The following is a 56832-nucleotide window of genomic DNA, read 5'->3' as shown; positions in this document are numbered from 1 at the left end:
GGTCAACGGGCTGCCGCCGAACCCGGCCGAGCCGGCCGGCCCGGCCGGGATGTCTGGGATGCCCGGGATGTCAGGCCCGGCGCACCACGGCGGCCACAACCGGCCGCACCGCCTGAACACCTTCAACCTGCACACCCACGGCCTGCACGTCTCGCCGTCCGGGCGCGCCGACAACATCCTGCGCGCGTTCCCGCCGCGCACCGCCGACGAGGCCGCGGCCGGCGCCCCGGAGCCGCGGTACCTGACCACCGTCCAGATCCCGGCCGACCATCCGGCCGGGACGTACTGGTACCACCCGCACGCGCACGGGGCCACCGCCGAACAGATCGCCGGAGGGATGGCCGGGGTCATCGTCATCGAGGGCGACGTCGACGAGGTGCCGCAGATCAAGGCCGCCGCCGACCTGGTCGTCTGCATCAACGAACTCCGGCTCAAGGGCGGCAGGGTCCCCGACTTCACCTCCGGCGACGCCCTGGCCGCCGTCCCGCCCACCTTCACCGTCAACGGCGAGGTCAACCCCGTCCTCGTGCTGCGCCCCGGCGAGGTCCAGCGCTGGCGCCTGGTCGCGGCGACCGCGTTCACCGCCCTCTCGCTCCAGGTCGCCGACGGGGAACGGAAGTTGGCGCTGCATCAGATCGCCATGGACGGCGTGACCTTCCCCGCGCCGGTCGCCACCGAGGTGGTCCCGCTCGGTGTGGGCAACCGCGCCGACGTGCTGGTCCGGGGCGGCGAGGCCGGGACGTACGAACTGCGGGCCAAGGGCGTGCCCGTCCCGCTGATGACGATCGAGGTGGCGGGGGAGGCCGTCCAGCCGCCCATGGAGCTGCCGACCTCGCTGCCGCAGGGCATGCCGTTCCTCGACGAGAAGGACATCGCCAACCCCGGCGGCGACCGCAGGGTGGTCTTCCACGTCGACCCGAAGGTCTTCGCCCAGCCGTTCCCCAACGCCTACCGCGTCCTCGGCAGCCACCCGACCCCCGCGGCCGACCCCGGCGGCGACCTCACCCGCGACCCCGCCTACGGCCTGTTCGACCCCGAGTACGTCAACCACACCCTGGAACTCGGCACCGTCGAACGGTGGACCATCCACACCGACGAGACCATGCCGATCTTCCACCACCCCTTCCACCTGCACACCAACCACGTCCTCGTCACCCACCGCAACGGGGAACGGCTCGACCCGCCGGTGTGGCAGGACACCGTCGACCTGACCGGCGGCAAGCCGGGCGACACCGTCACCCTCCTGGTCAAGTACGAGGACTTCACCGGCCGCACCGTCCTGCACTGCCACCAGCTGCAGCACGAGGACCTCGGGATGATGCAGCTGGTCGAGTACGTCCGGCCGCGACGGCCGGAGCCGGCCGGATGGCCGGGGTGGCCCCAGCAGCCGGGGTGGCCGGGGTGGCCTGGCCGGCCTCGTCCGCTCGATCACTGAGCGCTGCCGGCCGCCGGCGGCGCAGGAAAGCTCCTGGAACGTGCGTTCGGAACCGGATCCCGGGGTAGAACCAGTCGTACAGCGGCCGTGCGATTCCGGCTGCTCCAGCACCTCGGGCGGTGCCACCGGGGCCGGTGCCACCGGGGCCGCGCCCGCAGTGGCCGGGCACGGGTCCCGGGGGAGAAGTCCGTGACACGCCGCACGAGGTGCGGGCCGTACGTGGCGCCGGGCGCTCACCCCGGCGCCCAGGAGCGATCACGTGTCCGTCCACCTGGAAACAGCCGGCTGGGAAGCGGCCCCCTCGGGCCTGCCGCCCGACCTCCCGCGACGGCCCACGGCGGCCGAACTCCGCCGCATGGGGAAGTCCGAGGCGCGGGAGCTGAGCGACGCGCTGTTCGAGCGGCTGGCCGGGCTGGTCCGGGAGACCCGCGCCTACAGCTACGTCCGCGGCACGATCATCGAGCTCAACATGCCGCTGGTGCGCTTCATCGCCGCCCGCTTCCGCCACCGGGCCGAGGACATGGAGGACATCCTCCAGGTCGGCACGATCGGCCTGATCAAGGCCGTCGACGGCTACGACCCGCGGCGCGGCGTCGAGTTCGTCACCTACGCGATCCCCACCATCACCGGCGAGATCAAGCGGTTCTTCCGCGACACCTCCTGGCCGGTGCGCGTCCCGCGCGGCATGCAGGAGCTGTACCTGTCCGTCGCCCGCGACTCCGACCGCCTGGAGCAGGAGCTCGGGCGGCTGCCACGGCCCGAGGAGATCGCCGAGGACCTGCACCTCACCGTCGAACAGGCCACCGAGGGGCTGCTGGCGGGCCGGGTCTACCGCCCCAACTCCCTGGACGCGCTGCGCGACCAGGACACCGACGAGACCGGCAGCGCCCTGCTCGACCGGCTCGGCGGCTGCGACCCCGGCATCGAACTCGCCGACTTCCGCACCGCCGTCCGCCCGCTGCTGGCCCGGTTGCCCGAGCGTGAGCAGACCGTCCTCAAGCTGCGGTTCTGGGACGGGTGCACCCAGTCCCGGATAGCGGACCGGATCGGCGTCTCCCAGATGCACGTCTCCCGGCTGCTCAGCGCCACCCTGGCCTGGCTGCGCGAGGAACTGGAGGACCGGGACGCGCCCGGGTGGGGCGGCGGGGAGCCGGAGGCCGTCGCTTCCGGGGGCGGGCTTGACGGCGGGCCCGGGAGCGGTTCCGGCGGCGGGCGCGAGGGCACCGGCTGAGGCGGTCGGGCGGGCCGACGTGCGGGGTGGGGACCCGGGGTGCGGTTTCGCTGCGTGATCGGCGCATACTTTCCGTAAACACACGGAGGTGCTCATGCCCATGGTGGATGTCGCTGCCCTCGGCCGACTGGTCGCGGAGTACGAGGCCCTGTCCCCGTCGAGCTCGCCGGAGGCCCGGCAGCGGTTGCGCGACGTCTGCTACACGATCGGCATCTACACGGGCGAGGCCGACGCCGTCCGCGCGGTCGCCCGGGCCCGCATGCTGCTGGCCCGTCAGGGCCCGGCCGACGGCGGCGGGGCGACGGCCGGAGCCCCGGCGACCGACCGGGCCAGGGCGGCGCTCCTCGCCGAACTCGGCGACCTCGCGGCCCGCGAGCGGGTACGGGCCGCGCCCCTGCCCAGCCTGCACGACGTGGTGCAGCTGACCAGGGTCACCGTCCCGGACTGCGTGGGCGCCGCCGTGAGCACCTGGCACGACGACGGCTCGGTCGAGACCTTCGCGGCGACCCCGTCCTACCTGCTGGCCCTCGAACGCGCCCAGAGCGGGGCGGACGCCGGCCCGCTGCCCCGGCTCCGCCGCCAGGGCGAGGGCCAGATCGTCGTCCGGCTCGACCCCGGCCGGCCGGACCGGTTCGCCGACCGCGCCCGGCGCTGCGGCGTACGGGCCGTGGCCGGCGCGCACCTGCGCACCCACCCGCACGGCTGCACCGTGTTCAGCGCCTACCTGCGCACCCCGGTCGACCCCGGCACACCGGCCCTCGGGCTGGTGGAGGTGCTCGCCCTCCAGGCGTCGGCCGCCCTCGACCGCTTCGCGCTGTCCCGGGCCGTGGCCGACCTCCTCGACCGCCGGCACGCCACCGGCCTGGCCATCGGCCTCACCGCCGAGCGGTTCGACGTCACCCCGCACGCCGCGCTGAGCCTGCTGGTCGGAGCCGCCCAGCGACTGGGCACCGACCTCGCCACGGTGGCCCGGCACCTCGCCGACGGCGACCGGCCGCGTACCGCGCCCGGCGAGCGGGGCGGCTCGTAGCGCGGGCGCGGGACGGTTGCGCCGGTGCCGGACGGTTGCGCCGGTGCCGGACGGGCAGGCGTACAGGAAGGGGGCGGAAGGCGTGCAGACGGGCGCGCGCAGACGGGCGGGAAGGCCCCGGCCGCGCCGTACGAGGAGGTCGTCATGAGCATGGTGAAGGAATCCGTGGACGTGGCCGTCCCCCTGCACGCCGCCTACAACCAGTGGACGCTCGCCGAGGAGTTCCCGCGCTTCATGGAGGGCGTCGACTCGGTGAGCCGGCTCGACAGCCGACACAACCACTGGCAGACCAGCATCGACGGCGTCACCCGCGAGTTCGACACCGAGATCGTCGACCAGGAACCGGAGGAGCTGATCGCCTGGCGGGGCATGGACGGCGAGGCCGAGCGGAAGGAGGTGGTGACCTTCCGGCGGCTCGACCCGGGCCACACCCGGGTCACCCTCGCCGTCGACCTCCGGCCCGCGGGCCCGGGGGAGAAGGCCGCCGACGTCCGGGGCGAGGTCGACCGGCGGGTGAAAGGGGACCTGAGGCGGTTCAAGGAGTACGTCGAGGAACGCGCGCGAGGGAGGGGCGGGGCGGGGTGAGCCGGCTCCGTCGGCCCGTGCGGCGTCCGGCGGCCCGCGGCGGCCCCGTCAGCCCGCGTCGGCCATCGCGTCGGTTCCCGCGTCGGCCCTCGCGTCGGCTCGGCGGAGGCCGCTCCAGTGCGCGAACGCGGCCACCGAGCCCAGTGCAGGCAGCGCCGCCGCCGCGAAGATCCCGAACAGGTACTCGCCCGACAGCGCGGTGAACGCCAGCAGCAGCACCTGCACCCCGGCCGCCGCCGCCAGGAGCCTCCAGCCGGGCCGCGGGCGCCAGACCCCGCGCACCGCCAACGCGTTGACCCCGGCCATCGCGAACCCGGCGGCCCCCATCACGTACGGCACCCACTGCGGCTTCGGCGCCACCTCGTCCTCGAACCCGATCCCGTTGTAGAACAGCGGGACCGCGATGCAGAAGAACATCACCACCGCCACCGTCTCCAGGATCAGCAGCACGGTCGTCGCAGCCCGCGACAGCCAGGAGAGAGCGGTCATGGTGGGGAGCCTTCCGGGAGTTCGGTGTTCTGTACTGCGACGCCCGGGGAGCCCGGACCGCAGCGGTCCATCGCCACTGGAGGCATGGCACGACCGTGCGACGGGCACGTCCCATGACGCCGCCCGACCCGGCGGCCTCGGCACCGCAGCATAGTCAAGAAATGGCAAAGGCTGTAGTGCGGTGCAGGTCGGAGGGCGTCCTCCCCGCAGGCGCGGGGGCAGCCACTGAAGGGGACGGTTCGGCCGCCGATGCCGAAATCCGGTCAACTCGGCCGCCCAGGCGCAGGAGTTCGTCCGGATCGCGGGCGTGCGGGGACGGCTGCTCCTAGGCTCGTCCGGACACCGTGGCGTGAGGGGGAGTGCCGTGGCCCGTAGGCCTGTTCGGCGACGTCGGTCGACCGTCGCCCGCCGGTTGAAGCAGAACACGCCGCTGCTGGGGGCGGCCGCGCTGGTCGCGGTCGTGCTGGGCACGCTGGTGGTCCAGTGGCTGGCCCAACACCTGCTGCTGGTCGCCGCGTTCCTGATCGTCGGCGCGGGAGCGGGCGCCGCTGTGCTGCGTTCGCGGGCGCGGGCCCGGCAGCGGGAACTGGACGCGCGGACCGCCCGACTGCGGCACATCGGGCCGTTCCTGGCGATGACCCCGAAGGCCTTCGAGCACGCGCTGGCGGACCTGTGCCGCCGGGACGGCTGCACGAAGGTGAAGGTGGTCGGCGGGGCCGGCGACCTCGCGGCGGACGTCCTCGCCACCACCCCCGCCGGGCAGCGGATCCTCATCCAGGCCAAGCGGTACGGGCCGAGGACGTTCGTCGGCTCCCAGGACGTCCAGAAGGTCAACGGCACCTACCGCGATGTGCACCACTGCGACCTGGCCGCCGTGGTGACGACCAGCTCCTTCACCAAGGCCGCCGCCGCGTTCTGCGCCCAGGTCGGCATCCGCGCCGTCGACCAGCAGGCGCTTGCCCTGTGGGCGGACGGGCGGGGCAGGGCACCGTGGGTGTGAGTCACCGGCTCTCGGGCAGTCCGTCCATGCCGCCCGCTCTCCCAAGGCGGTGGCTGTCGGAGGGCCCGCCTAACCTGACGGCGAGACGGATATCGGAGGCCGTCCGGGGGGCGAAGAGCAGGACGGGTGTGGGGCATGAGCGTGGACTTCTTCTGGCGGCGGGTGGACGGAGCGGTGCTGGACGAGCTGTCGCCGACGGAGCTCCGTGCCCTGGTGCCCGGCTGGTCCGATGACGACTTCGGCCCTCTGCATGCGGCCGGTGCGGTGCTGGCCGTGGAGCGCAACGGATACCTGATGCACGTCGCCTTGATGAAGGCGGTCGGCGGCGGCGCGGGCCCGGATCTGAGGGCGGCCCAACTGCCGGTGTTCGGTGGTGAGGAGCGGACGGCCGTCGAGGGAGATCCCGACTGCGACGCGGAGTTCGGCGAGACGGTGGTCTGGGTGCTTCGACCCGATGAGGTACGGACGGCATCGGCTTTCCTGGACGCGGTGGGCGTCGACGAGTTGGTGGGGACCGCGGACGCCGTGCTGGCGGACGAGGTCGCGTCGCTCGGGTTCGCGACCCCGTGGTCCGAGGCGTGGGCCGGTGCCTTGCGCGCAGACCTGCGCGCGCTGAAGGAATTCTTCGCCGAGGCGGCCGCTGCCGGCGACGCGATGGTCAAGTTCGAGGCCGCGTGACGAGGAGGATCGCGCCGTGTTCCGGGCTCGGACCTGCCGCCGGGTCCGGCTGATCCGGCGGGGTGTCAGAAGGACGCTGTCGAGTGTGCACCATGTCCGGCGTCGTCGGTGAGCTGAGGCCGGGGGTGGGTCCAGCCCCACCCCCGGCCGGGGTGCAGGTGGATTCTGGCGTCGCGCCGCCGTCCCTAGCGTTGATCGCGTGCCGCCCGAGGTCGCGGGCGGCCGTGCTGATACGGGGAGGGCGAGGTGCACGGAACGGTGCACGTGGGGCCGGGGGCTCCGGCGTTGCGGCTGCCGGGTGAGGCCGAAGCGGTCCGCGTCCGGGTGGTGCCCGGGGGGACGTCCGAGCGGACGGCTGCGATCATGAACGGCCCGTACGACCGAATCCGACCGGAGGCCCCGTGAGCAGCCCGCAGACCCCAGCCGCCCGTGAGCCGGACACCGCCGAACCGGGCCGCGGCGCCGCCCGTGAGCTGCGCGCCGCCGTACGGGCGCTCGGGCGGCTCGCCGCCTTCACGCTGCTGATACCGGTCGGGGTGGGGCTGACGGCGGCCTTCCTGCTGTCGTTCGTGATCTGGGGCTGCCTCGGGATCTTCCCGTTCTTCCCGACCGCCACCCGGATGGTCCGCTCCGCCGCCGGAGCCGCCCGGTGGGCGGCCGGCCACTGGTCGCAGGTGCCCGTACCGCCGCCGTACCGGCCGCGCCCGGCCCTGGAACGCACCCTCCACGGCTGGTACTGGACCGGCCACGACTACCACCGGAACCGCTGGTTCGCCGGCATGTCCCTCGACGTCCGCTGGCTCTGGACCGACCCGGCGACCTGGCGCGACGTCCTCTGGGTGCTCGCCGACCCGCTGGTCGGCGGCGGCATCGCGGCCGCGCCCGTGCTGCTGGTCGGCGCCGGCCTGTACGGGATGGTCCAGGCGCCGTTGCCGTACGACCTGCCGTTCGGCGGCCCGGTCGCGCTGTTCCTCGGCCTCCTCGGCCCGGTGTCGATCGCCGCCGGACTCGCCCTCGCCCGGCCCGCGCTGCGCCTGCACGGCCGGTGGACCCGCGCCCTGCTCGGCCCCACCGAACGCTCCCGGCTCGCCCGGCGGGTCGAGCAGCTCACCGAGATCCGGCTGGACGCCACCGAGGCCCAGGCCGCCGAACTGCGCCGGATCGAACGGGACCTGCACGACGGCGCGCAGGCCCGACTGGTCGCGGTGAGCCTGCGCCTCGGCGCGGTCGCGGCACTGGTCGACCGCGACCCGGGCCAGGCGAAGCAGGTGGCGACGGACGCCCAGGAGAACGTCACCCAGGCGCTGCAGGAACTGCGCGACCTGGTCCGCGGCATCCACCCGCCGGTGCTCGCCGAACGCGGCCTCGTCGAAGGCGTACGGGCGCTGGCACTGGACGTCCCGCTGAAGGTCGAGGTCCGGGCCGAACTGCCCGGACGGGCCGAGGCGCCGGTGGAGTCGGCGGTCTACTTCGCCGTCAGCGAGGCGCTCACCAACGCCGTCAAGCACGGCGAGGCCCGGCACGCCACCGTGCACCTCACCCACGCCGCCGGACTGCTCCGCGCCGAAGTCACCGACGACGGCCGCGGCGGCGCCGACCCCGACGGGGGCAGCGGCCTGCGGGGCATCCGGCGCAGACTGGCCGCGTTCGACGGTACGCTCACGCTGACCAGCCCCCCGGGGGGTCCGACCAGGCTGATCATGGAGCTACCGTGCGTGTTGTCCTCGCCGAGGACCTCGTCCTGCTGAGGGACGGCCTCTCCCTGCTGCTCAGTGCCCACGGGCACGAGATCGTCGCAGCGGTGGAGAGCGGCCCCGAACTGGCCGCCGCCATCGCCGAACACCGCCCCGACATCGCGGTGGTCGACGTCCGCCTGCCCCCCACGTACACCGACGAGGGCCTCCAGGTCGCGCTCGCCGCCCGCCGCGAACGGCCCGGCCTGCCGGTCCTCGTCCTCTCCCAGCACGTCGAACAGCTCTACGCGCGGGAGCTGATCGCCGACGGCACCGGCGGCGTCGGCTACCTCCTCAAGGACCGCGTCTCCAAGGCCGACCAGTTCGTCGACGCCGTCCACACCGTCGCCGCCGGCGGCACCGTCATGGACCCCCAGGTCATCTCCCGCCTCCTCGCCCGCAACGCCGACGACCAGCCCCTCGCCCTCCTCACCCCGCGCGAACGCGACGTCCTCGCCATGATGGCCGAAGGCCGCTCCAACGCCGCCATCGCCCAACGGCTGCACTTCAGCGAGGGCGCCGTCAGCAAGCACACCTCCAACATCTTCGCCAAGCTCAACCTCGGCGCCTCCGACGACGACAACCGCCGCGTCCTCGCCGTCCTCGCCTACCTCGACGGGACGCGCACGCCCTGAGGCGACGTGCGACGCCCACGTGCCCGGAGTCTCTGTCGCACAGGGGACCGATGTGCCCGCGATGGTGATCATTTAGGAGTACATGGCGAATGTACTGAACATTCTCCCGACTCCCCATCAGGTGTAAGATGCGGCAACCATGGTTCCGCGCCGAGAGCAATACCAATGGGGGCAGGCATGGCTCGCCGATGGGAAGCCGACCCTTCCGCTTCGTTGCAGAAACGCCTCGGGAAATCCGCCAAGGAACTGGGATCGTCCGACGGAAAGGACGAATGCCCGGACATCTGGCAGCTCTCGAACGGCGATGCCGCCGTCATCGGTCGCGATCTCACGGAGAGCTACCGCGGGCGGCTTCCCGAAGGCGTCGCCCTGGGCCCGGGTGAGCGGCTCGTCGTCATCCCCGGCCTCATGGTGAGCACGGCGAAGGCGGACATCCCGGATGCCTGATCGGAACGCCCCCGAGCTGCGGCCCGAGTGGGGCGAGCTCCTCGCCCGGGACGACTACAAGCGTGACTTCCGCGAGCGGGACGCGCTGATCCGCGGCCGGGACTCGTGGAAGTTGGAGCGACGCCAGTACTTCGAGGAGCAGGGCAGTCCGAGCTGGGAGGCCGCCCGGCGCGGCGACTGGGGCGAGGCGCTGCGACTCCTGGAGGACCGGCGCCCGGCGCTGCTCGCGATCGGGCGGGAGGACGCGGCGCGGCGGTCCTTCTTCCACCGGGTGCGGGTGGTCGAGCGGCCGTGGACGGACTACCTGCGCTGGCAGCTGCACTCGCTGCGGATCCGAGCCGAATGCGGGGAGCGCGTCCGTATGGTCGACGCCGTGGAACTGGCCGATTCCGAGGAATTCGGACAGCTGCCGGAAATCGTCGTTCTCGGCGGCCGTACGCTCTATCAGGTGCGGTATTCGGAGGCGGGAATTCCGGCCGGTGCGATCAGGTACACCGATCCCGATCTCGTCCTCCGGTGGGAGGGATATCTCGCGGATCTCCACCGGGTGGGCGAAGACGTTCTGGCGTACTTCGAACGTGAAGCCGCACACCTCCTCCCACCCGCATAGGAAACGGAGCGCAGTGGCAGACGAGCACGTCGGGTCCACCGGCGACCCCGGAAGCACGCGCTCCACCGTGTCCGGGTCCTCCGCCCAGGACGTGGTCCAGGCCAGGGACGTCAGCGGAGGCATCCACTTCCACGGCGGACCCGACCGGCCGAACAGCACCCCGACTCCGCGCCAACTGCCCGCCGACGTACGCGGCTTCGTCAACCGTACGGTCGAACTCCAGCAGCTGAACGACGCCTTGGCGGGCAATCACCCGAACCCCGACGCTGCCGCTGCCGTCGTCGTCATCGCCGGAACCGCCGGCGCGGGGAAGACCTCGCTCGCCCTGCACTGGGCCCACCAGGCCCGGCACCGCTTCCCCGACGGCCAGTTGTACGTCAACCTCCGCGGCTACGATCCGGGCCGGCCCGTCACCGCCCAGGAGGCCCTCCACCGCTTCCTGACCTCCCTCGGCGTCGCCGTTCAGGCCGTCCCGCCCGATCCCGACGCGGCGGCCGCCCTCTACCGCTCGGTCCTCGCCGAGCGCCGCGTCCTGGTGGTCCTCGACAACGCCGCCAGCGCGCAGCAGGTCCGGCCGCTCCTGCCCGGCAGCGCCGGAAGCCTCGTCCTGGTCACCAGCCGCAGCCGGCTGTCCGGCCTCGCCGTACGCGACGGCGCCCGCCGGCTCACCCTGCGGACCCTGCCCGAGGCCGAGGCCGTCGCCCTGCTGCGGGCCGTCACGGCCGGGCACCGGTCCGAGGACGACCCGGCGAAGCTCACCGAACTGGCCCGCCTCTGCGCCCAACTGCCGCTGGCCCTGCGCATCGCGGCCGAACGCGCCGCCAGCCTGCCCCACATGGGACTGGACGACCTGATCAACGACCTCCGTGACGAGTCCGCGCTCTGGGACGCCCTCAGCGTGGGCGACGACGAGGACGCCGACGCCGTCCGTACGGTCTTCGCCTGGTCCTACCGGGCCCTGCCCGACCCGGTCGCCCGCCTGTTCCGGCTCCTCGGCCTCCACCCCGGCCCCGACTTCGGGCTCCACGCCGCGGCCGCCCTCGCCCACCTCACCCCCAGCCGGACCCGGCAACTCCTCGACTCCCTCGTCGGCGCCCACCTCGTCGAGCAGAGCGCGCCCGACCGCTACCAGTTCCACGACCTCCTGCGCGCCTACGCCACCGACCAGGCCCAGCACGAGGAGGCCCCCGCACAGCGTCAGTCGGCCCTGCGCCGGGTGCTCGACTGGTACCTGCACACCGCCGACGCCGCCCAGCAGTGGTTGCGGCCGGCCGAGGCCCGGCTACCGCTCGACCCGGTGTCCGACGGAGTCCGGCCGGCGGCCTTCGCCGACTACAACGCCGCCGTGGACTGGGCCGAACGCGAACGCGTCAACCTCCTTCAGGCCGTCCACGCCGCCTCCGCCGCGGGCGAGGACCGGCGGACCTGGCAGCTGGCCGCCGTCCTCTGGAACGCCCAGGCACCCTCCGCCCCCGGCGCGGACTGGCTCCCGGCAGGTCGGCTCGGACTGGCGGCCGCCGAACGCCTGGACGACACCGCGGCCCGCGCCCTGCTGCTCACCGACCTCGGCATGGGGCACACCCGGGTCAACTCCCTCGGCGACAGCCTGGAGTGCCACCGCAGAGCCCTGGCGCTCTGGCGCGAGCGCGGCGACGTGCTCGACGAGGCGCACTCGCTCAACCTGCTGGGACTCGTCCACCTGCACCGCCGACAACTGGACGACGCCGCACAGTACTTCGAGCAGGCTCTCGCCGCCTTCCGGCCGTTGGGCGAGGCCCAGTGGGAGGCCACCACGCTCGCCAACCTCGCCAGCACCCACTACCGCGCCGGACGCCTCCCCGAGGCCGCGACCGCCGTCGGTCAGGCGCTGGCCGCTCACCGCGCACTGAAGAACCAGCGGGGGGAGGGAAACGCCCTGCGCCTGCTGAGCGACATCCGACGCGAGGACGGCGACCAGGCCGGCGCACTCGCCTCGGCGCACGCGGCACTCGACATCGCCCTGAACCTCCGCGACCACCGGCTGGAAGGCTTCTGGCTCCTCACCCTCGGCGACGCCCAGCGGGCCGACGGCCAACCCGCCGACGCCCTCGACTCCTACCAGCGCGCCGCCGTCCTCCACCGCCGCCTCGGCGACCGCAGTCGCGAGGCCCTCGCCTGGTACGGCGCGGGCGAGACCTACCGCGACCTCGACCGTCACGCCGAGGCCGCCGCCTTCCTCCGCCGGGCCGCCACCGCCCACCACGAACTCGGCGACCGCTGGCACGAGGCACTCGCCCTCGACGCCCTGGCGGCGACGGTGTCCGCGGAGGAGCCGGAGGCCGCCCGGCGGCACCGGACGGAGGCGCTCGCACTGCTGGACGGGTACGAGGACGCGCGGGCGGTCGCGGCGCGGGAACGGATCGCGCGGCGGGTGGAGGCGGGCTGACGGCGGCCGTGGCGCGTCGCGGGTGCGGCGAGGCCACGGCTGCTGGTGGTTCGGGGGCCGGTGAAGGCCGGTGCGGGCCTGGTGCGCGAGCGCCTCGGCGGTGGCTCGGCGGTCAGGCGGCGAAGGCGGCGAGGAGCTTGTCGGTGAGGCGGTCGAGGTAGTCGGGGGCGGTCGCCGTGTGGACGACGGCGAGGCGCCAGTACAGCGGGCCGGCGAGGAGGTCGAGGGCGAGTTCGCGGTCGAGGTCGGCGGGGAGTTCGCCGCGGTCGACCGCTCGTTCCAGCAGGTCGGTGGCCTTGCTGCGGCGGGGGTCGCGGACGGCGGTCAGCAGCACCTGCGCGAGTTCGGGGGTGCGGACGGCTTCGGCGAGCAGGTCGGGGATGATCTTTGCTGGGAGCGGATGGCGCAGCGCGTCCGCGGTCGCGGTGAGGAAGGCGAGGACGTCGCCGCGCAGGGTGCCGGTGTCCTTGATCTCGGAGGCGTCCACGGCCACGGCGCGGATCAGGGCGACGGTCATGTCGAGCTTGGACGGCCAGCGGCGGTAGATGGCGGCCTTGCCCGCCCCGGCCCGCTTGGCGACCGTCTCCAGGGAGAGCCGGGCGTAGCCGACGGCCGCCAGTTCCTCGAAGAAGGCGGCCGCGATCGCCTCGGTCACGGAGTCCTGGAGCACCGGCCCGCCGGGCGTCCGGCGTGCGGGGGGCGTGGCGGCGTCGGGGGCTGCGGAGGTGTCGGAGGCCGGCCGGGGCGCGGGGGTGCTGGGCATGCCCCGAATCTACATCAGGCGGAACGCTTGCGTCTCGACTGGGTGAGGGCTAGCGTCATAGGCGAGACGGAACGGTTCCGTCTCGCCAAGACCCCGGGAGTGCACCATGCGATTCCTCTTCGAGGACGAGTCCTTCTCCTTCGAGACGCTCAGGGCGGCCGGATTCGCCGACTACGGCGGCGCCGACCTGGGCGAGGTCGTGGCCACCGCCCGGAACATCGGCGAGGGCGACGAGGAGGCCTGGCTGCGCGAGTGGAAGGCCACCGCGGAGCGCGTCCACGGCATCGGCAGCCGTGCCCTGGCGGCCGGGCACCGGGTCAGCGCCCGCGAGGCCCTGCTGCGCGCGTCGAACTACTACCGCACCGCCGAGTTCTACCGCCGCGACGACCCCGCGAACGACCCCGAGGCCAAGGGCCTGTCCGCCCTCTCCCGGGAGACCTTCGCCGCCGCGGCGGCCCTGATGGACACCCCCGTCGAGGCCGTGGCCATTCCCTACGAGGGCACGCACCTGCCCGGCTACCTGTTCCTCGTCGACGACTCCGGCGCCCGGCGCCCCACCGTCCTGTTCACCAGCGGCTTCGACTCGACGCTGGAGGAGGCGTACTTCGCCGTCGCCGCGGCCGCGCTGCGCCGCGGCTACAACGTCCTCGCCTACGACGGGCCGGGCCAGGGCGCGATGCTGCGCGAGCAGCAGCTGGTCTTCCGGCCGGACTGGGAGGCCGTGGTGACCCCGGTGGTCGACTACGCGCTGACCCGCCCCGAGATCGCCGCCGACGGGCTGGTCCTGTTCGGGTACAGCCTCGGCGGCTACCTGGCCGCCCGCGCCGCCGCCCACGAACACCGCCTGGCCGCCCTGGTGTTGGACGACGGCGTCTACAACTACCGGGAGGCCCATGACCGGTTCCTGCCGCCGTTCCTGCGCGAGTGGATCGAGGCCGGCCGGGACGACCTCGTGGAGCCCGTCATGGGCCTGTTCATGCAGGTGAGCACCCAGGTGCGCTGGGCGCTGCGCAACGGGGTGTGGACGTTCGGCGCCGCGTCGGTGGCGGACTACATCCGCCGTACCGCCGACTACACCCTCGACGGCGTCGCCCGGCTCATCGACTGCCCGACCCTCGTCCTGGACGCCGAGAACGACCAGTTCTTCCGCGGCCAGCCCCAGCAGGTCCAGGCCGCGCTGACCTGCCCGCACACGCTGGTCACCCTGCCCGAGGCCGAGGGCGCGGGCGAGCACTGCCACATGGGCGCCATGTTCCGCTTCCACCAGGTGGCCTTCGACTGGCTGGACACCACCCTGGCCGGGGCCGCCCGGCCCGCGAGCTGACGGGGGTCGGACGGGAGGGCGTCACCGCTGGTGGGCGCCCGGGGACGGAAGGCGGGCGGCGGTGTGCCCGGTCGCCCACGAACCGCGCGGGCGGTAGCGTCACCCTTGGTCGCCAGGGCGTTACGGTGCGCGCCCGGTGGAGGGCGCAGGCCGGGCCCTGGGACAGGCCCGCCGTCCCTTCCGTCGACCCGACAGGAGTCGCCCCCATGGCCGTCCCCACCGACTTCGACCAGCACGCCACCGGCTACAGCCTCCCGCACGCGTACTGGCTGGCCAAGGCCGCCGAACTCGCCTACCAGGACGAGGCCGCGATCGAGGAGCAGGCCCGCGCCTGGGGCTTCGACACCGTGCGCCACCACCAGACGCGCTTCACCCCGCCGTTCCCGCTGCAGGACACCCAGGCCTACACCATGGCCGGCGACAACATGATCGTCACCGCGTTCCGCGGCACCGAGCCCGCGCAGATCCGCGACTGGCTCACCGACTCCACCACCCCGCCCTGGCCGGGCCCCGCCCGGACGGGCTACGTCCACTACGGCTTCGCCGAGGCCCTCGAATCCGTCTACCCGGACGTCGCCAAGGCCGTCTCCGACCTGCGGACCGGCGACCAGACCGTGTGGTTCACCGGCCACAGCCTCGGCGGCGCCCTCGCCATGCTCGCCGCCGCCCGGCTCGACCTGGAGGAGCCGAGCCTGGCGGCCGACGGCGTCTACACCTACGGCCAGCCCCGGACCTGCGACCGGCTGCTCGCCGCCGCGTACGACAAGGGCCTGCGCGGGCGCACCTACCGCTTCGTGCACGGCAACGACATCGTCCCCGAGCTGCCCCCGGAGCCCGCCTTCACCCACGTCGAGGCGCTGCGCCACATCGACTCCGCGGGCCGCGTCCAGGAGAAGGTCCCGCTGGTCTCCGCGCTGACCGACCGGGCCAAGGGCCTGGGCGCCGCGGCGTTCTCCCCGGACGGCGAGGGCATCCGCGACCACCTGATGCGCAGTTACCTCGCCGCGCTGGAGAAGGCCCTGGCCTGACCGGCGCGGGCTGGAGGGCTCGCGCCGGGGCGGGGGCGCACGGGACGGGCGCGAGCCCGGTGATCTTGGACGGATAGGCTGCCGTGAACTCAGGTCCTCGCGGTGAGGACGGAACTGACGAGGATCGGTGGTGTACGGACATGATGGGACCGGCGCATTCGCTGTCGGGTGCGGCCGCTTGGCTGGGGGTGGGCGCGGCGGCGGCCGGGATGGGGGAGCCGATGCCCTGGCCGGTCCTGCTCGCGGGGGCGCTGATCTGTGCGGGCGCGGCCCTGGCGCCGGACCTGGACCACAAGGCGGCGACGATATCCAGGGCGTTCGGGCCGGTGTCCCGGGCGCTCTGCGAGGTGATCGACAACCTCTCGTACGCGGTGTACAAGGCCACCCGCGGCAAGGGCGACCCGCGGCGCTCGGGCGGCCACCGGACGCTGACGCACACCTGGCTCTGGGCGGTGCTGTGCGGGGCGGGCGCGGCGGCGGTGGCCGTGTACGGCGGCCGCTGGGGCGTGCTGGTGGTGCTGTTCGTGCACATGGTGCTGGCGATCGAGGGACTGCTGTGGCGGCACGCCCGGGTCTCCAGCGACGTCCTGGTGTGGCTGCTGGGGGCGACCAGCGCGTGGATGCTCGCGGAGGTCCTCGACAAGCCCGGCAACGGCTCGCAGTGGCTGTTCGAGGAGCCCGGGCAGCAGTACCTCTGGATCGGGCTGCCGATCGCGCTCGGCGCGCTGGTGCACTGCCTGGGCGACGCGCTGACCGTCTCGGGCTGCCCGGTGCTGTGGCCGATCCCGATCGGACGCCGGCGCTGGTACCCGATCGGGCCGCCGAAGGGCATGCGGTTCCGGGCCGGCAGCTGGGTGGAGATCAAGGTGCTGACCCCGGTGTTCATGGGGGTCGGCGGGGTGTGCGGGGCGGGGGCGCTCGGCTTCTTCGGCAACGGTTGAGGTCGATGTTCCTTCGGGGGAGGGGAGTTGGCGGGGCGTCGACCGGGTAGGCACCGGTCGGCGCGGGAGATGGGGGAGGCCGGCCTCCGGCGCCGGGAGCGTGTCCGGTACTCCTCGCGGCCTTGGGAGCGTGACAGATGGCGTCCGTACCGGGAGAGGTGGCGATCGTCACCGGTGCCGCCAGCGGGATCGGCCGGGCGGCGGCGCTGCGGCTGGCCCGGGCGGGCTGGGCGGTCGCGGCGGTCGACGTCGACGCGGCCGGTCTGGAGGGGCTGGCGCGGGAGGCTCCCGGGGCGCGCCCGTTCGTCTGCGACGTCACGGACCGTACGGCGGTCGCCGCAGTGGTCCGGGACGTCGGCCGCGAACTGGGCCCGCCCCGGCGGCTGGTGCACTGCGCGGGCGTCGGCGTGATGGGCCGGCTGCTGGACCGGGACGCGGCCGACACCCTGCGGGTGATGGACACCGTGTACGGCGGCACGCTCCGCCTGGTGCACGCCGTCGTCCCCGCCATGGCCGCCCGGGGCGGGGGCCAGGTGGTCATCCTCGGTTCGATCGCGGGCTGGGTGCCGGTGCCGATGGGCGGGGCGTACGGGGCGGCGAAGGCGGCGGTCCACTTCCTGGCCGAGACCGTCGCGGCCGAGCACCGGAAGGACCGGATCCAGGTCGTGTGCGTCTGCCCGCCCGCGGTGGAGACCCCGATGCTGGACCGGATGCGCGACGACTCCCCCGAACTGATGGGCCGGGTCCGTGGGTTGAGCACCGAAGCGGTCCTGGACTCGATGGACCGCGCCCTGGCGCGCGGTCGGCTGTGGGCCTTCCCCGGGCGCGGCACCCGCGCGATGTGGACCGCCCGGCGTCTGGCGCCCCGCCTCCTCGGCCGGACGATCGGCCGCCTGGTGGTCGGGAAGTAGCCGGGGCGCTGGTCGGGGGGTAACCGGGGTGCGGACGCCGGCGCGGCCGCTCAGCGGGCCGCGAGCAGGCCGTCCACCAGGGCGTCGAGGCCGTCCCGGTAGGTGTCCTGGGCGGTGAGCGGCGCCCAGCGGTCCGCGAGCCCGGCCAGGCGGGGGAGTTGCTCCGGGTCGAGGTCGGCGAAGACCTGCTGACGGTGGGTCGGGCGGTCGTCGGCGGGCCGGCGGCGGGCCGTCGACGTGCGGACCATGATCTCGCCGGCCGTGTAGTACCAGATGGCGCGGTAGCCCTGGACGGCCCGTTCCGGGGACAGGCCGCAGGCCACCAGGCCGTCGACGATCTGCTCGACGAACCAGAGCGAGTGGGCGGACATCAGGCTGTCCCCGGTCAGCACCTCCACGATCCACGGGCAGGCGGCGAGCGCCTCGTGGATGGCGGCCGCCGCGGCGACGACCCGTGCGCGCGGCTCGGCCGGGAGCGCGGTCGGTCGCAGTGTCCGCGCGGCGTAGTCGTCCAGCAGCAGGACGAGCAGCTCCTCCTTGTCGCGGACGTGGTGGTAGAGCGCCATCGGCGTGCTGCCGACCTCGGCGGCCAGGCGGCGCATGGTCAGCCGCTCGACGCCCTCCTCGTCCACGATCCGGCGGGCCGCCGTGACGACCTCCTCCCGGGAGATCCGGGGAGGCCGACCGGTGGCCTTGCGCCGCGCGGCGGGCTGCGCCGCGGCGGGCCGCGCTCCGGCCGACTGGGGGGTGGCGGATGGCGGGGTGGAGGGCTGCTGCATGCCCCCATCATCACCCGGGACTCGACAGTGGGGATCGCCCGGGGTTACTTTCTATACATGTACAAAAACTCACGGGGGCGCCCCGGCCGGGTGCTGGCGGCGGTGGCCGTCGCCCAGTTCGTCTTCGCCCTGGACATGTCGGTGGTCAACGTCGCCCTGCCCGCGATCCGGACCGACCTGGGATTCGCCCCGCTCGACCTCTCCTGGGTCGTGCACGTCTACGCGCTCACCTTCGGCGGGCTCCTGCTGCTCGGCGGCCGCGCGAGCGACCTGTACGGACGGCGCCGGCTGCTCCTGCTCGGCCTGGCCGTCTTCGGCCTCTGCTCGCTCGGCGGCGGGCTGGCCCAGGAGCCCTGGCAGCTGGTCGCCGCCCGCGCGGGGCAGGGTGTGGGCGCCGCGGCGGCGGCCCCGGCCGCGCTCGCGATGCTCACCACCACGTTCACCGAAGGGCCCGGGCGGGTGCGCGCGCTCGGCGTGTGGAGCGCGACGAACGCCGCCGGCGGCGCCCTGGGGGTGCTGGCGGGCGGGCTGCTGACCGAGTACGCGAGCTGGCGCTGGGTCATGCTGGTCAACCTGCCCGTCGTGGCGACGGCGCTCGCCCTGCTGCCCGCCGAGGCGCGGCCCGAGCGGTCCGTACGGCCGGTGAGGCGGGAGCGACCGGACGTGCTCGGCGCCGTCCTCGCGACCGCCGGCATCGGGCTGCTGGTGTTCGGCGTGGTCCGCACCGACGTCCGGGGGTGGGGCTCCCCGGCCACCCTGGGGACGCTCGCCGCCGCCGGCGCCCTGCTGGCCGCCTTCGCTGTCACCGAGGCCAGGACCGCCGCGCCGCTGCTCCGCCTCGGCCTGCTGCGCAGCCGCTGGGTGGCCGGTGCCAACGTGCTGGTGTTCCTGGCCGCCGCCGGGCAGTTCACCGCCTTCTACTTCGTCTCGCTCTACCTCCAACAGGTCCTGGGCCTGGGCGCCGCCGCCACCGGCCTCGCCTTCCTGCCCTTCTCGGCCGGACTGGTCGCGGGCACCGTGTTGGCCACCCGCGTCGTCGCGCGCCGCACTCCGCGGGCCGCCCTGGTGCCCGGGGCCGTGCTGGCCGCCGCTGGCCTGGCCTGGTTCGCGCTGATCAGCCCGGACGGCGGCTTCCTCACCGACGTCCTCGGCCCGTCGCTGGTCACCAGCGTCGGCACCGGACTGGTCCTGGCCCCGGTCGCCTCCGCCGGGACCACCGGTGTGGCCGCCCGCGAGGCCGGGATGGCCTCCGGCCTGCTCAACAGCTCGCGCCAGCTCGGCGGCTGCGTCGGCCTGGCCGCCCTGGCCACCGTCGCCGCGCACCGCACCGGCGGCGCCACCGACCCCGTCGCCCTCAACGACGGCTACGCCACCGGACTGGCCGTCACCGCCGGGCTCTTCGTCCTCGCCGCGCTGGTGGCGGTCGCCGTGCTGCCCCGGCGGCGGCCGGAGGCGCCGGGCCTCCCCGACCCGCTCACCCCCGTAGCGGAGGGCCCCGCAGAAAGCTCCGCGCGGAACCGCGCGGAGAACCGACTGGAAGGAACCCGCTCATGACGACCACGCCGATCGAGGCCGTGGACCTGTTCTCCTCGGCCCTGCACATCCACCCCGACGGCGACGTCCGGGCCACCGGGCGGCGGATGACCGGCGGCGACGCCGGGGCCTGGCAGATCGCGACCTTCCACGTGGAGAGCGACGCCGAGGTCCACGCCGACCACTGGGAGATGCACCCCGAGGCCGAGGAGGCGGTCTGCTGCCTGGCCGGCGGCGTTCGGCTCTTCCTCCGCCCGGTCGAGCCCGGTGAGCCCAGTGAGGCCGGTGAGCCCGGCGAGGCCGAGTCGGTGGTACGGCTGACGGCGGGTACCGCCGCGATCGTGCCCCGGGGCCGCTGGCACCGGTTGGAACTCGACGCCCCCAGCGACCTGATGTCGATCACCCTTCGGACGGGTACCCGGCTGGAGCCGCGCACCGAGGCCGGCTGACCGGCGAGGGCCGTGGCGGGGTGGTCCGGCACGCGCCGGACCACCCTGGCATGTCCGCCAACACCCCTTGCGGCCAAGGAGGTTGACGTCAGGCCGAGGGTGCGACGGGGTCGGCGATCCGCGCCAGCAGGGCGGCGAGCTCCCCGGGCATGGACAGGAACGGGGAGTGGCTGCTGGGCAGCCGGTGGACGGTGTCGGCGCGGGCGGCGAGCCGGTGCTGCTGGGACAGGTCGAGGGCCTGGTCCTGGTCGCAGACGACGTAGCTGGAGGGCACCGTGCGCCAGCCCGCCGTGGTCACCGGCTCGGTGAAGGACCGGACGCTCTGCGGGCTCAGCCGGGCCACCGCGCGGTCGGCGACGTCGGCGGGCACGTCGGCGTAGTACTCCTGGCGGGCGTGGGCGACGTCCGGCGGGGTGTGGCCCGTGTCGTCCTCCGGTGAGGGAATCCCCAGGAAGGAGAACGTGCTCTCGCCCACGTCCAGTTGGAAGGCGGAGACGTACACCGCCCGCACCACGTTGGCGGCGCCCGCGACGGCCTCGGTGGCGGGGGCGCCGCCGTAGGAGTGGGCGACCGTCACCACCGGGCCGTCGATCCGCCGCAGGTGGTCGCGGATCACGGCGGCGTCCTCCAGCAGGCCCGCCGACCGGGTGCCGTCGGGGTGGGCGGCGGAGCTGGGCAGGTCCACGGCGTGGGAGCGCCAGCCGTCGGCGGCGAGGGCGGTGCGCAGGGGGTCCCAGCACCAGGCGCCGTGCCAGGCGCCGTGGACCAGCAGGAACGTGGGGCGGTCGGGGCCGGCGGTCACAGGCGGGTCCTCCGTCGTACGGGGCGCGGGCGGTGGGCCCGTCCGAGTATCCGTGGTGAACGTGACGGCGGTGTGACGCCGGGCGTGTCGCCGTCGCACCCGGGCCGGCCGTCAGCGGCCTCCGGTGGCGACGGCGGCGGCCGCCGCCGTCCCGGTGAGGCCGTGACGCTCCGCCAGCACACCCGCCTGGAAGCGGCTGTCCGCGCCCAGGGAGCTGTAGAGACCGGCGATGTGCCGTCGGCAGTTGCGCAGCGAGAGCCCGAGCCGGCGGGCGATGACCTCGTCCTTCAGGCCGTCGGCGAGCAGCCGCAGGATCGTCGTCCGGAGCTCGTCCGAGACGGCGCGGGCGGCGGCCGGGCCGCTGCGGAAGGCCTCGCCCTGGTGCCAGAGCGTCTCGAAGGAGTCGGCCAGGTGGGCCACCACCGACGGCTGGTCCACCAGGACGAGCCCGTCGGTCCGTCCCCGCTCCGGCAGGAAGGCGCTCTCCCGGTCGACGACCAGCAGCGGGCCGCAGCTCTCCCCGGTGGTCCGCACCTCGGCGCCGGCCCGTTCCGCGGCCCGGGCCTGGCGCTGGGTGGGCAGGTGGAAGCGCGCGGGGTGCTGGTGGACGATCCGGACCCGCAGCGCGGGGTCGGTGCGCGGCAGTTCGGCCACGACCAGGTCGGCCAGCGCCGCCGCCGTCGGGTCGCCGCCGGGGCAGCAGAGGACGACCTCCCGGCGGGCCCGCAGCAGCCGGTCGCCGACGATCGCGTGTACGGCGCCATGGTCCGGCGGCACCTCCTCCGGCCGTACGGCGGGTGCGCCGGTCTCCGGCCGCCCGTGGACCGCCTGCGCGGCCGTCCACGACGGCTCGGCCCGCCACGACTGCCCGGTCACGGGCCGGACCGGTGCGGGCCGGTCCCGGCGGACGGCCCAGGCGTAGAAGGCGACGGTGCCGTCGCCCGGCCCGGCGGCGGGGGTGGTGGGGGCCGGGACGGAGCCCAGTGGGGCTCCTGGTGCGCGTGGGGTGAACGCGATGTGGACGGTTCCACGTTCTCTCATGACAGCCCTCTTGACAGCTGGTGGCGGCCGACGGTCGACGGTCGCGTCCGGCGGTCGGTCGGCCCCGGAAGCGGTTGTTCGATCGTCGTCAACGGTCGCGGCGGCCGCCAGGGGGCGAGGGGGCCAGGAAGTTGTTGGCCGACTGAGGAGGGGTGGATGAATCCGGTGAAAACGGACGCGGTCCGGTCGTCGGGGCGGGAGGCCCTGCTCGATCGCGAGACGCGGCTGGTCTACGAGTGGGCGGTGCGGCACCGGCGGGTCGAGCCCGCCGACCTGGCGCGGATCTCCGCCGACCTCGGGCTCGGCGAGGCGCGCTGCCGGGCGGCCGTCGACCGGCTGGCGGCGCTGTGCCTGCTGGTGCGGCGGCCGGGAGCCGGGCCGGGCTGCTTCGCGGCGGTCGGCCCGGAGGCGGCCGCCGCGCGGCTGACCGGACGGGAGGAGGCGCGGCTGCGCATCGCGGAGGCCGAGCTGGGCCGCCGTCAGGCCGCGCTGGCCGGGCTGCGCGCCGAGGTGGCCTCGCTGGAGCCGGTGTACCGGGCGCAGGGCGGCGGCGTGGACGGCTCGGTCCGCCTGCTGGAGGACGCCCACGCGGCCGGTTCGGCGCTCGGCTCCGTGGTGGGCGCCGCCAAGGAGGAGGTGCTGACCGTCCAGCCGGGCGGCGGGCACCCGCAGGCGGACCTGGCGGAGGCGCTGCCCCGGGACCTGGCCGCGCTGGGGCGGGGCGTCCGGCTGCGGAGCCTGTACCAGCACCCGGCCCGGTTCGACCCGCCCACCCGTTCCTACGCGGAGCTGGTCATCGCCGCGGGGGCGGAGGTCCGGACCCGCGCCGAGGTACCGGCCCGGCTGGTCGTGGTGGACCGGACCACGGCCTTCGTGCCGGCCAGGCTCGCCACCGGAGCGGCGCTGCTGGTCCGGGAGCCGTCCCTGGTGGCGTACTTCGTCGGGCTCTTCGAGCACGAGTGGAGCCAGGCTGTCCCGTACGACACCGCGCCGCGGGCCGCCCGTACGGTGTCCCGCGAGGTCGAGGAGGTGATCGCGGTGCTGCTCGCCGCCGGGGAGAAGGACGACACGATCGCCCGGCGGCTGGGCATGTCGACCCGCACCTGCCGGCGCCACATCGCCGAGCTGCTGGCGCGTCTGGGTGCGCAGAGCCGGTTCCAGGCCGGGGCGTTGGCCGAGCGGGCCGGGCTCACCGTCCCGGCGGACGCCACCGGGCCCTGCTGAGGCCGGCCCCAACCCGGCGGGCACGGCGGACGAGGGCCCGGCAACGGCGGACGGCGGCCCGGGAACGACGGACAAGGGCCCGGGCACGGCGGACGAGGGCCCGGGAACGACGGACGGAGGCCCGCCGGGTGGTCCCGGCGGGCCTGCGCGTCGTCGGTCGGAGGATTACTCCGCAGCCTCGACCGGGGCGCCGAACGGCAGGTGCAGGTCGGTGCTCCAGTGGCTGAACGGGACGGCCGCGTCGTCCTGGGCGGCCTCGAGCGCCTGGAGGGAGAGGATCGTCGACATCAGAGACCGGCCTCCTCGGCGACGGGCGCCTCGGCGCGGTAGTGGGCGAAGCTGCTCCAGTGGCTGTTGGGCTCGACGGCACCGGTGCCGGTCTCGCTCTGGAGCCCCTGGAGGGCCAGGATCTGGGTCATGGTCGTTCCTTTCCGTGGTGGTGCCGGCCACCGGATGGTGGCCGTGGTGGTCCCCCGGGTCCCAGGGGCCTCGAAGCCTCAGGGCCTCGAAGCCTCAGGGCCGGGGAAGTCGGTGATGCCGGGCAGCGGCACCGGGCCGAGGACGGCCTCGTGCAGCGCGACCAGGACTCCGGCGGCGCCGGTGGCCAGGTCCGCCGACAGGCGCATCGAGCGCCGGCCCGGGAAGGCGAGGTGGCCGCGATGGTTCATCACGTGCCACTCCAGCAGCCGCAGGTGGCGGTCGGCCTCGGCTCGGCGTCCGCCGCGCAGCAGGTGCAGTACCAGCCCGGCCCGGCCCTCGAACAGGCCGGCCGCCGCGATCAGGTCGGGGAGGCAGGCGCGGTCGGCGGCGGCGGTCGCCTGGGCGAACCGGCCGGGCAGCCGGCCCGCGCCGTCGGGTCGGTCCGCCCCGCTGTACCGCGCCAGTTCGGAGATCAGCCGGGCGGTGCCGACGCCGCCCGCGGCCAGGTACGGGAGCTTGCGGCGGTGGCGGTCCTCGACCAGGAAGAGCATCCCGTCGGTGACGTCCGCCTCGTCCAGTTCGCGGCCGAGCGCCGCCTCGGCCGCCGTCAGCCAGCTCCGCTCGCCGGTGTGCCCGTACAGCCGCAGGAACAGTGCGGCCTGCCCGCTCCAGCCGTCCAGCAGGCCGCGCAGCCGGGGCGCGGGCTCGTCCCGGGCCAGCTCGTGGCCGAGGGCCAGGGCCCGTTCGGCGAGCCGCTCGCGGCCGAGCACGTCGGCCAGGTCGAGCAGGCCGAGTGCGATGCCGGCCCGTCCGGAGCCGAGCCCCGGATCGGTCGGGGCCTCGGTGGCGAGCAGCCGCTCGACCAGCGCGTCGGCCTCCCGGGTCGCCCCGAGCCGGGCCAGCGTCCAGGCGATGCCGGTCAGCCCGTCGTAGAGGCCGGGCGGCAGGTCGGCCGCGGCGTTCGCGCGGGCCATCAGCCAGTCGGTGTGCTCGGGCGGGGCGGGGCGGCCGCAGGCCCGGAGCGCGTACAGGACGCCGGCCGCGCCGTAGGACAGTCCCAGGCCGCCGTGGCCCGGGCCGAACTGTTCGACGTCGCCGGGGAAGAGGCGGTCCGTCCGGTCCGGGGTGGCCATCGCCAGGATGCCCGCGGCCAGCGAGTCCAGCACCGGGCGCCAGGCCTCGGTGTCCGCCGAGGGCTCCTGGGGCCAGGCCGGACGAACCGGTCCCGCGGCGCCGTCGGCGGACACCGGAGCGCGTTCGGTGGCGCCCGCCGGCAGCTTCCCGCCGGCCGCCCGGTGCAGCGCCTCGGCCACCCCGGCCCCGAACCCGGCGGGCACGGGGTAGCGGCGGGAGATCTCCCGGCCGGCCAGCTCGGCCTTGCCCGAGTCCAGCCCGAGCTGGATGTTCAGCGGGAGGAAGAGGTAGAGCCGCAGCGCGGCCAGCGCGTACGCGTCCACGGCGGTTCCGCGCCGGGCCTTCGGCGAGACGAAGCCGGGCGCGCCCAGTGGGGGAGCGGCGGGGTCGTCGGCGGGGAAGGCGATCTCGAAGTCGACCAGCGCGCAGCGCCCGTCCGGCCGGACCATCACGTTGTTGGGGTGCAGGTCGCCGAAGACCAGCCCGCGCTCGTGCAGCGCCGCCAGCATGCCGCCGACCTGGTCGAGCACGTCGAGCGCCCAGTCGGTGTACGCGGCCAGCTCGGCCTCGTCCGGGTCGGGGTGGGTGAGCGGGCAGGTGCGGGTGAAGACGTCCTCCAGCCGCTCCCCCTCGATGTACTCCTCGACCAGGTAGTGGTGCTCCCAGACCTGCCGGTACTCGTACAGGGCGGGCACGAAGTCCACCCCGGCCAGCGCCTCCAGCACCCGGCGCTCGCTCAGCAGCCGCTGCACCGCGTCCCGGCCGGCGTAGTCGAGCCCGGCGTGCGGGCGGGCCTCGCGCAGCACCACCTGTCGGCCGTCGCGCCGGTCGGTGGCCTGGTAGATCCCGCCGCCGTTGGAGAAGTGCAGCGCCTTGACGACCTCGAACGGGAAGTCGGCCGGGGCCTCGGCCTCACGCGCGGCGTCGGCGGCGAGCTGGGCGGAGATGAGCTCCGGCACCGGTGCCCAGTCCGGCACGGTGAAGACGGTGCCCCGGGTGTCGGGCACCAGTGCGCCGTCCGGGCCGCGCATCGCCGGGACGCGCCGGCCCCGCTCGTCGGTGCAGTGGCGTTCGACGAAGGAGCCGTAGCGCAGGTAGAGCGGGCCCTCCCGGTAGCGCAGGTCGCTCAGGACGTAGGGGCCGGGGACGCCCTTCAGCAGGGTGGACAGGTCGTCCAGCACTCGGGCCAGCCGGGTGTCGTCCTCCGGGTAGAGCGTGATCAGCTTGCCGCTGGCGCGGCGGTCGGCGTACTTGCTGTTCAGGGCGAGCACGGTGGCCCGGCCGCGCAGGAACTTCCAGGTCAGCCCGTGCTCCAGGCAGTACGCCAGGACCTGCTCGACGACCTGTTCCGCCTCGTCCGGGGTGGCCGAGACGTGCACCTTCCAGCCCTGCTCGGGGAGTCGGGCGTGCGGCGGCCGCAGGCTGATCCAGGGGCCGTGCTCGTGGCGCTCCCAGCCCGGCGGCAGCGGGGCGGTGGCGGCGGCGAAGCGGTCGTCGGCGTGCTCGGCGCGGGCGGGGTCGTCGTAGAACAGCGGGTCGGCGAAGCAGTGGCGCTCGTAGCGGTCGTCCATGGTGCCCGCCTCAGCCCGCGGTCCGCGGCCGGCACCCGGACGCGCCCGCTCCGGTGGCCGGCCGGCCGTCGGATGTCGTCGTCATGGGAGCCCCCCGGGTGCGGTCGATCCCGCCGGTTGCGGGCTGCTTCCGACCCTGCCAGCCGGGGTGGGCGGGGTCGACGGGTCCGACCCGCCACCTTCGTGCCTGGCAGTTTGCGGGCGGGTCCTGGAGGCGGCGGCTGTCCGCCCTCGCTCAGCGGTGTCCGCCGACGCCGGTGGCGGCGGCCGCGACCGGTGTGCGGTCGGGCTCGGGGCGCTGTTCGGTGTGCTGTTCGGTGCGCGGCTCGGGGGCGAGGTAGCGGCTGCGGACGGCGGCGACGATCTCGGCGCTCGCCCGCCCGTCGCCGTAGGGCGAGGGGAGCTGCGCCAGCCGTTCGCCGACGGCCTCGTCGGCGAGCAACTCCCGCAGGGCGCCGGCGAGTTCGTGGCCCGGGCGGGCGAGTCGGGCGAAGCCGGCCCGGACGGCCTCGGGACGCTCGGTGGAGTTGCGCACCACCACGAGCGGGCGCTTGAGCACCGTGCACTCCTCCTGGACCCCGCCGGAGTCCGACACCAGCAGGCGGCAGTGCCGGGCCAGGGCGAGGAAGCCGGCGTGGTCCAGCGGTTCGATCCGGCGCAGCCGTGCGACCGGGCCGCGCAGGCCGAAGGCCTCGACGGCGGCCCTGGTCCGGGGGTGCAGCGGCAGCAGGACCGGCAGGTCCAGGGCGGCGAGCTGGTCGAGGATCTGGGCGAGCCGCGCGGCGTCGTCGGTGTTCTCGGGGCGGTGGATGGTGGCGAGCACGTAGCCGCCGGGGGTGACGGCGTGTTCGGCGACGATGCGGTGGGCCTCGGCCTCGGCGGGCAGGGTCGCCAGGGTCGCCTCGACGACGGTGTTGCCGGTGATCACCACCCGGTCGGCTTCGATCCCCTCGCGCAGCAGGTGCGCCGCCGCCGTCGCGGTGGGCGCGCAGTGCAGGTCGGCGAGCGGGGCGATCAGGCGGCGGTTGGCCTCCTCGGGCATGCCGGGGTCGAAGGAGCGCAGGCCGGCCTCGACGTGGACGACGGGTATGCCCGCGCAGTGCGCCGCGAGGGCGCCGGCGGCGGCGGTGTTGGTGTCGCCCTGGACGAGGACGGCAGCCGGTGGGCGGGCCGCGAGGTGGTCGCTCAACGCGCTGACCATCCGGCCTATTTGGCGGCCGCGCGGTTCGCCGCCGACGCCCTTCAGCAGGTGGTGCGGGCGGGGGAGGCCGTACTGGGCGAAGAACGTGGTGGTGAGGGCCGGGTCCCAGTGCTGGCCGCTCCAGACGATGCGGGCCCGCGGGCCGAGGAGGCGGGCCACTCCGTCGCGCCGTCGCCGGAGTCGACGTACCCGTCCGGCGGCACCCGGACCCTGGTCGGCCTCACCGTCGGGCCGGTCGCCACCACCTCCGTGCTCACCGCGAACACCGCCGGGAACCCGGTCGACGGCACCGCCTCGGCCTCCGCGACGGTCGACAAGCTCGGGCTCGACCTCGGTGTCGCCTCGGTCTCCCTGACCGGCGTCGACTCGACCTGCGCCGCCACCCCCACCGGGGCCACCGGCAGCGGCCTGATTGCGGGCGGGTCGATCAGCGTCGCCGGCATCCCGACCAACCTCCAGGCCAACGCCCCCGCCAACACCAGGGTCAGCATCCCGCTGGTCGGTTCGATCGTCCTCAACGAGCAGACCACCGACGCCAACGGCGTCCTCACCGTCAACGCCGTCCACCTCACCCTGCTGCCGTCGCTGAACGGCGCCAACCTGGTCATCGGGCACGCCCGGTGCGGCGGCGCCGAGCCCGCCGCCGCCGTGCCGATGATCAACCCGTCCGTCGCGGGGATGAGCGGCGGGGCGGTGCTCGCCGGCGTCCTGGCCACCGTCTACGTCCGCCGCCGCAACGCCCGGTCCGCCGCGTCGGCCGTCTGACGGGAGGCAGGGCGGCCGGCCCGGAGCAGGGGCCGGCCGCCCGCCGCCCGCCGTGGTCAACCCGGCTTCCGGTACCTCGCCCTGACGTGTGAGGCGCCGCCGCCGGGTGACGGGAAGGCCCGTCCCACCACCACCGGACCGCCCAGGCCGGTCCGGCCCGGCCCTTCCGTACCCGGCACCGCGGGGTGCCTGCGGCCGGAGCCGTCGGACCCGGTCCGACCGCTCGCCTACCCTACGAACCGACCGGCCGTACCGGCCGTGGCCGCTCTAGGAGGAGTCCCGTGTCGTCCTGCGACCCCAAGTACGCTCCCGTCGGCGATGTGAGCGCGGCGCTCATGGTGATCGACTCCCGGCTCAAGTCCATCTACGACGGCAAGTCCGGGACGGACCCCGAGCACCAGCGGCTGGTCGACCAGCTCACCGCGTCCTTCGGCCCCGGCGAGGCCGAGGCGCTGGTGGAAGGCGCCTGCACGCTCGTCTACATGTACATGAACTGGCTGCGCACGGCCTTCGAGAAGCAGGAGGAGGACGTGATCGAGCACGCGGTCCCCAGCCTGGTGGCCACCATGCGGATGATGCCGAGGACCTTCAGCCCCGAGGTCATCCCCATCATGGCCGGCCTGCTCATCGCCGCCGGTACGGGCCTGAGCCCCAACCTCTGGCGCGCCCAGTACGGACCGTGGACGAAGGAGGAGATGAACCCGCTGGAGGCCATGGTGGTCCTGCTCGCGGAGTACATCAACCGGATCTCGGGCAACGGCGAGGACTTCGCCACCAGGCTGATCACCGACGTGCTGTCCCAGCTGGACTAGGCGTACCGCCCCGAACGCGCCAGTGGCGCCGCCCCGGGTGGGGCGGCGCCACTGGTGTCCTGCTGGTGTCAGGCGGGGGCCAGGCGGGGGTCCGAGCGGGCGTCAGCTGTGGCGGCCCGGTCGGCGGTAGGCGACGAAGCAGAGGACGCCTCCGCCGAGGAGGGCGATGGCGCCGAGCGCCGCGACCAGGGTGTCGGAGGAGGAGCCGCCGGTGTGCGGCAGCTCGCCGCTCTCCGACGCGCTCGGGGTGTGGGGGTGGGTGGGGGTCGCGGTGGCCGTCGTGCTCGGCGAGGACGTCGGTGACGGCGACGGGGACGGGGACGGGGAGTTGGACGGGGACGGTGACGGGCTCGGGCTCGGCGACGGGGAGGGGGACGGCGACGGGCTCGGCGAGGGCGAGGGCGACGGCGACGGGGAGCTGGTCTGGAGGATCACGCCCAGGTCGAGGTCGAGGTCGCGCTGCCCGCCGCTGAGGGTGACGGTCTGGGTGATGCCGGTGGTCGGGTCGCCGTCCGAGTCCTTGCTCGGGTCGGTGCCGGCGTGCTGCTTGGTGACGGTGGCGCCCTTGGGCAGGGTGGTCAGGTCGAACCGCACCGCGTAGCTGCCGTCCGGCAGGTTGTCGAACAGGTAGTGCCCGGTGGCGTCCGTCACCGTGGTGACCGGCTTGCCGTCCTTGTCCCGTACGGGCTGCCCGTTGCCGTCCAGCAGGTGCACGGTGACCCCGGGGATGCCCTCGTCACCGGGCTTCTGGATCCCGGAGCCGTCCCGGTCGTGCCAGACGAAGTCGCCGAGCGCGTTGTTGGAGGGGGCGACGCGCTTGACCGCGACGCCGACCTTGGCGGGCTCGGCCGGCAGCAGCTGGCGGCCGGAGGCGTCGGTGGCGGTGTACGCGAAGCTGTTCCAGGCGTACTCGCCCTCCGGCGCGTCGTAGGAGGCGACCATCGGCCAGGTCAGGGTGAAGGACTCGCCGGAGGCCAGGGCGCCGGGGCGGCTGAGGCGGAACCAGGTGGCTGTTCCCGGCCCGGGGAAGGTGGTGCTCCAGACCGCGGCGCTGTTGCAGCCGGTGCGGTCGACCAGCAGCGGGTTCACGCAGGGGTTGGGGTCGGTGGCGTACTCGATCACCACGGTCGGGTCGTTGCTGGTGATCGGCTGGCTGAGCGACGGGGTCCAGGCGCTGCCGCGCGGGGCGTCCTGGGTGAGCACGTAGTTGTCGCCGGGGGTGGGGAGCTTGTCGTAGGCGATGAAGTCGGTGACCGGGTCCGGGGAGTCGTTGCGGACGGTCATCCGCCAGGACGTCTGGCCGCCGGGGGTGGCGGTGCCGATGGTCATGTAGTCGGCGTCGAGGTCCCCCTTGACCTCCTTGTAGGAGCGCAGCACCGCCGGCACGTCGACCTGGATCTGCGAGGAGGCGTGGCACATCAGCTCGGTGGTGTCGCCGTTGCCGTTGAGGTCGAGCACGTCGGGGGTGCTGCCGCTGTCGGAGCCGGAGTACATGCAGGCGACCGGGGCGGTGGGCTGGTCGACGGTGACGTAGACGTCGTTGGTCAGCGTGCCGGAGCGGATGCTGTCGGCGACCTGGACGTCGAAGAGCATCCGGTAGGCCATGGCGTCGTGCAGGTACGTCGAGTCGGGGGCGCCGGCCGGCCATTCCATCTTGACGAGCTGGCGCCCGTCCGGGCCCGGGGTCACGGTGATCGACGAGGGGGCCTTGGCGTCGGGGTAGTCGGGGTCGGGCCGGGCCGAGCCGTCGATGTAGACGACGCCGGCGGGCAGCAGGTCGTACAGGACGAGCGGGCGGTCCAGGTCGTGGGCGCTGCGGTTGTACGGGATGACCTGGAAGGTGGCCTTGCCGCCGGGGGCGGACAGCTCGCCGGCCACGGTGGTCTTGGCGGCGCCGAGGTTGGTGGCCTGGGTGATGGTGGTCCGGGCGCAGGCGTTGGCGTTGGCGGTGGTGGTGCCGTCGGTGGCGCTGGTGTCCACGCAGTTGGTCAGCGGCTCGGGGGCGGGGCGCCCGTCGTGGCCGGGGGTGGCGACCTGGGTGACCAGCTGCACCGCGTTGCCGGGGCTCCAGCCGGTGGGGATCGGGCCGTTCCAGGTGAGCTTGAGGCCGTCCAGCCACTGCCCGGCGGGGATGCCGAGCACGTCGTTGGCCGGGTCGCCCGCGCCCTGGGCGAAGGTGAGCCGCCGTGCGGTGGAGCCGTTGAACGGCGTGCCCGGGGTGAAGGTGTGCCAGGTGGGGTCGCCGTTGAGGCGGTACTGCAGGGTCAGTTGGATGCTGGTGGGGTTCCACGGCTCCAGCTGGAGGGACTGCGGGAAGATCCAGTTGTAGACGCCGTCGGTGCTGCCGGCCCCGGGGTCGGTGATGGTGAGGCTGGTGGCCGGGCCCGCGGTGTTGGTGGCGGACAGGCTGAAGGAGTTGAGGTCGCCGTTGGTGGTGGTGTCGCGCCAGACCTTGCTGGCGGTCACCACCACGCCGGTCACCGGGGGTTGGAACGTGTTGGTGGTGACGGACGAGGTGTCCAGCTGCCGTTCGGCCTCGGTGAGCGGCGCGCCGAGCAGGTCGACGGTGTTCTCGGAGGTGGTCCCGTCCGGGAAGGAGGCCGCCGGGTAGTTGACCACCAGGACGCCCGGGTTGCGGCAGCCGCCGCGCCCGTTGCCGGACACGAACGGGCCGATGTCGTAGCCCCAGGTGTTCGGGCCGGGCGGCACCTGCGTCCAGCCCGGCGAGCGGCCGGTGTCCACCACCGCGCCGGGCGGCAGGGTGTCCAGCAGCCGGCTGCTGTCCAGGTCGACGTTGGGCACGTTGTCGGTGGCGCAGGGGGTGAACTGGTAGGTGACGGTGCGGTTGTCGCTGCTGGAGGTCTGGATGCCCTTGGTCACCGTGTACTGCGGCTGCACCTGGGCCGTGGTGTTCGCGGTGGCGGTCTGCGAGGTCTCGCCGGTGGCCGACATGGTGGCCGAGTTGGTCGAGGCGGCGCCGTTCGGGGTGGTGAAGTTCGGGTACTTCATCGTCACCGTGATGGTGGCGGTGGTGCCCGGACTGAGGTCCTTCAGCCTGATGTCCATCGTGCCGCCCGTCGCGCCCGCGGCGGGCACCGTGGAGGCGGCCACGTCGACCGAGGACGGGTCCGGCGTCCAGCCGAGGAACTGCATGTTCGACGGCAGGGTGTCGAGGATGTTCCCGCCCGTGCACTCGGTGATGGAGCAGGTGTAGCGCAGCGTGTAGGTGACGTTCTCCCCCGGGGAGACGGTCGCCTTGTCGACGCTCTTGGTGAAGGAGATCGCGGCCTGGGCCGGTGGGGCCAGCACGCTGCTGCTCAGCAGCGAGCCGGCCACCAGCGCCAGGACCGAGGCGATCCGCCCGGTCCGGAATGGAAGTCGCATAGCGGGCAGTCCAGCCGATCGCCCCGGCGCACCGGTCGGCGACACGAGGGCCGGTCGCGGCGGTTCACCTGCTCGGCGGTCACCCGCCCGGCGGCAACGCGGCCCGGGGCGGTACGGCGGCCCGGGGTGGTACGGCGTTCCGGGGCGGTACGGCGTTCCGTGGGGCTTTGTGGCCGCCGGGCCGGGCCGCCCCCGCCGAGCTCCCCCCGGCAGGCGGCGCAACCGGAGCGCCGGGCGGGGCGACCCGGGTGGCTCAGCCGAACATCACACCGGTCTCCCGGGCCAGGGTGTCCAGCCGGTACTGGGTGACGTGCTCGACGTTCGCCGGGTCGATCGTGCGCACGCCCTCGGCGGCGAGCCGCTCGTTGATCGCCTCCAGGTGCTCCTGGACGACCTGCTTCTCCGCCTCGGTGGTGCGGCCCTGGTGCGGCCGTCCGGCGTGCTCCAGGCCGGCGTGGTCGACCCGCTCCCGGCCGGCGGCGGGCGCCGCCCCGCGCACGGTGGTGGGCGCGGCCTCGCGCACGGGGGTGGGCGCCGTCTCGCGCGCGGCCGTCCGGGCGGCCGGGCGGGCGCCGCGCAGCACCTCGGCCATCGGCGCGGCCGAGGCCAGCCGGTCGAAGGTCGCCGCCTCCATCACCACCGTCTGCGGCTCCGCCCGGTCCGGGTGGTGCAGCTCGACGGTGACCAGGTCGAGCGCCAGCTCCCGCACGCCGCCCAACTCCCCGGCCAGCGCGTCGATCTCGACCGGACCGTCCGTCAGGTCGGGGTGCCGGAGCACCACCACCCGCACCAGGTCCGCGTCGCTCTCCGCGTGCTTGCCGGTCAGGTCCGAGAACCGGATGATCTTCTGGCCCATGTCTCCCTCTCCTGTGCCCCTGTGATCAGCCGAGAGCCTACGCCGGGATGATCATCGGCGCGCGCAAGCGGCCGGGCCCGGGGGAGCAGCCCCGGGCCCGGCCTCACCTGTCGTGCATCCTGCCTTGCGTCAGTGGAGCGTCAGCGTGGTGCCGTCCCCCCTCTCGGGTGCCGTCCCCCTCTCAGTAGCGCGGGTCCACCCGGTAGGTCGGGTAGTCCGGCACGTACCAGTGGCTGGAGTGCCAGATGCCGAAGGTGAACCGGACCCCGTGGCTGCCCCGCTTGTTGGCGGCCTTGAGGAACTTCTTGCCGATGCTCTTCATCAGGTAGGACAGCGCCCACAGGACCCAGCCGGCGGCCCGGGCGGCGATGTGCGGGAGCTTCTTCAGGATCCCGGAGATGCCCTTGGAGATCTTGCTGGAGACGACCAGCAGACCGCCGATGGTGTTGCCCTCGGCCCGGCTGAAGTTGGCGACCCACTTCTTCTTCCAGGACATGCCCGTCAGGTCGTCCATGGTGATCGGGTCGACCGGGTAGCCGTAGGCGTTCGGCGAGCCCTCCAGGACCGGGTCGGTCTGCAGGAAGCGGCCGGTGGTCGGGTCGTACAGGCGCACGCCCATCAGGGTGAGGCCGGAGACGCTGTCGGCCTCGCGCTGCGCCCCGCCGAGCCAGCCGTACGCGGCCGAGCCGGTGGCGTCGACGACGTTGCCGTACTCGTCGTAGTGGTAGACCGCGAGGTCCTCGGTGCCGTCGGGGGACATCTGGACGGACACGTCGCCGTGCAGGTTGGTCAGCAGCAGGACCGCGCCGCCGTCGGTACCGGTGGCGGCCGTGAGCCGGCCGGTCAGGTCCAGGACGTTGCGGGTCAGCTTGCCGGCCGCGTCCTTGGACCAGGTCGGGCTGTCGGTGCCGCCGTCGAAGTGCCTGGTGTCCTGCGCGGTGACGGTCCAGGTGCCGTCGGTGCCCTTGGTCTCCGTGGTGGAGAGCGCCAGGCGGCCGGCGGCGTCCAGGTCCCAGGTCTTGCGGGTGTCGCCGAGGGTCTCGGTGCGGACCAGGTCGTTGGTGTGGTAGCCGACCTGGGTGCCCTTGGGCAGGGCGGTGGTGCGGCCGAAGGCGTCGTACACGTAGCCGGCGTCGGTGAGGCGGTCGGCGGTGTCGTAGCCGTGGGTCTCGGCCTGGGTGACGGTGTCCGCCGTGGCCGGGTCGCAGTCGTCGGTGACGCTGGTGCGGTTGGTCCGGTTGCTGCTCCTGTCGAACGCGTAGGTCCGGGTGGAGCAGGCCAGGCCGGTGCTGTCGGCGGCCTTGGTGAGGCGGCCGGTGGCGTCGTAGGTGTAGCCGCTGGTGGTGCTGTTGCCGTCGCTCTGGGTGCGGCCGGCCTGCTGTCCGTGGACGGTGAAGTCGGCGGTGTCGGCCAGCAGGACGGTGCCCGCCTGGTTGGTGTAGGTCTTGCCGGTCTGGACGCCCTGGCTGTCGTAGCTGCTGGTCAGGGTGTTGCCGCCGGGCATGGTCTGGGAGACCAGCCGGCCCTCGACGTCGTAGGAGGCGGTGAAGGTGCCGGCCACCGAGTCGGTCAGGGAGGTGGGCAGGCCGCGCGGGTCCTTGGCGGTGTCGTAGCCGTAGGTCACGGTGGACGGCACCGAGTCGGACTTCTTCACCGGGCGGTCGAGCTTGTCGTACTCGGTGGTGGTGACGTTGCCGGCGCCGTCGTCGTAGGAGACCTGGCGGCCGAGCCGGTCGTAGCCCTGGGTGACGGTGGCCTTGCCGTTGGCGGTGGTGGTCAGCTCGCCGTTGGCGGGGTCGTAGCCGAACACCGTGTCGGCGACCGCGGTGCCGGTGCCGCCGCTGATCGAGGTCTTCACGGCGCGCCCGGCCGTGTCGTAGCCGCGGGTGGTGGTGCGGGTGACGCCGTTGGCGGTCTCGGTCTGGACCGTGACGTTGCCCCAGCGGTCGTACTGGAAGGTCTTCGTCGGCAGCTGCGGCGGGTTGGCGCCGCCGCCGGCGATCTGCGCGGCCGGGGCGATCGAGCAGACCAGGTCGGCCCACTCGGGGTGGCCGGCGCAGGCGCCGGTCCCGGTGCCGGTGTAGTAGGTGGTGACGGTGGTGGCCGCGTCGGAGCCGGTGGAGTTCGGGCGGCTCTGCGAGGTCACCCGGCCGCTGGCGTCGTAGCCGGTGCTGGTGGTGATCTTCAGGCCGGCCGGGTCCTGGACGGCCGAGGTGGGCAGGCCCTGGGCCCAGTCGTAGCCGGTGGCGGTGGTGCGGGTGTCGGCGTCGGCGGCGTAGCCGTCGATCCGGGCGCCGACCGTCACCGAGGTGGTCATGTCGCTGACCGCGGCGTTCGCCGGGCGGCCCTCGTCGTAGCCGTTGACGGTGTGGGCGCGGGCCGGGACCTCGTCGCCGGCGGCGAGCGCCGGGGAGCTGCCGGAGGCGGCCACGCCGTGCTCCAGGGTGACCAGCTGCAGCGGGTCGTACCGCTCCAGCAGGCGCTTGCCGTCGGCCGAGTGGACCGAGGTCGAGGAGAGCACCTGGGCGCGGTCAGCCGTCGAGCGGCCGGCGATGCCGAGGGCGCGCAGCTTGTTCAGGTCGTTGCCGGTGGTGGCCAGGGCGAGGACGCGGTTCTCCGCGGAGAGGGTCCGCACCGGGCTGCCGTAGGCGTTGTACTCGGTGGTGGTGATGCCGCCGCCGGGGGTGGCGGTGTTGACCTCGCGGCCGGAGGCGTTGGTGTACGTCACCGAGGCGCGGTTGTAGCCGGCGGTGCCGAGCGCCTTGCCGTCGTGGGTGGCCGGGACGGCGTCGGGTGGCAGGACGGCGGTGGCGTCGGTCGGGGCGTCGCTCTGGCCCCAGGCCGCGACGTCGGACGGCGCCAGCGGGTACGGCGCGTTGGCGCCGCTCAGCGGGACGTCGTAGACGACCGAGGTGGTCGCGGTGCCGTCGGTGACGTCCTTGCTGCCCTGCTTGAGGGTGGGCCGGGAGGCGGCGAGCAGCATGCCCTCGCCGGCGGTGGCGGCGTTGCCGGCCTTGCCGTACTCCAGGGTCCACGGCAGCTCGCCGGGCTCGGTCACGGTGGTGACCCGGCCGGCCGCGTCGTAGCCGTACGCGGTCTTCAGCGCGGGGCTGATCCGCGGGTCCCAGACCTCGCGCAGCCGGCCCTGGGCGTCGTACGCGTACTGCGAGACGGCGACGGGAGTGGCGGTGGCGGCGCCGGGGTCGGTGGACCACAGGCGGATCTGCTTCACCTGGCCGGCCGTGTCGCCCAGGGCGGACGCGGTGGCGGTGGTGGTGTCGGCGTAGACGTACTCCAGCACCCGGCAGCCGGCCGTGGACGGCACGGCGGCGCAGTCGGCGGAGGCGGTCGCCGAGGACGGCGCGACCACGTACTTCGGGCGGGCCAGGGTCTTGCCGCCGGAGACGACCTTCTCCGAGACCACCGAGGTGGTGGAGTTGTCGCTGGGCAGCGAGGAGCCGGAGGCCTGCCAGGTGGTGGCGGCCGGGTCGACCTTGGCGAAGGTGACGGTGGTGCCGTCGGTGTCCTTCAGCGTGAAGGAGCCGGTGAGCACACCGGTCAGGGTGAGGTTCTCGGCGCCGGGCTCGGGCTTCCAGCCGCCGGCGCCGGTGGCGGTGAAGCCGGTCTCGGAGCCGTCCGCGGAGACCACCGAGAGGGAGGTCGCCGAGGTCTGGCGGACGTAGGAGTAGGCGGCGTCGGTGAGTTCGGCGGTGGTGCCGGAGCTCCACTGCGGGCCGAAGATCGCCGCCTGGCCCTCCTGGGCCGAGCCGTTGGCGGGCCGGCGGGAGGAGAAGGAGCGCTCGGCGTGCAGGCCGAAGGCCTCGGCGTCGCTCTCGGAGAGGGTGAGGTCACCGGTGAGGGTGTTCACCTCGCCCGGGCCGACCTTGGTCTCCGGCGCGGTGCCCGCGTTGCGGTCCACCGTGACGGTGTTCGGCTCGGTGGCGTCGGTGGCGGTGCCGTCGGTGAACACCGCGCGGACGTCGACCGGGCCGTTCTCGGCCAGGGTGTCGGTGATGTTCCAGGTCAGCGCGGCCGGCTTGCCGCCGGGGGCGGTGAACGGCCAGGCCGTCACCGGCTTGCCGTCGGTGGTGGCGACGTTGGCGACCGGGACGTCCTTCCAGGCGTCCGTCTCACCGCGCCGGTACTGGTAGCGCACCCCGGTGTAGGTGCTGTTGCCCTCGGCCTGCAGCGAGGTGCGGCGGGCCGGGCGCTCGCCCGCGCCCGGCGCGACCAGGGCGGAGCCCTTGCCGGCGTAGAAGGCGTACGTCCTGTCGGCGGAGACGTTGCCCGCGGCGTCCCGGGTGTGCGCGGTGACGGTGTGGGAGCCCGCCTTGAAGGTGAGCTTGGCGCTGACCGGGGTGCCGGTGGTGGCCGCGGTGACCCAGGCCCCGCCGTCCAGCCGGTACTGGATGTCCTTCACGTCGCTGGTCGGCGGGGTGAAGGTGAAGGTGCCGCTGTAGCTGCCGTTGGCGTCCGGGGTGCCCGCCCACTGGCCGGCCGGGAAGTCCCCGGAGGAGACGGTGGTCGCGCCCGGCGCGGTGGTGTCCACGGTGAACGTGCGGAAGCCCGACCAGGCGCTGTTGGCGGTGCCGTCCCAGGAGCGCGAGCGCCACTTGTAGGCGCCCGGGGCCAGCTTGGTGCCCGGGGCCCAGGTGAACGTCGAGCCGGAGGCGGCCATGGCGGTGCGCCCGGACTGCAGCGCGGCCGTGCCGTTGGACGCCCAGACCTCGAAGTCCAGGGCGATGTTGCCGCCGTCGGGGTCGGTCGCCTTGGCGGACAGCGTCGGCGTGGCGTCGTTGGTCAGCGCGGCGTCGGCCGGGGAGACCAGCGTGGAGACACCCGGCGGGGTGTTGTAGGTGACCGACAGGTACGGCGTGTTGGACGTCGCGTTGCCGGAGTTGAACTTCTTCCAGCCGTACGGGTCGGACTCGTCGGTGGCCCGGATGCCCAGGGTGTTGTTGGTGTTGCCGTTGGCGGCCCAGGCCTTGACCAGCGCGGTGATGTCCTGGTTCACCCAGCCGTCGTTGCAGGAGCTGGAGTAGCCCTTGGTCGCGGTGGACGTCGCCCACTTCTTGTTCCAGCCGGGCTGGGCCGTCCAGCGGGTGGCCGTGGTGGCCGTGCCGGTGTCCCAGACCTCCCAGCTCTTCGCGGTGCAGGACCAGCTGTGGAAGTTCCACAGGTTGAGCTTGCCGCCGGTGATCTGCTTCCCGCTGATCTTCGCCATCGGGAACTGCAGGAACGAACGCGCCACCTGGCCGGAGCCGTTGTTGCCCAGCTTCAGCTCGGTCTGCGAGGAGACGTCGGTGGCGTAGCCCTGCTGGACGAAGGTGTCGAAGCCGACGCCGATGTTGACCGCCGGGTCGACGGTCACCGGGTACTTCGTCTTCGGGTCGTTCAGGAAGGCGGCGTCCGGGGTCAGCGTCAGGTCGATCGCGTTCCCGTTCTGGACGACCTTCAGCGCGACCGGAGCGGTGCGGGTGTGGTCGCCGCTGCGCTCGTCGACCTGCGCGTCCCACATCACCGGGGCGGGCAGCTGGCCCTTCTCCTCGCCGGTCTTCGGGTCGAGGAAGGAGACCGAGTCGTCCGGGTTCTGCCGGGCCTGGAGGCCGGCCGCGTCCAGGGTGAGCGTCACGCTGCCGTTGGCGGCCACCGCCGAGCGGTCCTTGAGCTCCAGGAACTGCTCGAAGCCGGTCCGGGTGGACTCGATGACCAGGTCGGTGGCGGTGAGCGCGTCCGCGTACCGGGCCCTGGCACCGTCCACGGTGGGAGCGGGCAGGGCGCCGCGCCAGGACAGCGACATCGCGGTGCCGCTGCCGTTGTCCAGCGAGACCAGCGGCGTGGCCGGGGCCTGCTGGGCGCCGGCCGGGGCACCGGCGGCCTTGAACGCCGACGCGGCGGCGGGCGGGGTGGCGCCGGCCAGCGAGAGGTTGAGCGGGTGCCCCTTGGCCTTGACGCTGCCGTCCGACTGCCGCGCCAGGTCGACGTCGATCGGCTGGAGCCTGCCGGACTTGTCCTTGTAGCGGACCGGGCCGGAGGCGAGGTCCAGCGTGGTGGTGCCGTCCGGGTTGATCCAGCTGGTGGTCGACTCGGTGCGCTCGTCCACCACCTCGATCCGGCGGTTCTCCAACCGGGCCTTGAGGTGGGCGGTCGCGATGTCCTTGGCCTCCGCCGGGCCCAGGGCCTTGGCGGGCTTCGGGGACTGCTCCGTGGTGACGGCGACGGCCTGACCGGTCGTCATGATGACGGCGGCGGCCTCGACCGAGAGCACCACCGCCAGGGCGACGGCGGTGTGGCGCAGTACGCCGTTGCCGCGGCGCGGTGCGGAGGGGGGCGGCGAGCCGGCTTCGGCCCGCTGCCGCGGTGATCCGCCCGTGGGGCGTGACATGGAACTCCTCGACTGGTCCGTACGGGAAGGAAAGGTGGTCGGAAAACGGAGGGACGGCCGACGTGCTGATGGCGTGTCAGCCATGACGGGGTAAAGCGACAGCAAAGAACCGGCCAATCTCCCGGGCGGGAGGAACCGGTCGAAAGCTGCCTGGAAGGCCGGAAAGCCCCCGGGTGCGACGGCGGGTGGCCGACGCCCTCGGGTACGGCGCGGGCCGCAGCGGGGTTCGGTGCGTTCCAGCGCGTCCCGGCGCGTTCTTCAGCGGCGGCCGGACGGGAGCCGGACGGCCGCCGGCAGGGCCCTGGCCAGCAGGTTCCGCGCCCTCGACCGGGCCGCCGCCTCGTCGGCGGCGCGGACGTAGAGCACCAGGCCGACGCCCTCGGGCACGGCGCGGGCGCGCACGTGCTCCAGGCCGTCGTCTGGAGCGGCACACGCCCACAGCGCGGCCTGGGCCTCCGCGGCCGCCGCCTCTCCCGAGGGGGCGGCGGCACCGGCCGGCACGGTCAGCTGGACTGCGAACACCGCAGGTCAGGCCTGCGTGACGGCGTCGTCGGCGGGCGGGGCGTCCCAGCCGATCGACCGGGCGGAGGGGTTGTCCCAGCCGATCCCGCCACCCGGGCCCTGGGTGGCGGACGGGGCGTCGGTGGCGGTCGCACCGGCGGCGAAGGCCGGCGCGGCGGAGCCGGCGAGGGCGAGGGTCAGGAGGACGGCGGCGAGTGGACGGACGGCCACGGCGGATTCCTGTTCTGTGCGGGAACTTCGTTGGGGGATAACGCAGTTCTGGGTGTCCGGGAATTCGGGGAATGCGCGCACGGCGAATCCTCCCGTTCCGCGGGCCGCCACGGGAAGGGAATTCGGCGGGCAGGAACAGGACAGGCAGCATGCTGCACAACCGCGAAGGGCGGCAGCGGCGGGGGCCGTTGACCGGATCATGCCCTTGCGAGGGGCTCCGGCCGGGGGAAAGATCGGCCCGGGCCGACCGGGCATACGGAATCGTCCACGGGGATCAGGGGTCGAGAAGTGCTGGAACTGCTGGGGTTGGACGCCACCGCGGAAGCCGTCTACCGAGGAATGCTCGCCGACCCGGAAGGCGGGGTCGCGGAACTCTGCGACCGGCTCGGCCTCCCCGAGGCCGCCGTGCGCGCGGCCCTCGACCGGCTCGCCGACCTCACCCTGCTACGGACCTCCCGCGAGCGGCCCGGCACCCTGCGGCCGGTCAGCCCGGAGCGCGGACTGGAGATCCTGCTGCGCCGCCAGGAGGAGGAACTCGCACGTCGACAGCAGGAGTTGGCCGCCTCCAAGGCCGCCGTCGCGCGGGCCCTGGGGGAGTACGCCAAGGTGCGGACCGACACCCCGGTGGGCGACCACGAACGGCTGCTCGGCCTCGACGCCATCCAGGACAAGCTGGAGGTGCTGACCGCCCGGCTGACCACCGAGGTCCTGGCGGTGATGCCCGGCGGCGCCCAGTCCGCGGCCAGCCTGGCCGCCTCCCGTCCGCTCGACGAGGACGCCCTGCGACGCGGCGTCAGCCTGCGCACCATCTACCAGGAGAGCATCCACGACGCCCCGGAGACCCTCGACTACGCCCGCTGGATGTCCGGCCTCGGCGGCGAGGTGCGCACCGCACCGGTGCTGCCACCCCGGATGCTGGTCTTCGACCGCAGCACCGCCGTGCTGCCGATCGACCCGGAGAACACCCGGGCCGGCGCCCTGTGCACCCGGGAGCCGGGCATCGTCGCCTCCCTGGTCGCCCTGTTCGAACAGACCTGGGAGACCGCCGTCCCGATCACCGACGACCCCGACGGCGCGCCGCCGCTGACCCTGACCACCGGCGAGCGCGAACTCCTGCGCCTGCTGTCCACCGGCCTCACGGACGACGCGGCGGCCAAACGCCTCGGCGTCTCGGTACGCACCGTCCGCCGCCAGATGGCCGTCCTGATGGAACGCCTCGACGCGGCCAGCCGCTTCGAAGCCGGCCTCAAGACCGCCCGCCGCGGCTGGCTCTAGCCGCCCGGCGGGGGCGGCCGACGGACCCCGAGTTCGGCGACGCCGAACTGCGAACCTGGGCCGAGGTCCCGAAATGATCACGGAACCGGCACACCGTCACCACCGGACCACTCTGGTCGCTAGGGTCGCCCAGCACGAACGACCTAGTCCCAGGAGGGGCCATGCGTACCCGCACTGCTGCCGTCGGACTGGCGGCAGCCCTGCTCGCCGCCGGTCTGACGGCCTGTTCCGGTTCGACCGGTGGCGGCCCGAAGGCCGGCCAGCCGGCCTCGAACACCGCCGCTCAACCGAGTTCGGCACCCGCGGCACCGGCACCGGCGGCCACGCAGCCTCCCGCCCCGGCCGGGACGACCCCGGCCGCGGCCGGCGCGGCGAAGCCCAGCGGGCCGCCGCCGAAGCCGGATGCCGCGACCACCACGGCGTACGTCGCCGCGCTGATGGCGATCGACCCGGAGATCGTCAGCGACAAGCCGGACCGAGTGGTGTCCCGGGGTCGCGACCAGTGCACGTCGGTCGCCGAGTGGCCCAACGACCAGCCGAAGCTGGTCGACCTGGCGAACAAGCGCTTCACTTCGGCGAAGCACCCGGAAGGGTTCGGACCCGACAAGGCCGCCCTGATCCTGGCGGCCGTGCGCAAGCACATCTGCCCGACTTACTGAGCTCGGGCGCGCTCGCCTGCGCGTCCCCCGCCGGACCCCTGTGCCCCCGTACGGCCTTGCCGTGCGGGGGTGCGGTGTCGGTCAGGCGGTCCTCGGGGGGTCGGCTGCTGCGGCGGCCGCGGCGGCCAGGCGGTCCACCTCGACCCATTCGTCGAGGTGGAGGCCGTACAGGCGGGCCGGGTGGTCGGCGGCGGGGTGGGTGGGGAGGAAGGCGGGGGAGTGGCCGCGGTGGAGGTACCAGGAGCCGAGGCGGACCAGGGCGGCGCGGCGTTCGGCGGCGCTGGTCTCCACGGAGCAGCGTTCGGCGGCGTAGAGGCGCAGGAGGTCGTTGAGCCGGTAGTGGTCGCGGTCCTCGGGGGTGAGCAGGTGGGCGGCGGCCAGCCGGTCGAGGACGGGCCGGACGGCGGCGGGCGGGGCGCCGGCCAGGGCGGCGGCCGCGTCGGCGCCGATGCCGACGGCCGGGACGAGGGCGAGCAGCCGGAGCAGGTCGCGGGCCTCGCCGGGCAGTGAGCGGTAGGAGAGGTCGAAGGCGGCGCGGACCGCCGAGGTGTCGTCGCCCTCGATCTGGAGGGCGCTCAACCGGTGCTCCGTGTCGAGGAGTTCGGCGGCGTGGTCGGTGAGGCTGCGGTCCGGGCTGGCGGCCAGGCGGCTGGCGGTGACGGCCAGGGCGAGGGGCAGTCGGCCGCAGGCGTCGGCGAGTTCGGCGGCGGCGCGCGGCTCGGCGCGGGTGCGGTGCTCGCCGACCATGCGGGCCAGCAGTTCGAGGGCCTGGTGGGCGGGCAGGACGTCGAGCACCAGCGGCCGGGCGCCGTTGCGGACGGTCAGTCCGTCGAGCCGGGTGCGGCTGGTGACCACCGTGCGGCAGCCCGGGGCGCCGGGCAGCAGCGGGCGGACCTGCTCGGCGTCGCGGGCGTTGTCGAGGATCACGAGCAGCCGCCGGTCGGCCAGTCGGGAGCGGTAGAGCGCGGCCGCCTCGTCCGCTGCCGCGGGGATCCGGTCGCCGGGCACGCCGAGGGCGCGCAGGAAGCGGGCCAGGACGGTGCGCGGGGCGAGCGGCGCGTCGACGGAGTAGCCGTGCAGGTCGGCGTAGAGCTGGCCGTCCGGGAAGCGGTCGCGGACCCGGTGGGCCCAGTCGACGGCGAGGGTGGTCTTGCCGACCCCGGCCGGTCCGGAGATGGCGCAGACCGCGCACGCGGCGGCGGCCGGCCCGGCCTCCTGGTCCGCCGGGTCGGTGAGCAGCGCGTCCAGGGCCCGCAGTTCGGCGTCGCGTCCGACGAAGGTGGCCAGGGCGGGCGGGAGTTGGGCGGGCGGCGCCTGCGCCTGCGCGGGTGGCGCCGGCGCGGGTGGTTCCTCGACCCGGGCCGGGGCGGCGGGCACCGGTTCGGTGGCCAGCAGCTCCAGGTGCAGCGCCCGCAGCTCGGGCCCGGGGTCGAGCCCGAGCTCGTCGGCCAGCCGTTCCGCGAACCGGCGGTAGGCGGCGAGCCCTTCGGGGGTGCGTCCGGAGCCGTGCAGGGCGCGCATCAGCTGTCCGGTGAACCGTTCCCGCAGCGGGTGGTCGGCGACCAGCGCGGTGAGTTCGGGGACGGCCGTTCGGTGCCGGCCGAGTGCGAGTTCCAGGTCGAGGCACTCCTCCCAGGCGGTCAGCCGCAGTTCGTCCAGGGCGACGGCGCCCGGGGCGTCCGCGTCCACGGCGAGTCCGTCGAGGGCCGGTCCGCGCCACAGGGCGAGTGCGGAGCGGAGCCCGTCGACGGCCTCCGGGGCCCGCCCGGCGGCGGCCTCGGCGCGGGCGAGGGCGAGCCGGTCGGTGAAGTCGCGGGCGTCCAGGCGGTGGCCGGTGAGCGTGATGCGGTAGCCGCGGCCGTCGGTGAGCAGGACGGGCGGCGCTTCCGGGTCGGCCTCGGCGAAGCGGCGCCGCAGTACCCCGGCGAGGTTGCGGACCTGGCGGGTGGCGGTGGCCGGCGGCCGTTCGTCCCAGACGGTGTCCACCAGGCGGGCGACCGGTACGGAGGAGTCCGCGTTGAGCAGCAGGGCGGCGAGCAGCCGCTCCTGCCGGGAGCCTTCGGAGGGGATGCGTCGGCCGTCGCCGGTCCACACCTCCAGCGAGCCGAGGATCCTGAACTCCAACGTCCCTCCCTGGGGCCCGTGGGGCCGGACCGGACCGGCCGCCGTGGAGGACGGGCGCGAGTCGTGACGAACTGATGATCAGATCATGCCAGTTGTGTGCGTTCGGTTGAGAAGTTTCTTGTGCACCGGCCGAAACGAGCCGGTCGCCCAGTGAGGACCCCGAACCCAGGAGCAGTCGATGAACCGTCTGAAGAAGGCCGTCGCCACCGCGACCGCCGTCGCCGCCGCCGCCCTGATCCCGCTCACCGCCGCCCCGGCCTCCGCCACCACCGGGCCGGCCACCCACCTCGGGATGACCTGGTCCGTCGTCTCCAACGGCCCCGACGGCACCGTCCAGGTCGGCGGCCCCGGCGGCAGCCCGAGCAACGCCTACAACGGTGACACCGCGCCGTCCGTCTCGCTGCCCGTGCTCTGCCTCAACGTCGACGGCAGCCCGGCCCCGTCCGGGATCAGCCTCGGCTTCTACAACGGCTGGGCGCAGGGCACCGTCGCCCTCAGCCAGCCGGTCAAGGGCTCCCGCCTGAACAGCCGGGCCGCGGCCGACAGCGTCTGCCAGGCCGGTTTCGGCGCCGGCTGGCGCGAGGCCGAGTTCCACGACGGCCACTACGGCACCGACCTGTCGCAGACCGGCGGCTGGACCTTCTGGGCCTACGGCAACATCCCCAGCAACACCCGTTTCTGGACGGCCATCAACGACCAGCCGGCCAACCCCTGGAACTGACCGGACGCACACCGCCGGTGCGCCCGCCCTCCCGGCGGGCGCGCCGCGGTGGCCGGGTTCCGGGATTCGCCGACGGTCCGTCCGGGTACGCCGTACGCTCGGGGCGCAGGCGGTCGGCCGCCGCCCGGGACCCGGAGGAGGACGGCGTGAACACGGCTGCCGCACGGCAGGACACGGCTGCGGAACGCACCTCCCGGGGCGGGCCCCGGATCGACCCGCTGCTCGCCGACCGCGTCACCGAGGCGCTCCTCCTGGCCGGCCTGCCCGTCGGGTACGGCGGACACGGCCCCGGCGTCCAGCTGCGCCCGGCCCGGCCGTTCGACGACTCCGACGACTGCGCCGGCCTGATCGCCCTGCACTGGGAGCCCGGCCCCCGGCTGGCCGCCGCAGCGGCCATGGAGGAGTTCCAGCAGCCGGCCTCCGCCGCCGGCCGGGTCGTCACCAGCAGCATGCAGAACGCCCTGGCGGAGTTCCTGCCGGCCTTCGGCATCGAGGTCGAGGCCGGTCGGCTCGACGGGGAGACCAGGGTCGGCCGTACCAGCGGCCCCGCCCCGGCCACCGGACAGGACGCCGGCCGGGACGCCGCCGCTCCGGCCGGGTCCCGCCCGCAGGACCTCGGCATCGGCGCGCACGTCGTCGACGCGGTGCGCCGCACCGCCGCACTGGCCGGACTGCCGGTCGCCGACCACCTGCACGCGCCCGGCATCACCCTCGCCCCGTGCCGGCCCGTCGACGACGGCGACGACACCACCGGCGTCGCCGACCTCCGCTGGAACCCCTCCCGCCGCCTGTCCGCGGCCGCCGACGGCGACAGCCCCGCGGCCGAGCGGGCCGCACGGGCCCGTACCGCCGTCCAGGACGCGATGCGGCACGCCTTCGGCGCCGTCCTCGGCGCCTGCGGCCTCGACCTCCAGTGGTGCCGCCCGTCCGCGCTCCCGTACCAGCTGCGCGCCTACGGCGCCGCCGAGCAGCCGCCGGTACGCCACTGACGCCCGGCCCGCGCGTCCGGGGCGTTCGGGGCGTTCGGGGCGCTCGGGGCGTCGGCTACGGGGCCTCGGCCTCCTCCCGCAGCCCACGGACTGAGGGCCCATGCGGTCGCGGCCGGGACCGCCAGGGCGTGCGGAGGCGGTGGGCCAGGGCGCTGGCCGCCACGCAGAGGGCCAGCGCGCTCCAGAGCAGCGGGGGGTTCTGCAGGCCCAGGCCGATGACCGCCGGACCGACCGCGTAGGACACCGTCCAGGTCAGCTGGAACAGGGACATGTACGGTCCCTCGTCGCCCTTGGGCGCCATGGCGACCGCCGTCGCGGCCGCGGTGGGCTTCGAGGCCAGTTCGGCCAGCGCCAGCACCACCGCCACGAGGACGGCGAGCGGGCCCTGGAGGGCGTGCGGGGCGGTGGAGACCGTCGCGGTGAGGGCGATGGCGCCGGCCGCCGCGCCGATCGACAGGCCCAGGACCCGCGAGCGGCTCCAGCCGGACAGCAGCCGGCTGATCCGCATCTGCAGGGTGGTGGCGGTGGCGTAGCGCACGGCGACCACGACGGTCGGCCAGTAGGCGGCCTGGTGGAGGCCCTCCACCAGGTAGAGGGGGAAGGCGACGGTCGGGATCAGCCAGGCCGCCGAGAGCAGCGTCTGGGACGCGACCAGGGACAGGAACGGCCGGTCGCCGAGCGCCGCCCGGGTGTTCGACCTCGCCGCCTGGAGCCCGGGCCGCTCGGCGGCCGGCACGGTCACCCCCAGCAGGAGGGCGGCCGCGAGGAGGGAGCTCGCGCTGTTCAGGGCGCGCGCGACCTCCAGGCCGTGCCCGCCGGCGAGCGCCATCAGGGCGGTCGCCCCCAGGGTGCCGACGCCCAGGGAGGTCGTCTTGAGCACGGTGACCGCGGAGAACCACTCGGTGAGCTCCTCCGGCTTCGCGAACCGCGCGACCAGCGTGGGCCAGGCGGCGCCGTAGAGGCGGTCGGAGGCCGTCACGAGGAAGGTGGCGGCCGCCACGGTGACCAGGTTCCCGGCCGCGAAGAACAGCCCGTACCCGAGCGCGGTCAGGACGTTGCTGACGACCAGGCAGGACTTGGGCCCCACCGCCTGGACGGCCCGTCCGCAGAGCGGCACGACGGCGAAGGACGCGAGCGACCCGACCGTCACGGCGGTGCCCGCGGCGGCCGCCGGGAAGTGCCGGACGGTGACGAAGAACAGCAGCGACAGCGGCAGGAAGACGCCGGAGCCGAACGTGTCGATCGCCACCGAGAGGAACAACCGCCGCTGCCGACGGAACCGCCCGGCCCCTGTCATGCCACCCCCACCTCGAACCCGCCCCCGACCGCCGCGCGGCTACCGCGTGTCGCGCAGCTTGAGAATGTACGTCGCGGTCAGCGCGACCGCACGGTCCTCGTCGCGCGCGAGCGCTTCGAGGGCGCGGGACGCCGTACCGCCCGGGACGTCCGCGAGCGCCTGGGTCAGCCGCCGGCGCGCGTCCGGGCCGATGTCCTCCTGGGCGAGGCGGTCGACCAGCCCGGCGGCGATCCGGTCCGCCAGTGCGGGCCCGTTCACCGGTGCCGGACTGCCCACCGAAGCGGAGCCGTTCGCCAGCGCGCCCAGCGCGTCCGCCGCGTCGGCGTCGTTCGTCGCCCCGACGATCATGTCGATGAGCGTCGGGACCGCGTCGGCCACGCCGCGGGCCCCGAGCGCCAGGGCCGCGCACCTGCGGACCACGGCGTCGGGGTGCCCGAGGGCGTCCCGCAGCAGCGCGGTCGCCGTCCCGTCCGGCAACTCGGCGAGGCACCGGACGGCCCGTTCGCGCACCTCGGCCGCGGGCGAGTCCAGCCCCTCCGCGAGCAGGGCCGTCCCGTCCCCGCCCGACTGCGCCAGCGCCCACCGGAGCGCCCCGGCGACGATCGGGTCCGACTCGCCCAGCACGGCCTCGACCAGCGCCTCCACCGGCACCGCCGCGTCCTCGCCCGCGGACAGGGCGGCGCGCTGCCGCGCCCCCGGGCTCTTCGACTCCAGGGCCTGGAGCAGCGCGACGACCCGGAGGACCTCCTCCCACCCGGCGGGTTCCGCGGCGTCGATCCGCCGCAGCCGGGTGAGCAGCTCCGTCTCCGCCGCGATGCGCTCACGGGTCCGGAGGATGAGGTCCTCGACGAGCTCCGCGGGCGCGAAGCCGGGATCGTCCAGGGCCCGACCGACGTCGCGCAGCGAGAGGCCCAGCGACCGCAGGCTCTCGATGTGGAAGATCCGCCGGATGTCCTCGTCCGCGTACCGGCGGTAACCGGAGCCGGTGCGCCCTGTCGGACGCACCAGCCCGAGCGACTCGTAGTGCCTGAGCATGCGGGCGCTGACCCCCGACCGCCGGGCGACGTCGCCGATCAACACTGCCTACCGTCCCTCCTGGCGGCCCTCGCCGAAGACCGCCGTGCGCTTCGCCTCCTCGACGGCGAGCTCGAACCCGGCGTCCGGGTCGTGCCACAGCCGTTCGGTGGCGAGCGCGTGCGCGCGCACCCCGGGGTCGGGGTCCGTCGTCGCGGCGCCCAGCGTCGGCAGCACCGCCTCCCCGAGCGCGACCAGCGCCCGGCTGAGGCTCAGCCGCGTCTCACGTCCGCCGCGCCCGAGCTGAGCCGCCAACACTACGGCCAGCGCGGGCACCCCGTCCTCGGGTACGAGCACGACCGCGGCCCGCCAGGCGCTGCGGGCCACCTCCTCGTCGGCGTCGGCCAGCAGCGCCGGCGTGATCGCCGGCCACGCCCGCCGGTCCCCGATCTTGGACAGCGTGTGCAGGGCCTGGCTCCGGGCCTGCGCCCGCTCCGCGCGGACCTCGCCGAGCAGCAGCGGCACGGTCACCGCCGCCTCGTGCCGGGTGAGCGCCCAGGTGAGCATCTCGCGCACGGAGAACTCGGGCTCGACCGCGCACCGCCCGACGAGCGGGCGGACGAACCCCGCGTCCGGGTTCGTGCCGACGGCCAGCGCCGCCCGCAGGCGCACCGACGGGTCGTCGTGCTCCAGCCCGCGGAGCGCCGCCCGCATCGTGTCCCTGTCCTCTTCCGGCCTGGTCATCAGGACCACCTCCTGGGCCTCAGTGAAGGGCTTGTCACGGTGTCAAGGTCAAGCGGATTCCGTGTGTGGTGCCCGCGACGGCCCGGGCGAGGGCGGGGCGGCGGCCGGGGCAGCGGTCGGGCGGGCCGGTCGTCCGACGGCGGGATGGAGGGTCCGGTCTTACGGTGAATGTGGGGCTCTGCCGGTGCGGGTGCCCCGCTCCGCGTCGTCCGGAGCCCCTCCACCCGGCTGCTCGTCCCTCCGTCCCCGTCCCCGTCCCCCGTCCGCGAGGCGACCGCGATCGAAGGAGACCGTGTCATGGCCAGCAGTACGTCCGGAGTCGGCCCCACCGCCCGGGGCCGCGAGCAGTACCCCTACGCGTCAGGGTGGACCATCTTCGCCGGGGTCATGCTGATCACCGCCGGCCTCATGGCGATCTTCCAGGGCAGCGCCGCCATCACCCACGACAGCCTGCTCGTCGTCACCCGCAGCTACGTGTACGCGATGAACACCGAGGGCTGGGGATGGATCCACCTCATCCTCGGCGTCTTCGTCGTCGTGGCGGGTGTGGCGGTCTTCAGCGGCGCCGCCTGGGCCCGCATCGTCGGTCTGGTCGTGGCAGGGCTGGGGATGATCGCCAACTTCCTCTGGCTGCCCTACTACCCCCTGTGGGCCATCGTCCTGATCGCGATCGACGCCCTCGTCATCTGGGCCCTGTGCGTCGGAACGATCAAGACGGATCCGATCTGACGGACGGCACGGCCGCCGCTCCACGGGCCGCCCCGGCCCCGGCGGGTCCCCCTCAGCGGCCCGGTGCGGTGCGGCGCCGCCGTCGAACCGTGTGCCGGACCGCCGTCGGTGCCAGCCCCACCCCCACGCTCACGGTGACCGCCGCCGCGGCCAGCAGAGTGGACCGCCAGGGCCAGGACGCGCCGGTGAGCTCCAGATGGGCCGAGGGGTACTCGGAGAACTTCGCGGTGGTCAGTGCCGTCCGGCGGTCGCCGTGCTCGGCGAGGTCCCGCAGGACCGGATCGAAGCCGAACTCCCCGGACCGCCGCCCTCCGCCGGGCAGTTCGGCGGCGAGCCCGTTGCGCAGGGCCCAGTCGCCCAGCGCACCGTCGAGGCCGGAGGCGTCCCTGACACCGGGTACCACGAAGCGGTCCGCCCCGTGGGCGCCTCCCGTCGCGGGCCGGGTGACGAGGACCAGGCCGTGGCGGGTGGTGACGGTGTCGCCGGCGCCGATTACCAGCGTCCGGGTGGCGAAGGAGACTCCGCCGTACCCCTCGAAGGCGGCGGCCGCGTCGATCTCCTCGACGCCGTCGACCAGGCCGATGGCCGTGGTGGGGCGCAGCCACGGGAACGCGGCGTTGAGGGCGTACGGGAGGTCGCCGAGGGCGAGGTGGTTGGCCGGTATCGCGGTCGGCCCGTCCGGAGTCCAGCCGGGGTAGGCCAGGCCGGTGCCGATACGGGTCGACTCCGCCTCGCCGGCCAGTTCCCCGACCAGCCGCAGCGCGCCCACGGTGCCGGAGGTGACGCCCGCGGTGGTGGTCACCCGCCCGTCCTCGACGTAGCGCCGCCCGCGCTGCCAGTCGACCTTCGGGTAACCGCGCTCCAGGGAGCCGATGTTGGACCAGAACGACGTGGCCTCGCGGCCGTCGAGCAGCCCGGAGGCGGCCAGCAGCTCGGAGCCCGCGCACACCCCGAGGATTCGGGCGCCCTTGCGGTGGCGTTCGACGATCCACTCGCGCAGGCGCTCCTCGCCCGCGCCGGCGGGGTCGGTCACGGCGGGCACGACCACCACGTCGGGTTCCGGCAGAGTGCCGCCCGCCACCTCGGCCAGGGTGTGGTCGGGCAGCAGATGGGCACCGCCGGACAGCGGGGAGACACGGCGTTCGGCGGCCACCGTGTAGACGAACATCGTCGGCGACTCGGCGAACACCTGGTAGGGCGCGAGGACGTCGGTGGCCACGGACCCCTCGTTGCTGACCGCGACCGCCACGGTGATCCTGCCCTCCGGCACCGGCCGGGCGGTCGGCCACTCCCGGGCACCGGATCCGCGGGGCGCGGCGGCGAAGCTGTCCGCCATCGACGCGCTCACCCCCGCGAAGGCGATCCCCGCGAAGGATGCGGCCGCCAGACCCGTGCCCAGCAGCACCCGGCCGGTACGGCGCAGCGCCCGGTGCCCCCTGCGGGGCCCGGAACTCATCGTGAACAAGACATACCTCGACAATCCGGGCACGTTCCGGCAGCACGGTGCCGTCGGCCCTAATAGAAACGGGAAAGGGGGAAATCGGAGGAGGTCGGGGGAAACCGGTCGCAGAAGCGGCTCTTCGCCGAGGAGGCCGGGCCCGTCAGGCGGTCGGCCGCAGTGGTGCGCGCAGCAGCGAGGGCGGGGCCCCGAAGGCGTCGGCGACCACCCGGCGCAGCTGCCGGGCGTCACGGAACCCGCACCGGAGCGCGACCGCCTCCACCGTCAGGTCGGTACCGGACAGCAGGGCGCGGGCCCGCTCCAGCCGCAGTTGCCGCTGGTAGGCGAACGGGGTGAGGCCGGCGGCCGCGGTGAAGGCCCGCGTCAGACCGCGAGGGGACAGCCCGGCGATGCCGGCGAGTTCACGCAGGGTGAAGGCGGCGTCCAGATGCTGCGCCAGATGGTCCTGCACCCGGTGCACCGCGGGCTGGACGTGGTCGCGGTGCCGCAGGAACGGACTGATCTGTGCCGCGTCCCCGTCCCGTCGCAGGTACAGCACCAGCTCACGCGCGACCCGCCCGGCCAGCTCCGGGCCGCGCTCCCGCTCGACCAGGGACAACGCGAGATCGATCCCCGACGAGATGCCCGCACTGGTGCTGATCCGCCCGTCGTGCACGTAGAGCGCGGCCTCACGCACCCGGGCCCGCGGATACCGGTCGCGCATCGCCGAGGTGAGCGACCAGTGGGTCGTGCACGCCCTGCCGTCCAGCAGCCCCGCCTCCCCCAGGACGACCGCACCGCTGCACACGGACGCCACCCGGGCACCCGCGTCGTAGGCCTCACGCACCCAGCGCACGACGGCGGGCGCCACCAGCCGGTCGGATCCGGTCAGCCGGGGGCCCGGCACGAGCACCAGGTCACCGGCTGCCGCCCGGCTCGCGGCCAGCGGCGCCAGACCCGCCAGCCGCAGGCCCTGGGCGGACCGCAGAGTGTCCGCCTCGGCGACGTACTCCAGCCGGTAACCGCCGCCGAGCTGCGCCGCGGCGTCGAACACCTGCACAGGACCGCCGAGGTCCAGCAGATTCACCTCGGGCAGCACCAGGACCAGCACCCGCCCGGTACACCCGTCCGTCTCCTCGCTCACCCCGCCACGGTAGGCCGCGAGGAACCGCCCGCACGAGGTCTCCCGGGGGCGGACGGCGGACGGATCTGGCACTGGACGCGGCGGACGCAGGCCCGGCGCACCGGCCTCAGCAGCGGCCGGTCAGGACGGCCGCCCGCCGAACTGCCAGTCGTGCACCTCGATGTCGGCGTACCGCTCCCGGGTCAGGACGGCGCCCGCCGCATCCCGGTCCGGCGCCCGGAGCAACGCGGCCGTGCCCAGCCAGGCGGTGCCGTCGTCGGACAGCAGCGGACCGTAGGCGATCAGCCCGTCCCGGTCGGCCGGCACGGCGAGGTCGACGGCCGGCCCCGAGCCGAGGCCGAGCACCAGGTACCGGTTGCCGCCGGTCCGGCCGCCGGGGAAGTCCCACATGGTGCGCCCCAGCGTGTTGCTCCACCGCCGCAGCAGCACGTCCCGGTAGACGCCCGCCTGGTAACCCGGCTCGGCGAAGGCGAACGCCCGGGCAGCGGCGGCATCGGGCAGGTCGATGATGTGCACGCTGCCGGTGGGGGCGTCGCGGTCCTCGGTGAGGGTCGGGCCCCGGGCGATCAACTCCTCCGCGTACTCGTCCATGTAGGACCAGTGCTGTTCCAGCAGTTCGCGGCGCAACGTCCCGGAGCCGGGCCGGTCGCGGTGGTAGCAGAAGAACTCCATGCCCGTAGGGTCCCCTGAAGGAGGCGGCCAGGTCCAGGGCCCGCGTCGACGGCGGGTTCCGACCGGATGCCTCCGTGACGGCCGCACAAGGGCGGTGGCCCGGGAGGACTTCCTCCCGGGCCACCGCCCTCGGCCCGTCAGGACCGGTCCGGCCTTGTCGGGCTCACTCGCTCACCCCGCCCGCCCGGCGCCTGCGCGCCCGGACCAGGAGGGCCAGCACCGAACCGAGACCGGCCAGCGCCGCACCGGTCGCGGCGTAGGGCCGGACCGACGAGCCGGTGTCCGGCAGCGGCCCACCCTCGTGGTGCTGCTGGTGCCCGCCCTGCGGGTGTCCACCCTGCGGGTGCTCGCCGGGACCGGTGCTGCCGTGCTCCGGCCCCTGGCCGTTGCCGTTCCCGTGGCCACTGCTGTTCCCGTTGCCGTTGCCGTTCTCATGGCCGGGCTTGTGCTCGTGGCACTCCTCCTTCTCGCACGGCGGCGTGCACCGGGCGAGCGCGGAGGACGGCGCAGTGGTCACCGGCTCGGTCCCGGGCGGCGAGTTCGGCGGCACGTAGGAGGCCGTGACCGTGTTGACGGTGTCCTCGCTGATCAGGCTGGAGCAGTAGAACTTCTTCGTCTGCCCCGCTGCCAGATCGAACGTCCCGGCCGCCACTGTGCAGGACATCTCCTGGCGGTCGTTCAGCGTGATCCCGGTCAGGTCCACCGTGCCGGTGTTGGTCACCGTGATCTGCCAGAACGCCTGGCACTTGTCCGGCGCACACGGCTCCTCGGACGCCCCACCCTTGTGCAGCGTCACCTCCTTGCCCCACGGCCCGGCGCCGCCCTCACCGCAGTCGCCGGACTTGTCCGACTGGCAGACCTCCTTGTCGACGCTCAGCGACGGAACGTTGGTGCTGCTCACGTCCACGCGGGCCTCGGAGGGCGGTGTGGTGATCGGGGTGCCGCCGGGGCCGGGGAAGGAGGCCGTCACCGTGTTCGTCGTCGGCTGGGTGACGCCTGGCAGGTTGCAGAACACCTGCTTGGACGCGCCTGCCGCGAGGTCGAATGTCCCCGCAGTTGTCACGCAGGCTGGCGTCACGGAGTCGTTCAGCGTGATGCCGGTCAGGTTGACCGTGCCGTTGTTGGTGACGGTGATCCGCCAGTAGGCGGTGCCGTTCGGGGCGACGGTGGTGGTCTTGGCCCAGGGGCCGGGGCCGCCCTCGCCGCAGTCGGCGGCGTTGGCGGAGGTGCAGACCTCCTTGTTGATGGCCAGGGACGGGACGTCGGCACTGGCCTCGGACGGGGGCGTGGTGATTGGGGTGCCGCCGGGGCCGGGGAAGGAGGCGGTGACGGTGTTGGTCGTCAACTTGGTGACGTCTGGCAGGTTGCAGAAGACCTGCTTGGACGCACCTGCCGCCAGATCGAATGTCCCCGCAGCCGTCACGCAGGCCGGCGTCACGGAGTCGTTCAGCGTGATGCCGGTCAGGTTCACCGTGCCGTTGTTGGTGACGGTGATCCGCCAGTAGGCGGTGCCGTTTGGCGCGACGGTGGTGGTCTTCGCCCAGGGGCCGGGTCCGCCGTCACCACAGTCGGCCGGGTTGGTCGAGGTGCAGACCTCCTTGTTGATGGCCAGGGACGGAACGTCGGCACTGGCCTCGGACGGGGGCGTGGTGATCGGGGTGCCGCCGGGGCCCGGGAAGGAGGCCGTCACCGTGTTCGTCGTCAACTTGGTGACGCCCGGCAGGTTGCAGAACACCTGCTTGGACGCACCTGCCGCGAGGTCGAACGATCCGGCAGCCGTGACACAAGCTGGCGTCACGGAGTCGGCGAGGGTGATGCCGGTGATGTTGACGGGGCCGTTGTTGGTCACCGTGATGCGCCAGTAGGCGGTGCCGTTCGGGGTGACGGTGGTGGTCTTGGCCCAGGGGCCGGAGCCGCCGTCACCGCAGTCGGCCGGGTTGGTGCTGGTGCAGACCTCCTTGTTGATGGCCAGGGACGGGACGTCAACGCTCGCCTCGGAGGGCGGTGTGGTGATGGGTGTGCCGCCGGGGCCGGGGAAGGACGCCGTCACCGTGTTCGTCGTCGACTGGGAGACGCTCGTCAGGTTGCAGAACACCTGATGGGACGTGCCCGCCGTCAGGTCGAAGGTGCCAGCAGCTGTGACGCACGAGGGCGTGACCGTGTCGGTGAGGGTGATGCCGGTCAGGTTGACCGTGCCGTTGTTGGTGACGGTGATCCGCCAGTAGGCGGTGCCGTTCGGCGCGACAGTGGTCGTCTTGGCCCACGGTCCCGCGCCGCCCTCACCGCAGTCAGCGACGTTCGCGGAGGTGCAGACCTCCTTGTTGATCGTCAGCGACGGAACGTCGACGCTCGCTTCGGAGGGCGGTGTGGTGATGGGTGTTCCGCCGGGTCCTGGGAAGGAGGCCGTCACCGTGTTGGTCGTCAGCTTGGTGATGTCTGTCAGGTTGCAGAAGACCTGCTTCGACGCGCCTGCGGCGAGGTCGAAGGTGCCGGCGGCCGTGACGCACGAGGGTGTGACGGAGTCGGTGAGGGTGATGCCGGTCAGGTTCACCGTGCCGTTGTTGGTGACGGTGATCCGCCAGTACGCCGTCCCATTCGGCGCCAGGGTGGTGGTCTTCGCCCAGGGGCCGGGTCCGCCGTCACCGCAGTCGGCCGGGTTGGTGCTGGTGCAGACCTCCTTGTTGATCGTCAGCGACGGGACGTCGGCACTGGCTTCGGAGGGCGGTGTGGTGATGGGTGTTCCGCCGGGGCCGGGGAAGGAGGCGGTGACGGTGTTGGTCGTCAGCTTGGTGATGTCTGTCAGGTTGCAGAAGACCTGCTTCGACGCGCCTGCGGCGAGGTCGAAGGAGCCGGCGGCCGTCACGCAGGCTGGCGTCACGGTGTCGGTGAGGGTGATGCCGGTGATGTTGACGGGGCCGTTGTTGGTGACGGTGATCCGCCAGTAGGCGGTGCCGTTCGGGGCGACGGTGGTGGTCTTGGCCCACGGTCCCGCGCCGCCGTCACCGCAGTCGGCGGCGTTGGCGGAGGTGCAGACCTCCTTGTTGATGACCAGGGACGGAACGTCGACGCTCGCCTCGGAGGGCGGTGTGGTGATCGGGGTGCCACCAGGGCCGGGGAAGGACGCCGTGACCGTGTTCGTCGTTGACTGCGTGACGTCTGTCAGGTTGCAGAACACCTGATGGGACGCGCCTGCCGCCAGGTCGAACGTGCCAGCAGCTGTGACGCAGGCCGGCGTGACGGTGTCGGTGAGGGTGATGCCGGTGATGTTGACGGGGCCGTTGTTGGTGACGGTGATCCGCCAGTAGGCGGTGCCGTTCGGGGCGACGGTGGTGGTCTTCGCCCACGGTCCCGCGCCGCCGTCACCGCAGTCGGCGGCGTTGGCGGAGGTGCAGACCTCCTTGTTGATGACCAGGGACGGAACGTCGACGCTCGCCTCGGAGGGCGGTGTGGTGATCGGGGTGCCACCAGGGCCGGGGAAGGACGCCGTGACCGTGTTCGTCGTTGACTGCGTGACGTCTGTCAGGTTGCAGAACACCTGATGGGACGCGCCTGCCGCCAGGTCGAACGTGCCAGCAGCTGTGACGCAGGCCGGCGTGACGGTGTCGGTGAGGGTGATGCCGGTGATGTTGACGGTGCCGTTGTTGGTGCCGGTGATCCGCCAGTAGGCGGTGCC

46 protein-coding genes and 1 pseudogene (1 of these 47 only partly in view) are annotated in these 56832 nt (G+C 74.2%); 25 read left to right on the top strand and 22 right to left on the bottom strand.

The window, feature by feature from the left end; genetic code table 11:
• The 4 genes from ACFVXH_RS35750 to ACFVXH_RS35735 all read left to right on the top strand — a co-directional run.
• On the top strand, positions 1-1435 hold the 3' portion of the coding sequence (locus ACFVXH_RS35750; RefSeq protein ID WP_387830240.1) for a multicopper oxidase family protein. The gene continues 308 nt to the left of window position 1, outside the view; only the last 1435 of its 1743 coding nucleotides appear in the window; its start codon lies beyond the left edge, outside the window; the stop codon is at positions 1433-1435.
• 259 nt (positions 1436-1694) lie between these two features.
• Positions 1695-2666, top strand: a complete 972-nt coding sequence (locus ACFVXH_RS35745; RefSeq protein WP_387830237.1) for a SigB/SigF/SigG family RNA polymerase sigma factor — start codon at positions 1695-1697, stop codon at positions 2664-2666.
• A gap of 100 nt (positions 2667-2766) precedes the next feature.
• The gene (locus ACFVXH_RS35740) at positions 2767-3696 is read left to right on the top strand and encodes a DUF5133 domain-containing protein (RefSeq protein WP_387830234.1); all 930 of its coding nucleotides are present in this window, start codon (positions 2767-2769) and stop codon (positions 3694-3696) included.
• A 144-nt stretch (positions 3697-3840) separates the two neighbouring features.
• Entirely contained in the window at positions 3841-4281 is a 441-nt protein-coding gene (locus tag ACFVXH_RS35735) for an SRPBCC family protein (RefSeq protein WP_049650946.1), read from the top strand.
• A 48-nt stretch (positions 4282-4329) separates the two neighbouring features.
• On the opposite strand, the gene ACFVXH_RS35730 is transcribed toward ACFVXH_RS35735, so the two are convergent.
• On the bottom strand, positions 4330-4770 hold the full coding sequence (locus tag ACFVXH_RS35730; RefSeq protein WP_074005941.1) for a hypothetical protein: 441 nt from the start codon (positions 4768-4770) through the stop codon (positions 4330-4332).
• 412 nt (positions 4771-5182) lie between these two features.
• On the opposite strand from ACFVXH_RS35730, the gene ACFVXH_RS35725 reads away from it, so the two are divergent.
• From ACFVXH_RS35725 to ACFVXH_RS35695, 7 genes are all read left to right on the top strand, one after another.
• Complete coding sequence (locus tag ACFVXH_RS35725) at positions 5183-5770, top strand: restriction endonuclease (protein WP_387830230.1); 588 nt, start codon at positions 5183-5185, stop codon at positions 5768-5770.
• Positions 5771-5905: 135 nt separating this feature from the next.
• Complete coding sequence (locus ACFVXH_RS35720) at positions 5906-6448, top strand: DUF1877 family protein (protein ID WP_387830227.1); 543 nt, start codon at positions 5906-5908, stop codon at positions 6446-6448.
• Between the two features lie 401 nt (positions 6449-6849).
• Positions 6850-8196, top strand: coding sequence for a histidine kinase (locus ACFVXH_RS35715; RefSeq protein ID WP_387830224.1), 1347 nt, complete (start codon positions 6850-6852; stop codon positions 8194-8196).
• Positions 8160-8816 (top strand): response regulator transcription factor, encoded by a 657-nt coding sequence (locus ACFVXH_RS35710; RefSeq protein ID WP_049650944.1) that lies wholly within the window; start codon positions 8160-8162, stop codon positions 8814-8816. Before ACFVXH_RS35715 ends, ACFVXH_RS35710 begins: the two co-directional genes overlap by 37 nt.
• A gap of 177 nt (positions 8817-8993) precedes the next feature.
• Complete coding sequence (locus tag ACFVXH_RS35705) at positions 8994-9263, top strand: hypothetical protein (protein WP_387830221.1); 270 nt, start codon at positions 8994-8996, stop codon at positions 9261-9263.
• Positions 9256-9873 carry a DUF6879 family protein gene (locus tag ACFVXH_RS35700; protein ID WP_387830218.1) on the top strand — a complete coding sequence of 206 codons (618 nt, stop codon included), beginning with the start codon at positions 9256-9258 and terminating at the stop codon, positions 9871-9873. Before ACFVXH_RS35705 ends, ACFVXH_RS35700 begins: the two co-directional genes overlap by 8 nt.
• Before the next feature lie 13 nt (positions 9874-9886).
• A complete protein-coding gene (locus ACFVXH_RS35695) occupies positions 9887-12298 on the top strand; it encodes an ATP-binding protein (RefSeq protein ID WP_387830215.1) in 2412 nt (803 codons plus the stop codon).
• Positions 12299-12410: 112 nt separating this feature from the next.
• Here ACFVXH_RS35695 and ACFVXH_RS35690 read toward each other — a convergent pair whose 3' ends face one another.
• Positions 12411-13061, bottom strand: a complete 651-nt coding sequence (locus tag ACFVXH_RS35690) for a TetR-like C-terminal domain-containing protein (RefSeq protein ID WP_079272854.1) — start codon at positions 13059-13061, stop codon at positions 12411-12413.
• A 106-nt stretch (positions 13062-13167) separates the two neighbouring features.
• On the opposite strand from ACFVXH_RS35690, the gene ACFVXH_RS35685 reads away from it, so the two are divergent.
• The 4 genes from ACFVXH_RS35685 (at position 13168) to ACFVXH_RS35670 (ending at position 17265) form a co-directional block, all read left to right on the top strand.
• Positions 13168-14385, top strand: a complete 1218-nt coding sequence (locus tag ACFVXH_RS35685; protein WP_387830213.1) for an alpha/beta hydrolase family protein — start codon at positions 13168-13170, stop codon at positions 14383-14385.
• 206 nt (positions 14386-14591) lie between these two features.
• Entirely contained in the window at positions 14592-15413 is an 822-nt protein-coding gene (locus ACFVXH_RS35680) for a lipase family protein (RefSeq protein WP_375875466.1), read from the top strand.
• A gap of 140 nt (positions 15414-15553) precedes the next feature.
• Complete coding sequence (locus tag ACFVXH_RS35675; protein WP_049650939.1) at positions 15554-16354, top strand: metal-dependent hydrolase; 801 nt, start codon at positions 15554-15556, stop codon at positions 16352-16354.
• 137 nt (positions 16355-16491) lie between these two features.
• Positions 16492-17265, top strand: coding sequence for an SDR family NAD(P)-dependent oxidoreductase (locus ACFVXH_RS35670; protein WP_375875465.1), 774 nt, complete (start codon positions 16492-16494; stop codon positions 17263-17265).
• 50 nt (positions 17266-17315) lie between these two features.
• Here ACFVXH_RS35670 and ACFVXH_RS35665 read toward each other — a convergent pair whose 3' ends face one another.
• On the bottom strand, positions 17316-18044 hold the full coding sequence (locus ACFVXH_RS35665; protein ID WP_082345634.1) for a TetR/AcrR family transcriptional regulator: 729 nt from the start codon (positions 18042-18044) through the stop codon (positions 17316-17318).
• Between the two features lie 57 nt (positions 18045-18101).
• Here ACFVXH_RS35665 and ACFVXH_RS35660 point away from each other — a divergent pair, with 57 nt between their 5' ends.
• Together ACFVXH_RS35660 and ACFVXH_RS35655 are read left to right on the top strand one after the other, a co-directional pair.
• Positions 18102-19598 (top strand): MFS transporter, encoded by a 1497-nt coding sequence (locus tag ACFVXH_RS35660; protein WP_387830210.1) that lies wholly within the window; start codon positions 18102-18104, stop codon positions 19596-19598.
• Positions 19595-20026 (top strand): cupin, encoded by a 432-nt coding sequence (locus ACFVXH_RS35655; protein ID WP_387830207.1) that lies wholly within the window; start codon positions 19595-19597, stop codon positions 20024-20026. Before ACFVXH_RS35660 ends, ACFVXH_RS35655 begins: the two co-directional genes overlap by 4 nt.
• Positions 20027-20114: 88 nt before the next feature.
• Here the strand turns inward: ACFVXH_RS35655 and ACFVXH_RS35650 are convergent, their stop codons facing one another.
• Together ACFVXH_RS35650 and ACFVXH_RS35645 are read right to left on the bottom strand one after the other, a co-directional pair.
• A complete protein-coding gene (locus tag ACFVXH_RS35650) occupies positions 20115-20828 on the bottom strand; it encodes an alpha/beta fold hydrolase (RefSeq protein WP_387830205.1) in 714 nt (237 codons plus the stop codon).
• 111 nt (positions 20829-20939) lie between these two features.
• A complete protein-coding gene (locus ACFVXH_RS35645) occupies positions 20940-21869 on the bottom strand; it encodes a response regulator transcription factor (protein WP_387830202.1) in 930 nt (309 codons plus the stop codon).
• A 156-nt stretch (positions 21870-22025) separates the two neighbouring features.
• Between ACFVXH_RS35645 and ACFVXH_RS35640 the strand changes: the two genes are divergently transcribed.
• Complete coding sequence (locus tag ACFVXH_RS35640) at positions 22026-23093, top strand: LuxR C-terminal-related transcriptional regulator (RefSeq protein WP_387830200.1); 1068 nt, start codon at positions 22026-22028, stop codon at positions 23091-23093.
• A 165-nt stretch (positions 23094-23258) separates the two neighbouring features.
• Here the strand turns inward: ACFVXH_RS35640 and ACFVXH_RS35635 are convergent, their stop codons facing one another.
• The 4 genes from ACFVXH_RS35635 to wecB form a co-directional block, all read right to left on the bottom strand.
• Positions 23259-23381, bottom strand: a complete 123-nt coding sequence (locus ACFVXH_RS35635; RefSeq protein WP_255357467.1) for a hypothetical protein — start codon at positions 23379-23381, stop codon at positions 23259-23261.
• Positions 23381-23512: a hypothetical protein gene (locus ACFVXH_RS35630; protein ID WP_259316466.1), complete on the bottom strand. Its 132-nt coding sequence runs from the start codon at positions 23510-23512 to the stop codon at positions 23381-23383. Before ACFVXH_RS35630 ends, ACFVXH_RS35635 begins: the two co-directional genes overlap by 1 nt.
• 78 nt (positions 23513-23590) lie before the next feature.
• Positions 23591-26218: a class III lanthionine synthetase LanKC gene (gene lanKC, locus ACFVXH_RS35625; RefSeq protein WP_387830196.1), complete on the bottom strand. Its 2628-nt coding sequence runs from the start codon at positions 26216-26218 to the stop codon at positions 23591-23593.
• A 235-nt stretch (positions 26219-26453) separates the two neighbouring features.
• Positions 26454-27578 (bottom strand): non-hydrolyzing UDP-N-acetylglucosamine 2-epimerase, encoded by a 1125-nt coding sequence (wecB, locus tag ACFVXH_RS35620; protein WP_387830194.1) that lies wholly within the window; start codon positions 27576-27578, stop codon positions 26454-26456.
• Between wecB and ACFVXH_RS35615 the strand changes: the two genes are divergently transcribed.
• Positions 27528-28184: a choice-of-anchor P family protein gene (locus ACFVXH_RS35615; protein WP_387830192.1), complete on the top strand. Its 657-nt coding sequence runs from the start codon at positions 27528-27530 to the stop codon at positions 28182-28184. The genes wecB and ACFVXH_RS35615 overlap by 51 nt on opposite strands.
• Before the next feature lie 335 nt (positions 28185-28519).
• Positions 28520-28996 carry a hypothetical protein gene (locus ACFVXH_RS35610; RefSeq protein ID WP_117491456.1) on the top strand — a complete coding sequence of 159 codons (477 nt, stop codon included), beginning with the start codon at positions 28520-28522 and terminating at the stop codon, positions 28994-28996.
• A 102-nt stretch (positions 28997-29098) separates the two neighbouring features.
• Here the strand turns inward: ACFVXH_RS35610 and ACFVXH_RS35605 are convergent, their stop codons facing one another.
• The 5 genes from ACFVXH_RS35605 to ACFVXH_RS35585 all read right to left on the bottom strand — a co-directional run bounded on the left by ACFVXH_RS35605 (position 29099) and on the right by ACFVXH_RS35585 (position 40353).
• Positions 29099-32380 carry an SdrD B-like domain-containing protein gene (locus ACFVXH_RS35605; RefSeq protein WP_387830190.1) on the bottom strand — a complete coding sequence of 1094 codons (3282 nt, stop codon included), beginning with the start codon at positions 32378-32380 and terminating at the stop codon, positions 29099-29101.
• 253 nt (positions 32381-32633) lie between these two features.
• Positions 32634-33236 carry a hypothetical protein gene (locus ACFVXH_RS35600; RefSeq protein ID WP_387830188.1) on the bottom strand — a complete coding sequence of 201 codons (603 nt, stop codon included), beginning with the start codon at positions 33234-33236 and terminating at the stop codon, positions 32634-32636.
• Positions 33237-33417: 181 nt separating this feature from the next.
• A complete protein-coding gene (locus tag ACFVXH_RS35595; protein WP_387830185.1) occupies positions 33418-39621 on the bottom strand; it encodes a DNRLRE domain-containing protein in 6204 nt (2067 codons plus the stop codon).
• Between the two features lie 258 nt (positions 39622-39879).
• Positions 39880-40143 (bottom strand): hypothetical protein, encoded by a 264-nt coding sequence (locus ACFVXH_RS35590; protein ID WP_074005920.1) that lies wholly within the window; start codon positions 40141-40143, stop codon positions 39880-39882.
• 6 nt (positions 40144-40149) lie between these two features.
• Entirely contained in the window at positions 40150-40353 is a 204-nt protein-coding gene (locus ACFVXH_RS35585) for a hypothetical protein (protein ID WP_375875452.1), read from the bottom strand.
• 288 nt (positions 40354-40641) lie between these two features.
• On the opposite strand from ACFVXH_RS35585, the gene ACFVXH_RS35580 reads away from it, so the two are divergent.
• Together ACFVXH_RS35580 and ACFVXH_RS35575 are read left to right on the top strand one after the other, a co-directional pair.
• On the top strand, positions 40642-41628 hold the full coding sequence (locus tag ACFVXH_RS35580; RefSeq protein ID WP_117486809.1) for a LuxR C-terminal-related transcriptional regulator: 987 nt from the start codon (positions 40642-40644) through the stop codon (positions 41626-41628).
• Between the two features lie 161 nt (positions 41629-41789).
• Positions 41790-42287 (top strand): hypothetical protein, encoded by a 498-nt coding sequence (locus ACFVXH_RS35575; RefSeq protein WP_387830180.1) that lies wholly within the window; start codon positions 41790-41792, stop codon positions 42285-42287.
• Positions 42288-42368: 81 nt separating this feature from the next.
• On the opposite strand, the gene ACFVXH_RS35570 is transcribed toward ACFVXH_RS35575, so the two are convergent.
• Complete coding sequence (locus ACFVXH_RS35570) at positions 42369-44411, bottom strand: BTAD domain-containing putative transcriptional regulator (protein ID WP_387830178.1); 2043 nt, start codon at positions 44409-44411, stop codon at positions 42369-42371.
• A gap of 178 nt (positions 44412-44589) precedes the next feature.
• Between ACFVXH_RS35570 and ACFVXH_RS35565 the strand changes: the two genes are divergently transcribed.
• Both ACFVXH_RS35565 and ACFVXH_RS35560 read left to right on the top strand, forming a co-directional pair.
• Positions 44590-45132 carry a hypothetical protein gene (locus ACFVXH_RS35565; RefSeq protein ID WP_380743608.1) on the top strand — a complete coding sequence of 181 codons (543 nt, stop codon included), beginning with the start codon at positions 44590-44592 and terminating at the stop codon, positions 45130-45132.
• A 146-nt stretch (positions 45133-45278) separates the two neighbouring features.
• Positions 45279-46121 carry a hypothetical protein gene (locus tag ACFVXH_RS35560; RefSeq protein WP_387830175.1) on the top strand — a complete coding sequence of 281 codons (843 nt, stop codon included), beginning with the start codon at positions 45279-45281 and terminating at the stop codon, positions 46119-46121.
• Between the two features lie 55 nt (positions 46122-46176).
• On the opposite strand, the gene ACFVXH_RS35555 is transcribed toward ACFVXH_RS35560, so the two are convergent.
• From ACFVXH_RS35555 to ACFVXH_RS35545, 3 genes are read right to left on the bottom strand one after another with little or no spacing between them, the layout of a single operon-like run.
• The gene (locus ACFVXH_RS35555) at positions 46177-47418 is read right to left on the bottom strand and encodes an MFS transporter (protein WP_387830172.1); all 1242 of its coding nucleotides are present in this window, start codon (positions 47416-47418) and stop codon (positions 46177-46179) included.
• A 39-nt stretch (positions 47419-47457) separates the two neighbouring features.
• Positions 47458-48498 carry a HEAT repeat domain-containing protein gene (locus tag ACFVXH_RS35550; protein ID WP_387830169.1) on the bottom strand — a complete coding sequence of 347 codons (1041 nt, stop codon included), beginning with the start codon at positions 48496-48498 and terminating at the stop codon, positions 47458-47460.
• A 3-nt stretch (positions 48499-48501) separates the two neighbouring features.
• The gene (locus tag ACFVXH_RS35545) at positions 48502-49176 is read right to left on the bottom strand and encodes a HEAT repeat domain-containing protein (protein ID WP_049656759.1); all 675 of its coding nucleotides are present in this window, start codon (positions 49174-49176) and stop codon (positions 48502-48504) included.
• Positions 49177-49473: 297 nt separating this feature from the next.
• Here ACFVXH_RS35545 and ACFVXH_RS35540 point away from each other — a divergent pair, with 297 nt between their 5' ends.
• Positions 49474-49905: a hypothetical protein gene (locus ACFVXH_RS35540; RefSeq protein ID WP_049656746.1), complete on the top strand. Its 432-nt coding sequence runs from the start codon at positions 49474-49476 to the stop codon at positions 49903-49905.
• A gap of 52 nt (positions 49906-49957) precedes the next feature.
• Here ACFVXH_RS35540 and ACFVXH_RS35535 read toward each other — a convergent pair whose 3' ends face one another.
• From ACFVXH_RS35535 to ACFVXH_RS35520, 4 genes and pseudogenes are all read right to left on the bottom strand, one after another.
• Positions 49958-51361, bottom strand: coding sequence for a DJ-1/PfpI family protein (locus ACFVXH_RS35535; RefSeq protein ID WP_387830165.1), 1404 nt, complete (start codon positions 51359-51361; stop codon positions 49958-49960).
• A 145-nt stretch (positions 51362-51506) separates the two neighbouring features.
• Positions 51507-52487 carry a GlxA family transcriptional regulator gene (locus ACFVXH_RS35530; RefSeq protein WP_387830162.1) on the bottom strand — a complete coding sequence of 327 codons (981 nt, stop codon included), beginning with the start codon at positions 52485-52487 and terminating at the stop codon, positions 51507-51509.
• Between the two features lie 120 nt (positions 52488-52607).
• Positions 52608-53159: a YciI family protein gene (locus ACFVXH_RS35525; RefSeq protein WP_387830160.1), complete on the bottom strand. Its 552-nt coding sequence runs from the start codon at positions 53157-53159 to the stop codon at positions 52608-52610.
• 163 nt (positions 53160-53322) lie between these two features.
• Positions 53323-56832 (bottom strand): annotated as a pseudogene (locus tag ACFVXH_RS35520) (hypothetical protein); the annotation flags it as partial.

The organism is Kitasatospora sp. NPDC058184, assembly GCF_042883725.1.
Taxonomy (GTDB): domain Bacteria; phylum Actinomycetota; class Actinomycetes; order Streptomycetales; family Streptomycetaceae; genus Kitasatospora.
Note: the sequence above shows the minus strand (reverse complement) of the source record. Positions and strands in the feature narration are given on the sequence as shown.

Excerpts from the sequence above, each read along its gene's own strand:
- ACFVXH_RS35740 (WP_387830234.1), top strand. The coding sequence starts at position 2,767 with ATGGTGGATGTCGCTGCCCTCGGCCGACTGGTCGCGGAGTACGAGGCC.
- ACFVXH_RS35735 (WP_049650946.1), top strand. The coding sequence starts at position 3,841 with ATGAGCATGGTGAAGGAATCCGTGGACGTGGCCGTCCCCCTGCACGCC.
- ACFVXH_RS35730 (WP_074005941.1), bottom strand. The coding sequence starts at position 4,770 with ATGACCGCTCTCTCCTGGCTGTCGCGGGCTGCGACGACCGTGCTGCTG.
- ACFVXH_RS35720 (WP_387830227.1), top strand. The coding sequence starts at position 5,906 with ATGAGCGTGGACTTCTTCTGGCGGCGGGTGGACGGAGCGGTGCTGGAC.
- ACFVXH_RS35705 (WP_387830221.1), top strand. The coding sequence starts at position 8,994 with ATGGCTCGCCGATGGGAAGCCGACCCTTCCGCTTCGTTGCAGAAACGC.
- ACFVXH_RS35700 (WP_387830218.1), top strand. The coding sequence starts at position 9,256 with ATGCCTGATCGGAACGCCCCCGAGCTGCGGCCCGAGTGGGGCGAGCTC.
- ACFVXH_RS35690 (WP_079272854.1), bottom strand. The coding sequence starts at position 13,061 with ATGCCCAGCACCCCCGCGCCCCGGCCGGCCTCCGACACCTCCGCAGCC.
- ACFVXH_RS35685 (WP_387830213.1), top strand. The coding sequence starts at position 13,168 with ATGCGATTCCTCTTCGAGGACGAGTCCTTCTCCTTCGAGACGCTCAGG.
- ACFVXH_RS35680 (WP_375875466.1), top strand. The coding sequence starts at position 14,592 with ATGGCCGTCCCCACCGACTTCGACCAGCACGCCACCGGCTACAGCCTC.
- ACFVXH_RS35675 (WP_049650939.1), top strand. The coding sequence starts at position 15,554 with ATGATGGGACCGGCGCATTCGCTGTCGGGTGCGGCCGCTTGGCTGGGG.
- ACFVXH_RS35670 (WP_375875465.1), top strand. The coding sequence starts at position 16,492 with ATGGCGTCCGTACCGGGAGAGGTGGCGATCGTCACCGGTGCCGCCAGC.
- ACFVXH_RS35665 (WP_082345634.1), bottom strand. The coding sequence starts at position 18,044 with ATGCAGCAGCCCTCCACCCCGCCATCCGCCACCCCCCAGTCGGCCGGA.
- ACFVXH_RS35660 (WP_387830210.1), top strand. The coding sequence starts at position 18,102 with ATGTACAAAAACTCACGGGGGCGCCCCGGCCGGGTGCTGGCGGCGGTG.
- ACFVXH_RS35655 (WP_387830207.1), top strand. The coding sequence starts at position 19,595 with ATGACGACCACGCCGATCGAGGCCGTGGACCTGTTCTCCTCGGCCCTG.
- ACFVXH_RS35645 (WP_387830202.1), bottom strand. The coding sequence starts at position 21,869 with ATGAGAGAACGTGGAACCGTCCACATCGCGTTCACCCCACGCGCACCA.
- ACFVXH_RS35640 (WP_387830200.1), top strand. The coding sequence starts at position 22,026 with ATGAATCCGGTGAAAACGGACGCGGTCCGGTCGTCGGGGCGGGAGGCC.
- ACFVXH_RS35635 (WP_255357467.1), bottom strand. The coding sequence starts at position 23,381 with ATGTCGACGATCCTCTCCCTCCAGGCGCTCGAGGCCGCCCAGGACGAC.
- ACFVXH_RS35630 (WP_259316466.1), bottom strand. The coding sequence starts at position 23,512 with ATGACCCAGATCCTGGCCCTCCAGGGGCTCCAGAGCGAGACCGGCACC.
- lanKC (WP_387830196.1), bottom strand. The coding sequence starts at position 26,218 with ATGGACGACCGCTACGAGCGCCACTGCTTCGCCGACCCGCTGTTCTAC.
- ACFVXH_RS35610 (WP_117491456.1), top strand. The coding sequence starts at position 28,520 with ATGGTGATCGACTCCCGGCTCAAGTCCATCTACGACGGCAAGTCCGGG.
- ACFVXH_RS35605 (WP_387830190.1), bottom strand. The coding sequence starts at position 32,380 with ATGCGACTTCCATTCCGGACCGGGCGGATCGCCTCGGTCCTGGCGCTG.
- ACFVXH_RS35600 (WP_387830188.1), bottom strand. The coding sequence starts at position 33,236 with ATGGGCCAGAAGATCATCCGGTTCTCGGACCTGACCGGCAAGCACGCG.
- ACFVXH_RS35595 (WP_387830185.1), bottom strand. The coding sequence starts at position 39,621 with ATGTCACGCCCCACGGGCGGATCACCGCGGCAGCGGGCCGAAGCCGGC.
- ACFVXH_RS35575 (WP_387830180.1), top strand. The coding sequence starts at position 41,790 with ATGCGTACCCGCACTGCTGCCGTCGGACTGGCGGCAGCCCTGCTCGCC.
- ACFVXH_RS35565 (WP_380743608.1), top strand. The coding sequence starts at position 44,590 with ATGAACCGTCTGAAGAAGGCCGTCGCCACCGCGACCGCCGTCGCCGCC.
- ACFVXH_RS35555 (WP_387830172.1), bottom strand. The coding sequence starts at position 47,418 with ATGACAGGGGCCGGGCGGTTCCGTCGGCAGCGGCGGTTGTTCCTCTCG.
- ACFVXH_RS35545 (WP_049656759.1), bottom strand. The coding sequence starts at position 49,176 with ATGACCAGGCCGGAAGAGGACAGGGACACGATGCGGGCGGCGCTCCGC.
- ACFVXH_RS35540 (WP_049656746.1), top strand. The coding sequence starts at position 49,474 with ATGGCCAGCAGTACGTCCGGAGTCGGCCCCACCGCCCGGGGCCGCGAG.
- ACFVXH_RS35535 (WP_387830165.1), bottom strand. The coding sequence starts at position 51,361 with ATGAGTTCCGGGCCCCGCAGGGGGCACCGGGCGCTGCGCCGTACCGGC.
- ACFVXH_RS35525 (WP_387830160.1), bottom strand. The coding sequence starts at position 53,159 with ATGGAGTTCTTCTGCTACCACCGCGACCGGCCCGGCTCCGGGACGTTG.